The 57193-nt window shown below is 64.2% G+C and carries 53 protein-coding genes (2 of these 53 only partly in view); 25 read left to right on the top strand and 28 right to left on the bottom strand.

What is annotated here, in order from left to right:
• The 3 genes from V3314_RS18320 to V3314_RS18330 all read right to left on the bottom strand — a co-directional run.
• Positions 1–469 carry the 5' portion of an ABC transporter ATP-binding protein gene (locus tag V3314_RS18320; RefSeq protein WP_338459449.1) on the bottom strand. It extends 353 nt beyond the left edge of the window, so 469 of the gene's 822 nt are visible here — the first part of the coding sequence; it begins with the start codon at positions 467–469; the stop codon falls past the left edge of the window.
• Positions 466–1530 carry an acyl-CoA dehydrogenase family protein gene (locus V3314_RS18325; RefSeq protein ID WP_196183276.1) on the bottom strand — a complete coding sequence of 355 codons (1065 nt, stop codon included), beginning with the start codon at positions 1528–1530 and terminating at the stop codon, positions 466–468. Before V3314_RS18325 ends, V3314_RS18320 begins: the two co-directional genes overlap by 4 nt.
• A gap of 99 nt (positions 1531–1629) precedes the next feature.
• The gene (locus V3314_RS18330) at positions 1630–2190 is read right to left on the bottom strand and encodes a carboxymuconolactone decarboxylase family protein (RefSeq protein ID WP_085599111.1); all 561 of its coding nucleotides are present in this window, start codon (positions 2188–2190) and stop codon (positions 1630–1632) included.
• 103 nt (positions 2191–2293) lie between these two features.
• Between V3314_RS18330 and V3314_RS18335 the strand changes: the two genes are divergently transcribed.
• The gene (locus V3314_RS18335; protein WP_196183277.1) at positions 2294–3205 is read left to right on the top strand and encodes an AraC family transcriptional regulator; all 912 of its coding nucleotides are present in this window, start codon (positions 2294–2296) and stop codon (positions 3203–3205) included.
• A 118-nt stretch (positions 3206–3323) separates the two neighbouring features.
• Here the strand turns inward: V3314_RS18335 and V3314_RS18340 are convergent, their stop codons facing one another.
• Positions 3324–3863, bottom strand: coding sequence for an Rrf2 family transcriptional regulator (locus V3314_RS18340; RefSeq protein ID WP_003259245.1), 540 nt, complete (start codon positions 3861–3863; stop codon positions 3324–3326).
• Between the two features lie 258 nt (positions 3864–4121).
• On the opposite strand from V3314_RS18340, the gene V3314_RS18345 reads away from it, so the two are divergent.
• Positions 4122–5324, top strand: a complete 1203-nt coding sequence (locus tag V3314_RS18345) for an FAD-dependent oxidoreductase (protein WP_338459451.1) — start codon at positions 4122–4124, stop codon at positions 5322–5324.
• 153 nt (positions 5325–5477) lie between these two features.
• Here V3314_RS18345 and V3314_RS18350 read toward each other — a convergent pair whose 3' ends face one another.
• Positions 5478–6884: a cytosine permease gene (locus tag V3314_RS18350; RefSeq protein ID WP_046615472.1), complete on the bottom strand. Its 1407-nt coding sequence runs from the start codon at positions 6882–6884 to the stop codon at positions 5478–5480.
• A gap of 317 nt (positions 6885–7201) precedes the next feature.
• Between V3314_RS18350 and V3314_RS18355 the strand changes: the two genes are divergently transcribed.
• The 10 genes from V3314_RS18355 (at position 7202) to V3314_RS18400 (ending at position 16585) form a co-directional block, all read left to right on the top strand.
• On the top strand, positions 7202–7687 hold the full coding sequence (locus V3314_RS18355; RefSeq protein WP_003259250.1) for a flavin reductase family protein: 486 nt from the start codon (positions 7202–7204) through the stop codon (positions 7685–7687).
• Positions 7688–7762: 75 nt separating this feature from the next.
• Positions 7763–8803 (top strand): LLM class flavin-dependent oxidoreductase, encoded by a 1041-nt coding sequence (locus tag V3314_RS18360; RefSeq protein WP_046615473.1) that lies wholly within the window; start codon positions 7763–7765, stop codon positions 8801–8803.
• Positions 8804–9125: 322 nt separating this feature from the next.
• A complete protein-coding gene (locus V3314_RS18365) occupies positions 9126–9722 on the top strand; it encodes an amino acid synthesis family protein (protein ID WP_003258678.1) in 597 nt (198 codons plus the stop codon).
• Positions 9723–9790: 68 nt separating this feature from the next.
• Positions 9791–10624 carry an alpha/beta fold hydrolase gene (locus V3314_RS18370; protein WP_046617261.1) on the top strand — a complete coding sequence of 278 codons (834 nt, stop codon included), beginning with the start codon at positions 9791–9793 and terminating at the stop codon, positions 10622–10624.
• Positions 10621–12102, top strand: coding sequence for an aldehyde dehydrogenase (locus tag V3314_RS18375; protein WP_046617260.1), 1482 nt, complete (start codon positions 10621–10623; stop codon positions 12100–12102). Before V3314_RS18370 ends, V3314_RS18375 begins: the two co-directional genes overlap by 4 nt.
• Positions 12103–12115: 13 nt before the next feature.
• Positions 12116–12601, top strand: coding sequence for a flavin reductase family protein (locus V3314_RS18380; RefSeq protein WP_003258675.1), 486 nt, complete (start codon positions 12116–12118; stop codon positions 12599–12601).
• Positions 12602–12809: 208 nt separating this feature from the next.
• The gene (locus V3314_RS18385) at positions 12810–13199 is read left to right on the top strand and encodes a carboxymuconolactone decarboxylase family protein (protein WP_046617259.1); all 390 of its coding nucleotides are present in this window, start codon (positions 12810–12812) and stop codon (positions 13197–13199) included.
• 90 nt (positions 13200–13289) lie between these two features.
• Positions 13290–14036 carry a GntR family transcriptional regulator gene (locus tag V3314_RS18390; RefSeq protein WP_013973031.1) on the top strand — a complete coding sequence of 249 codons (747 nt, stop codon included), beginning with the start codon at positions 13290–13292 and terminating at the stop codon, positions 14034–14036.
• Between the two features lie 21 nt (positions 14037–14057).
• The gene (locus V3314_RS18395; RefSeq protein ID WP_024087306.1) at positions 14058–14621 is read left to right on the top strand and encodes an NUDIX hydrolase; all 564 of its coding nucleotides are present in this window, start codon (positions 14058–14060) and stop codon (positions 14619–14621) included.
• Between the two features lie 182 nt (positions 14622–14803).
• Positions 14804–16585 carry an ATP-binding protein gene (locus V3314_RS18400; protein ID WP_046615256.1) on the top strand — a complete coding sequence of 594 codons (1782 nt, stop codon included), beginning with the start codon at positions 14804–14806 and terminating at the stop codon, positions 16583–16585.
• Between the two features lie 80 nt (positions 16586–16665).
• Here V3314_RS18400 and V3314_RS18405 read toward each other — a convergent pair whose 3' ends face one another.
• Entirely contained in the window at positions 16666–17280 is a 615-nt protein-coding gene (locus V3314_RS18405; RefSeq protein ID WP_085599129.1) for a LysE family translocator, read from the bottom strand.
• A gap of 112 nt (positions 17281–17392) precedes the next feature.
• Here V3314_RS18405 and V3314_RS18410 point away from each other — a divergent pair, with 112 nt between their 5' ends.
• Both V3314_RS18410 and V3314_RS18415 read left to right on the top strand, forming a co-directional pair.
• A complete protein-coding gene (locus tag V3314_RS18410; protein ID WP_015270735.1) occupies positions 17393–17845 on the top strand; it encodes an Lrp/AsnC family transcriptional regulator in 453 nt (150 codons plus the stop codon).
• A 414-nt stretch (positions 17846–18259) separates the two neighbouring features.
• Entirely contained in the window at positions 18260–19672 is a 1413-nt protein-coding gene (locus V3314_RS18415) for a cytosine permease (protein ID WP_025338785.1), read from the top strand.
• A 126-nt stretch (positions 19673–19798) separates the two neighbouring features.
• Here the strand turns inward: V3314_RS18415 and V3314_RS18420 are convergent, their stop codons facing one another.
• From V3314_RS18420 to glnT, 5 genes are all read right to left on the bottom strand, one after another.
• Positions 19799–21103 carry an ammonium transporter gene (locus V3314_RS18420; RefSeq protein ID WP_338459453.1) on the bottom strand — a complete coding sequence of 435 codons (1305 nt, stop codon included), beginning with the start codon at positions 21101–21103 and terminating at the stop codon, positions 19799–19801.
• 166 nt (positions 21104–21269) lie between these two features.
• Entirely contained in the window at positions 21270–22595 is a 1326-nt protein-coding gene (locus tag V3314_RS18425) for an FMN-binding glutamate synthase family protein (protein ID WP_085599135.1), read from the bottom strand.
• 15 nt (positions 22596–22610) lie between these two features.
• Positions 22611–23285 (bottom strand): protein glxC, encoded by a 675-nt coding sequence (locus tag V3314_RS18430; RefSeq protein WP_025338783.1) that lies wholly within the window; start codon positions 23283–23285, stop codon positions 22611–22613.
• A gap of 27 nt (positions 23286–23312) precedes the next feature.
• Complete coding sequence (locus V3314_RS18435) at positions 23313–24218, bottom strand: glutamine amidotransferase family protein (RefSeq protein ID WP_085599139.1); 906 nt, start codon at positions 24216–24218, stop codon at positions 23313–23315.
• Between the two features lie 66 nt (positions 24219–24284).
• A complete protein-coding gene (gene glnT, locus V3314_RS18440; RefSeq protein ID WP_046615251.1) occupies positions 24285–25619 on the bottom strand; it encodes a type III glutamate--ammonia ligase in 1335 nt (444 codons plus the stop codon).
• 313 nt (positions 25620–25932) lie between these two features.
• Here glnT and V3314_RS18445 point away from each other — a divergent pair, with 313 nt between their 5' ends.
• Positions 25933–26526, top strand: a complete 594-nt coding sequence (locus V3314_RS18445; RefSeq protein ID WP_135002806.1) for a helix-turn-helix domain-containing protein — start codon at positions 25933–25935, stop codon at positions 26524–26526.
• Between the two features lie 65 nt (positions 26527–26591).
• On the opposite strand, the gene V3314_RS18450 is transcribed toward V3314_RS18445, so the two are convergent.
• Positions 26592–27296 (bottom strand): NUDIX domain-containing protein, encoded by a 705-nt coding sequence (locus V3314_RS18450; protein WP_046615249.1) that lies wholly within the window; start codon positions 27294–27296, stop codon positions 26592–26594.
• A 138-nt stretch (positions 27297–27434) separates the two neighbouring features.
• Between V3314_RS18450 and V3314_RS18455 the strand changes: the two genes are divergently transcribed.
• Together V3314_RS18455 and pncB are read left to right on the top strand one after the other, a co-directional pair.
• Positions 27435–28085 carry an isochorismatase family protein gene (locus tag V3314_RS18455; protein WP_046615248.1) on the top strand — a complete coding sequence of 217 codons (651 nt, stop codon included), beginning with the start codon at positions 27435–27437 and terminating at the stop codon, positions 28083–28085.
• A complete protein-coding gene (gene pncB, locus V3314_RS18460; protein WP_046615247.1) occupies positions 28082–29281 on the top strand; it encodes a nicotinate phosphoribosyltransferase in 1200 nt (399 codons plus the stop codon). Before V3314_RS18455 ends, pncB begins: the two co-directional genes overlap by 4 nt.
• A gap of 11 nt (positions 29282–29292) precedes the next feature.
• Here the strand turns inward: pncB and V3314_RS18465 are convergent, their stop codons facing one another.
• Positions 29293–30180, bottom strand: a complete 888-nt coding sequence (locus V3314_RS18465; RefSeq protein ID WP_046615246.1) for a LysR family transcriptional regulator — start codon at positions 30178–30180, stop codon at positions 29293–29295.
• Between the two features lie 111 nt (positions 30181–30291).
• Here V3314_RS18465 and V3314_RS18470 point away from each other — a divergent pair, with 111 nt between their 5' ends.
• Positions 30292–31353: a YeiH family protein gene (locus V3314_RS18470; RefSeq protein ID WP_046615245.1), complete on the top strand. Its 1062-nt coding sequence runs from the start codon at positions 30292–30294 to the stop codon at positions 31351–31353.
• A 209-nt stretch (positions 31354–31562) separates the two neighbouring features.
• The gene (ppnN, locus tag V3314_RS18475; RefSeq protein WP_046615244.1) at positions 31563–32936 is read left to right on the top strand and encodes a nucleotide 5'-monophosphate nucleosidase PpnN; all 1374 of its coding nucleotides are present in this window, start codon (positions 31563–31565) and stop codon (positions 32934–32936) included.
• 62 nt (positions 32937–32998) lie between these two features.
• On the opposite strand, the gene V3314_RS18480 is transcribed toward ppnN, so the two are convergent.
• Positions 32999–34141: a GGDEF domain-containing protein gene (locus tag V3314_RS18480; protein ID WP_046615243.1), complete on the bottom strand. Its 1143-nt coding sequence runs from the start codon at positions 34139–34141 to the stop codon at positions 32999–33001.
• Between the two features lie 306 nt (positions 34142–34447).
• Between V3314_RS18480 and V3314_RS18485 the strand changes: the two genes are divergently transcribed.
• Positions 34448–34795, top strand: a complete 348-nt coding sequence (locus V3314_RS18485) for a hypothetical protein (protein ID WP_046615242.1) — start codon at positions 34448–34450, stop codon at positions 34793–34795.
• A gap of 49 nt (positions 34796–34844) precedes the next feature.
• Here V3314_RS18485 and pssA read toward each other — a convergent pair whose 3' ends face one another.
• Positions 34845–36173, bottom strand: a complete 1329-nt coding sequence (pssA, locus tag V3314_RS18490; protein WP_080958472.1) for a CDP-diacylglycerol--serine O-phosphatidyltransferase — start codon at positions 36171–36173, stop codon at positions 34845–34847.
• A gap of 116 nt (positions 36174–36289) precedes the next feature.
• Positions 36290–38548 (bottom strand): catalase/peroxidase HPI, encoded by a 2259-nt coding sequence (katG, locus tag V3314_RS18495; RefSeq protein ID WP_338459454.1) that lies wholly within the window; start codon positions 38546–38548, stop codon positions 36290–36292.
• Positions 38549–38936: 388 nt separating this feature from the next.
• Here katG and V3314_RS18500 point away from each other — a divergent pair, with 388 nt between their 5' ends.
• Both V3314_RS18500 and V3314_RS18505 read left to right on the top strand, forming a co-directional pair.
• A complete protein-coding gene (locus V3314_RS18500) occupies positions 38937–39842 on the top strand; it encodes a LysR family transcriptional regulator (RefSeq protein ID WP_025338767.1) in 906 nt (301 codons plus the stop codon).
• A 99-nt stretch (positions 39843–39941) separates the two neighbouring features.
• Complete coding sequence (locus tag V3314_RS18505) at positions 39942–40538, top strand: hypothetical protein (RefSeq protein WP_046615239.1); 597 nt, start codon at positions 39942–39944, stop codon at positions 40536–40538.
• 187 nt (positions 40539–40725) lie between these two features.
• Here the strand turns inward: V3314_RS18505 and V3314_RS18510 are convergent, their stop codons facing one another.
• Positions 40726–41604 carry a DMT family transporter gene (locus V3314_RS18510; RefSeq protein WP_046615238.1) on the bottom strand — a complete coding sequence of 293 codons (879 nt, stop codon included), beginning with the start codon at positions 41602–41604 and terminating at the stop codon, positions 40726–40728.
• Between the two features lie 247 nt (positions 41605–41851).
• Between V3314_RS18510 and V3314_RS18515 the strand changes: the two genes are divergently transcribed.
• Positions 41852–42676, top strand: a complete 825-nt coding sequence (locus V3314_RS18515; protein ID WP_046615237.1) for an aldo/keto reductase — start codon at positions 41852–41854, stop codon at positions 42674–42676.
• Between the two features lie 134 nt (positions 42677–42810).
• Here V3314_RS18515 and V3314_RS18520 read toward each other — a convergent pair whose 3' ends face one another.
• The 5 genes from V3314_RS18520 to V3314_RS18540 all read right to left on the bottom strand — a co-directional run bounded on the left by V3314_RS18520 (position 42811) and on the right by V3314_RS18540 (position 48188).
• Entirely contained in the window at positions 42811–44907 is a 2097-nt protein-coding gene (locus tag V3314_RS18520) for an EAL domain-containing protein (RefSeq protein ID WP_338459457.1), read from the bottom strand.
• Positions 44908–45033: 126 nt separating this feature from the next.
• Entirely contained in the window at positions 45034–45528 is a 495-nt protein-coding gene (locus V3314_RS18525; RefSeq protein WP_046615235.1) for a GNAT family N-acetyltransferase, read from the bottom strand.
• A gap of 118 nt (positions 45529–45646) precedes the next feature.
• Positions 45647–46582 carry a catechol 1,2-dioxygenase gene (catA, locus tag V3314_RS18530; protein WP_046615234.1) on the bottom strand — a complete coding sequence of 312 codons (936 nt, stop codon included), beginning with the start codon at positions 46580–46582 and terminating at the stop codon, positions 45647–45649.
• 43 nt (positions 46583–46625) lie between these two features.
• The gene (gene catC / locus V3314_RS18535) at positions 46626–46916 is read right to left on the bottom strand and encodes a muconolactone Delta-isomerase (protein WP_013973066.1); all 291 of its coding nucleotides are present in this window, start codon (positions 46914–46916) and stop codon (positions 46626–46628) included.
• 150 nt (positions 46917–47066) lie between these two features.
• Complete coding sequence (locus V3314_RS18540) at positions 47067–48188, bottom strand: muconate cycloisomerase family protein (RefSeq protein ID WP_046615233.1); 1122 nt, start codon at positions 48186–48188, stop codon at positions 47067–47069.
• A 135-nt stretch (positions 48189–48323) separates the two neighbouring features.
• Between V3314_RS18540 and catR the strand changes: the two genes are divergently transcribed.
• Together catR and V3314_RS18550 are read left to right on the top strand one after the other, a co-directional pair.
• A complete protein-coding gene (gene catR / locus V3314_RS18545) occupies positions 48324–49196 on the top strand; it encodes an HTH-type transcriptional regulator CatR (protein ID WP_046615232.1) in 873 nt (290 codons plus the stop codon).
• A 42-nt stretch (positions 49197–49238) separates the two neighbouring features.
• Entirely contained in the window at positions 49239–50573 is a 1335-nt protein-coding gene (locus V3314_RS18550) for a D-serine ammonia-lyase (protein WP_046615231.1), read from the top strand.
• Between the two features lie 164 nt (positions 50574–50737).
• On the opposite strand, the gene V3314_RS18555 is transcribed toward V3314_RS18550, so the two are convergent.
• The 6 genes from V3314_RS18555 to V3314_RS18580 all read right to left on the bottom strand — a co-directional run.
• On the bottom strand, positions 50738–51571 hold the full coding sequence (locus tag V3314_RS18555; protein WP_230384923.1) for a helix-turn-helix transcriptional regulator: 834 nt from the start codon (positions 51569–51571) through the stop codon (positions 50738–50740).
• 53 nt (positions 51572–51624) lie between these two features.
• Positions 51625–53037 (bottom strand): aminotransferase, encoded by a 1413-nt coding sequence (locus tag V3314_RS18560; protein WP_046615229.1) that lies wholly within the window; start codon positions 53035–53037, stop codon positions 51625–51627.
• A 34-nt stretch (positions 53038–53071) separates the two neighbouring features.
• A complete protein-coding gene (locus tag V3314_RS18565; protein WP_338459461.1) occupies positions 53072–54175 on the bottom strand; it encodes a polyamine ABC transporter substrate-binding protein in 1104 nt (367 codons plus the stop codon).
• Between the two features lie 258 nt (positions 54176–54433).
• The gene (locus V3314_RS18570; RefSeq protein ID WP_046615262.1) at positions 54434–55135 is read right to left on the bottom strand and encodes an NAD(P)H-dependent oxidoreductase; all 702 of its coding nucleotides are present in this window, start codon (positions 55133–55135) and stop codon (positions 54434–54436) included.
• Between the two features lie 43 nt (positions 55136–55178).
• On the bottom strand, positions 55179–56594 hold the full coding sequence (locus V3314_RS18575) for an aldehyde dehydrogenase family protein (protein WP_338459462.1): 1416 nt from the start codon (positions 56592–56594) through the stop codon (positions 55179–55181).
• A protein-coding gene (locus V3314_RS18580; RefSeq protein ID WP_046615226.1) for a pyridoxal phosphate-dependent aminotransferase crosses the window boundary here: on the bottom strand, positions 56587–57193 show its 3' portion. Its footprint extends 584 nt past the window's final position; 607 of the gene's 1191 nt are visible here — the last part of the coding sequence; the start codon falls outside the window, past its right edge; its stop codon occupies positions 56587–56589. The genes V3314_RS18575 and V3314_RS18580 overlap by 8 nt, the downstream gene beginning before the upstream one ends.

Here is a 57193-nt window from a genome sequence, read left to right on the forward strand (position 1 = left end):
GACGAGCCAGGCAGCGGGCCAGCGCGGTGCGCTGGGCCATGCCGCCGGACAACTGCGCCGGGTACTGGCCGCGAGCATGGGCCAGGCCCACGGCGGCAATCGCATGGTCGATGCGTGCGCGCCGTTCGGCGGCGGCAACTTTTGGCTGACGGGCAAAGTCCAGGCCGAAGGCGACGTTCTTCTCCAGGCTCAACCAGGGCAACAGGCTCGGGTCCTGGAAGGCCACCGCCAGGCGTGGGTGCGGGCCTTGCAGCGGCTGGCCGTGCAGGGTCACGCTGCCACCGCGGGGCTGCTGCAGGCCGGCCAGTACCCGCAACAGGCTGGACTTGCCGACCCCGCTCGGGCCGAGGATGGTCACCACTTCGCCGGGGGCCAGCTGCAGGTCGAACTGCGCCAGCACCGCCTGCCAGCCCCCCTCGCGCGGGTAGCCCAGGCTGATGTCGCGGGCTTCGAGCAACACTTGGCTCATGCCGCGCCCGCCTGGCGTTGCAGTTCGGCGCGCAGTTGCACCAGGCTGGGCGTGACGATCGGCACGAAGGCCGACTCGCGCCAGCGGCGGGCAAAGCCTTCGCCATACTCGCTGAGGTAGGCCTTGCCACCACTGGCCTGCAACTCCAGTTGCACGGCGTCGGCCGCGCTTTCGGCCAGGGTGATGCGCAGCTTGAACAAGGCTGCTGGCTGCTGCTGGAAGCGCCCATCGAGCAGGCCCTGCTTGAGCTCGCTCACGGTATTTTCCAGGCGCTCGCCGAGCACCTGGCGTGCTTCGTCGAGGAACGAGGCACGGCCATGCAGGTGTGCCTGCACTTCCGCCAACGCCCGCCGCGCAAGGCCAATGGCCATGCCGCACTGCAGCGCCAGGAACGCCGGGCGTACCCGGGGCAGGAATTCGCGGGCATTTTCGTGCAGCAACCAGCCACGCTGCAATTGCACCTGGTGGAAGGCCAGTGCAGCGGTGTTGCTCGACTGCAGGCCCATCAGTTGCAGGTCGTCGGAACGCTCCAGGCCCTGTGCGTCGGACGGAATGGCCAGCACGAACGGTGCGCCACCGGCTTCGTCTTCGATAGCCGCAGCCACCACGAAGCCGCTTTTGCGCAGGTTGGTCACCCAGTGCAGGCGCCCTTCCAACTGCCAGCCATCGGCTTGCGGGCGCCCTCGAACCTGCAGCGCTTCGATGCCGGACAGGAACTTCATGGCATTGGACAGCCCGGTGGCACCAGCCAGTTCGCCAGTCAGCAGGCGCGGTAACAGCTGCTCGCGCAGGGGCTGGTTGGGGCTGTGCAACAGGTATTCGATGAAGGCGCGCTGACCCCAGCAGACGAACGCCGCTGCCAGCGAGCGGCTGGCGATTGCGGCGATGGCCTCGACCGCGTCGGTTACCTGCCCACCGGCGCCGCCCAAGGCCGGGTCGACACCGACACGCAGCAGTTGCGATTCGGCGATTTGCGCCAGCACCAGCTGCGGCTCGCACTGGCCCCGGTCAATGGCCTCGGCATTGGCATCCAGCCAGTGTCGAAATGCACAATCTTGCATGGTCTTGCTCCTTTGAAAACGCCGGGGCCGCTTGGCGGCCCATTCGCGGCACAAGGCCGCTCCTACAACGATCGCGCTACGACCGATATCGCACGCGGATCATGCAGAAGGTTGCCAGCGGTACTTGCCGAGCTCGTCATTGAGCGGCGTCTGGGCGAACACATTAGCAAAGTTGCACAGGGTTGCGAGGCTCACACCCAGAATCACCTCAAGGGCATTGCCCTCGCTGAAACCGGCTGCGCGGAAGGCCTGGTAAGTGGGTTCGCTGACATTGCCACGGGTGGCGATCACTTCGCGGGCGAACGCAGCCAGGGTTTCATAACGGGCATCGGGCAGCTCGCCACGGGCACGCAGGGCATCGACCACCTCCTGCGGCAGCTTGGCCTTGTTCAGGGCCACAGCCGTGTGGCCGGCCACGCAGAAGTCACAGCCATGCTGGGTGGCTGCAATCAACTGCACCACTTCACGCTCGGCCAGGCTCAGTTCGGATTTGCCGTTGAGTGCCGAAACGGTCACGTAGGTTTCCAGTGCCGCCGGGGCATTGGCCAGCACGCCCAGCAGGTTGGGGATGAAGCCGGAATTCTTCTGGGCGTTCTCGAGGAACGGACGAGCCGCTTCCGGGGCGCTCTGCAGCGTGTGTAAAGTAATGCGCGAGGACATGGAGTGGTCTCCTTTTGATGGGTGTCACTACAGTCTGTTGGTTATAAGAACTACCCTCCATATTCATCAGTCGCCTTTCCTTGCTCTTGAGTCTTTGCATTAGATGATTTCGTCCAGCCACCTTGTCGATTGGTTATTAGAGGGCCTGGAGCTCGATGCCAGCCTGTTCCATGTTGGCCGCTATTGCGGCGGCTGGCACGCCAGCACCGAAGGCATGGGCCGGGCCAGCTTCCACCTGGTGGTGCAAGGGCATTGCTGGCTGCACATCGATGGCCAGCCCGAGGCACTGCGCCTGGAGGCCGGCGATGCAGTGTTCCTGCTGCGCGATCTCGGCTATCGCCTGGCCAGCGACCAGGACCCGGCCAGTGCTTGCGCCCAGCCGCGCCAACACATGCAGGCCTTGGACGCCGAAGCGGTCGATGGCGTGGGGTTGGTATGTGGTTTCTTCCATTTCAGGCCGGGCTTGTCGGCGCTGATCGTCGAGGGCTTGGCTGACTGGATATTGCTGCGCGCCGATGAACCGGCCGGGCATGCGGCGCGGGCGTTGTTCGAGCTGATCCTGGAGGAATGCCGGCGCGCCGCCGGGCCGTCACAGACGCTGCTGGAGCGGCTGACGCACTTGTTGTTCCTGTATGTGCTGCGCCAGCAGGTGCATGCCGGGCAATCGCTGGGCGGGCTGGTCGCCCTCGCCCGGCAACCGGCGTTTGCCGGGTTGCTGGAGCAGTTGATCGAGCAACCAGGGCAAGCATGGACATTGGAAAGCATGGCCGCCTGCACCGGGTTGTCGCGGTCGGCATTTTTCAAGCGTTTCAATGAGCTGGCGGGGCAGTCGCCGGGGCAAGTACTGCTGGCGTTGCGCATGCGCCATGCCAGCCAGTTGCTGCGGGCGGGGCATACCGTGGAGCAGGTGGGGGCGCAGGCGGGGTATCAATCGGTGGCGGCGTTTACCCGGGCGTTTGCCAAGGCGATGGGGGTACAGCCGGGGGCGTATCGGCGAGAGCATGAGGGGCGTTAGCCTGGACTGGCCTCTTCGCGGGTAAACCCGCTCCCACAGGTACCCCACAAGTTTCAGAGATTGTGATGCCCCTGTGGGAGCGGGTTTACCCGCGAAGAGGCCGGTGCAGGCAACAGATTCAGACCTGACTGACTGGAATATCCCCTGCCCCTTTGCCCTCCCGCCGCTCACCCATCCAGGCATTGACCTTCTGCCCGAATTCGGCCGGCGCCTTGCGCCCGAACCGCCGCGCCAGGTCAAGAATGGTCTGCTGCGCCAAGGCCTCTTCCATGCGCTTCTGCGCACCCAGCATCACCGCGTGGATCGCGCAGGTGCCCTCGGTTGCCCAACCTGGGGGCGAACCCTCGAACAGGCTGCAACGCTCGCGAACTTCGCGGCAGTCGAAGATCTTCTTCGGCCCGTCGATGGCATTGACGATATCCAGCACGGTGATTTCATCCGACGGCCGCGCCAGCCTGAAGCCACCACGCACGCCTTCGGTGGCGGCCACCAGACCGGCACGGGCCAGCTTGGTGAATACCTTGGCCAGGTACTCCTGAGGTACACCCTGCAGCTCCGCCAGGTCGCGCACGCTGGACTCACGCGAGTCGCCCCGCTCGTCCACCAGGAACAGCAGGCAATGGATACCGTATTCGACGCCAGCACTGTAGAGCGACATATCTATCTCCGACCAATCTTGTCGCAAATGATACGCCTGTAGTACCTGCGCCGCAAAGCTCGCAGCTGCCGCCGGTCGGCCTGCTTTTTTCATTCGTCCCAGTAAATACGGCTATTTCGGCCAGGAAACGGTGGTGCGCAATGTCGCCTGCGTGCAAAAAAAACTTGCACGCAATAACTACGACAAATACAGTCGTAGTTATTCGAGTGGCACACAACTCGCCCTCGAAGCCCTCTTCGAACCTTGCGGAGCACCCTCATGAAATCGAACATCCTCATCATCGGTGCCGGCTTTGCCGGTGTATGGAGCGCCCTGAGCGCCGCGCGCCTGCTCGACCAGGCCCAACGTGCCGACATCAGCATCAGTGTCCTCGCTCCGCAGCCTGAACTGCGCATTCGCCCGCGCTTCTACGAGGCCGATGTGCACGGCATGAAGGCCCCGCTGGGCGAGCTGTTCGAAGCCGTGGGCATTTACTTCATCCCAGGCAACGCCGACAGCATCGATACCGAAGGGCGCAGCGTCAGCTACACCGACACCCAGGGGCACCAGCAACAGATCGCCTACGACCGTCTGATCCTTGCCGCGGGCAGCCAGGTCGCGCGACCGGCAGTGCCTGGCTTGTCCGAACATGCATTCGATGTCGACCAGATGGAATCGGCCATGCGCCTGGAACAGCACCTGGTCGGCCTGGCCGCCCTGCCCGCTTCGCCTGCACGCAATACTGTGGTGGTCTGCGGTGGTGGCTTCACAGGTATTGAAACCGCCACGGAAATGCCTGCCCGCCTGCGTGCCATCCTCGGCGCCAGTGCGGCGCTGCGGGTGGTGGTGGTCGACCGTGGTGCGCAAATTGGTGCGGCGCTGGGCGCGGGTATCACGCCGTCGATCATCGCCGCCTGCGAGCAGGCCGGGGTCGAGTGGAAGGCCGGGGCTTCGGTGGTGGCTGTCGATGCCGGTGGCGTTACCCTGGACAACGGCGACCATATCGCCAGCAACACCGTGATCTGGACTGTTGGCGTGAAGGCCAGCCCGCTGACTGCACAGGTTGCCGGCGAACGCGACAACTTCGGCCGTCTGAAAGTGGACAGTCACCTGAAGGTGCTGGGCCAGGAGCATGTGTACGCCACGGGTGACACCGCCTGGGCCGCGGTGGACGAGCTGGGCAACCACGCCCTGATGACCTGCCAGCACGCCATCCCCATGGGGCGCCACTCCGGCAACAACGCCGCAGCCGACCTGCTCGGCCTGCAGCCGGTGGTGTACCGCCAGCCCAAGTACGTCACCTGCCTGGACCTGGGCGAATGGGGCGCGACGTTCAGCGAGGGTTGGGAGCGCGAACTGAAGCTGCACGGCCAGGAAGGCAAGGACCTCAAACGCCAGATCAACTCGGTGTGGATCTACCCGCCGGCGGCTGACCGAGCCCTGGCACTGGCCGCTGCCGACCCACTGATCGCGATCGTCTGACCGCAGCAAGGCGTGAGCTGAAATAGCCGGGGCCGCGTTGCGGCCCATTCGCAGCACAAGGCTGCTCCTACAGGCAACGCGATTGCTTTGCAGGAGCAGCCTTGTGCTGCGAATGGGCTGCAACGCAGCCCCTTTTACAGCAACGCCAATCTATCAGTCACTGGCACTCACAACCCGCCCCGCCTTCCCGGCAGCCGTGCCCCGAGTCGCCAGGCAGTAGTACAGCGGCACCGTCACCAGCAAGCCGAACAGCCACGACAGGTCAGCCCCTTCGACGATATTGGAATACGGCCCCACATACAGCGACGTATTGGCAAACGGCAACTGCACCAGGATGCCGCAGGCATAGGCAATGATCGCGTGGTGGTTGAAGCGGCCATAGATGCCCCCGTCGGCGCTGAAGATCGAAGCGATGTCGTACTGGCCCTTCTTGATCAGGTAGAAGTCGATCAGGTTGATCGATGCCCACGGCACCAGCACCAGCAGCAGCGCCAGGATCAAGCCGATGAACTGGCCGATGAAGTCCGCCGAGGCATTCAGCGCGACCATGCCGCAGCCCACCAGAATCACCGTAGCCAGCACCACCCGTACCTTGATGCTCGGCGTCCAATCGGCGATGAAGGTCTGGATTGCAGTCACGATCGACAGCACGGCGCCATACAGGTTGAGGGCGTTGTGGCTGATGATGTTGAGCAGGAACAGCACCATCAGGATCGGGCCCAACCAGCCGGTGGCCTGCTTGACCGCGTCCATCGCATCGGTACCTTCCGGCACGCACAGCACTGCCACCGCACCAAAGCTGAAGCACAGGATGGTCCCCAGGGTAGCGCCGAAGTAGGTGGCCCAGAACGGCTTGGCAATGCCCACTTCGCGCGGCAGGTAGCGCGAGTAGTCGGAGGTGTACGGCGAGAAGCTTATCTGCCAGATGGTGCCCAGCGACACGGTGGCGATGAAGCCCGACAGGTTGAACGCGCCACGGCTGAAGAAGTCGGCCGGCAGTTCCTGGGCGAACATCATGATGAAGCCGGCCAGCAGCGCCGAACCCATCACCCAGGTACCGATACGGTTGAGGATGTGGATGAAACGATAGCCGATCACGCCAATGGCGGTGGCACTCAGCGCACCGATCACGATCGCACCCGGCATCGGCACGCTCGGGGTGATGCCGTGGATGGTCTTGCCCGCCAGGACGATGTTGGAAATGAAGAAACCGACATAGATCAGCGCGGTGAAGAACACGATCAGCAAGGCGCCGTAGCGGCCGAACTGGCCACGGCTCTGCACCATCTGTGGAATGCCCAGCTGCGGTCCCTGCGCAGAAGCAAGGGCAATGACCACGCCCCCTAAAAGATGGCCCAGCACGATGGCGACCAGCCCCCATAACAGGTTCAGGTGGAACACCTGGACCACCATGGCGCCGGTGACGATGGGCAGTGGCGCGATGTTGGTACTGAACCAGAGGGTGAACAGGTCGCGCGCCTTCCCGTGGCGCTCGGCAGGTGGAACGTAATCGACCGTGTGATTCTCGACAAACTGGTGTTGCGACGACGGTTGGGACATAGGATTCAGCTCGAAAGGTCGTTTTTATCTTTGTAAGGAAACCGCATCTAGGCGGCCTCTCAGCTGAAGACCATATTATGGTATTCCAAACTTTTGACAACACTGATCCGTAGGAAAAAACACCCACTGATCCGCTCGCACAACCTCTGCGGCAAACCGCCTTACCGCTCAAACCCACGGCATACAAGGGCTTGAGCCGTTCATCGCGCAATACCCTCGCTTGAAAATTCCGCTTGCAAAATAGGTATTACGGTATACCATCAGACACATCAACGATAAAAACCGCGGACCACCGCAGCCCTACAGAGGTACACCAGATGATCGACGCAACCGTCTACAAGCATGTCCTGGGCTCCTTCCCGTCCGGCGTTACCGTCATCACCACCCTGGACGACGATGGCTCGGTCGTCGGCCTGACCGCCAGCGCCTTCTCCTCCCTGTCGATGGACCCGCCGCTGGTGCTGTTCTGCCCCAACTACACCTCCGACTCCTACCCTGTGCTGATCAGGCAGAAGCGCTTTGCCATTCATCTGTTGTCCGGTGAACAGCAGGCAGAAGCCTATGCGTTCGCCAAGAAGGGCAAGGACAAGGCCAGTGGCATCGAGTGGTCCCTGAGCGAACTGGGCAACCCGATCCTGGCCGGTGCCACCGCGGTCATCGAATGCGAATTGTGGCGCGAATACGAAGGTGGCGACCACGCCATCATGGTCGGCAAGGTACACAACCTGATCGTCCCTGAAGAGGCGCCACGGCCGATGGTGTACTGCCGCGGCAAGATGGCCAGCCTGCCGGCCTTTGCCTGAAACCTGTACTGAATCGAGACCGCTGGTGCCAACCCTGCCAGGCGCCAGCCCCTTTCAAGCGTTGAGGAAAGCCCCATGAAATTTTCGTTGTTCGTGCACATGGAACGTTGGGATGAACAGGTCAGCCACCGCCAGCTGTTCGAAGACCTGACCGAACTGACCCTGATGGCCGAGAACGGCGGTTTCAGCACCGTGTGGATCGGCGAACACCACGCCATGGAGTACACCATTTCGCCAAGCCCGATGCCGTTGCTGGCGTACCTGGCTGCGCGCACCGACAAGATCCGCCTGGGCGCCGGCACCATCATCGCGCCGTTCTGGAACCCGATCCGCGTGGCGGGCGAATGCGCCCTGCTCGACGTGATCAGCAAGGGCCGCATGGAAGTGGGCCTGGCGCGTGGCGCCTACCAGTTCGAGTTCGACCGCATGGCAGGTGGCATGCCGGCTACCGACGGCGGCAAGGCACTGCGCGAAATGGTGCCGGTTGTGCGCAAGCTGTGGGAAGGCGACTACGCCCATGACGGCGAAGTGTACAAGTTCCCCACGTCCACCAGCGTACCGAAGCCGTTCAACGCCACCCCACCGATGTGGATCGCTGCCCGCGACCCGGACTCGCACAACTTCGCCGTGGCCAATGGCTGCAACGTCATGGTCACCCCGCTGATGAAGGGTGACGAGGAAGTGCTGGACCTGAAGAACAAATTCCAGGCCGCACTGGACAACAACCCTGGCGTGCCACGCCCGCAACTGATGGTGCTGCGCCACACCCACGTGCACAGCCCGGCCGAGCCGGAAGGCTGGAAAGTCGGCGCCCAGGCCATCTCGCGCTTCTACCGCACCTTCGATGCATGGTTCGGCAACAAGACCACCCCGGTCAACGGTTTCCTGGAGCCGAGCCCGGAGTCGAAGTTCGCCGAAGTGCCGGCGTTCGAGCTGGAGAACATCCGCAAGAACACCATGATCGGCACGCCAGAAGAGATCATCGCGCGTATCAAGTACTACCAGGAACTCGGCGTCGACGAGTTCAGCTTCTGGTGCGACAACAGCCTGCCCCACGCCGAGAAGAAGAAATCGCTGGAGCTGTTCATCAAGGAAGTGGTGCCGGCGTTCGCCTGAATTCCCATTGCCTGAAACATTGCGGGACGCGCCCGCTCCCGTGGGCCCCGTGGCCCGCGTGAGCGGGCTTTTTTTTGAAGCCTGCACCGGCCTCTTCGCGGGCTTGCCCGCTCCCACAGGGACAGCACAGGCCATGAATGCCGTGCGATCCCTGTGGGAGCGGGCAAGCCCGCGAAGAGGCCAGTACAGAAACCGCAGGAATCAAGGCATCAGGCCACCTTTCGTCCCCTCGCAAGAGAAATTTCCAGCCACCTCTTGCACAACAAATATTATGGTATACCATCAGACAACAAGAGCTGATAACCCTCACCAGGAGCCACCCATGAGTTTCGAAATCCGCAAGATCGTCACCTACTCCGAAGAGACCCGCATCGAAGGCGGCAAGGCCACCGACAAGCCGGTGACCATGGTCGGCCTGGCCGTCGTGATCAAGAACCCATGGGCTGGTCGCGGTTTTGTTGAGGATCTGAAGCCGGAAATCCGTGCCAACTGCTCGGACCTGGGTGCCCTGATGGTCGAGCGCCTGACGGCTGCCATCGGCGGCGCCGACAAGATCGAAGCCTACGGCAAGGCCGCAGTCGTCGGCGCCGACGGCGAAATCGAACACGCCTCGGCGGTGATCCACACCCTGCGCTTTGGCAACCACTACCGCGAAGCGGTACAGGCCAAGAGCTACCTGAGCTTCACCAACAAGCGCGGCGGCCCGGGCACCTCGATCCAGATCCCGATGATGCAGAAGGACGACGAAGGCCTGCGTTCGCACTACATCACCCTGGAAATGCAGATCGAAGATGCCCCGCGTGCCGATGAAATCGTCGTGGTCCTGGGCGCCTCCGACGGCGGCCGCCTGCACCCGCGCATCGGTAACCGCTATATCGACCTGGAAGAACTGGCCGCCGAAAAAGCCAACGCTCAATAACAACAACCAAGACGGGCCGGGGCGTGGCGTGCTTACCCGCCGCGCCCGACCTTCAAGGAGCGCCCTCCATGATTCAGCCTGTCGCTGAACGCACACCCGCCGGCACCAGCTACCTGTCCGTCGGCCAGGGTCAACCCGTGGTACTGATCCACGGCGTGGGCCTGAACAAGGAAATGTGGGGTGGTCAGATCGTGGGCCTGGCCAACGACTACCGCGTCATCACCTACGACATGCTCGGCCACGGCCAGAGCGCGCTGCCGGCCGCCGACATCGGCCTGGAAGGCTACGCCGACCAACTCGCCGAACTGCTCGACCACCTGCAGATTCAACAAGCCACCGTGATCGGCTTCTCCATGGGCGGCCTGGTCGCCCGGGCATTTGCCCTCAACTACCCGCAGCGCCTGGCTGCACTGGTCGTGCTCAACAGCGTGTTCAACCGCACCCCCGAGCAGAGTGCCGGCGTCATCGCCCGCGCCGCCCAGGCTGCACAGCTTGGCCCCGACGCCAACGTCGACGCCGCGCTCGACCGCTGGTTCAGCCGAGAATACAAGGCTGCCAACCCGGCGCAGGTCGCTGCCATTCGCCAGGTGCTGGCGAGCAACGACCCGCAGGGCTACCACACCACTTATTCGCTGTTCGCCACCCAGGACATGTACCGCGCCGCCGACCTGGCCAGTATCCAGGTGCCGACGCTGATCGCCACCGGCGAACTCGACTCGGGATCCACCCCGGCCATGACCCGCCAGCTCGCCGCCAGCATTCCTGGCGCGCATAGCGTGGTCCTCGCCGAGCAACGGCATATGATGCCGGTGGAAGCACCGCGTGAAGTCAACAAGATGCTGCTGGACTTCCTCGCGCAAGCCCGCACCCTCACCGAATCCGCCAAGGGGATTGTTGCATGACCCTCGTTCGTTTCCAGATGTGCATCGACGGCCAATGGCGCGATGCCCAGAGCGGCAAGACCTTCGACAGCCTCAACCCGGCCACCGCCCAGGCCTGGGCGCAACTGCCCGACGCCGACGAGGCCGATGTGGAGCTGGCCGTGCAGGCCGCCCAGCGTGCCTTCGACAGCAAGGAGTGGCGCAGCATCACCGCCACCGCGCGCGGCAAGCTGCTGCGTCGCCTGGGTGACCTGATTGCCGAAAACAAGGAACACCTGGCCCAACTGGAAAGCCGTGACAACGGCAAGCTGATCCGCGAAACCCGCGGCCAGGTCGGCTACCTGCCAGAGTTCTTCCACTACACCGCAGGCCTTGCCGACAAGCTTGAAGGCGGCACCCTGCCGCTGGACAAGCCCGACCTGTTCGCCTACACCGTGCACGAGCCGATCGGCGTGGTGGCCGGGATCATCCCGTGGAACAGCCCGCTGTACCTCACTGCGATCAAGCTGGCCCCGGCCCTGGCCGCCGGCAATACCATCGTGCTCAAGCCGTCCGAGCACGCCTCGGCGACCATCCTCGAGCTGGCCCGCCTGGTCCTCGAAGCCGGCTTCCCGCCAGGCGTGGTCAACGTGGTCACCGGCTACGGCCCCAGCACCGGCGCGGCGCTGACCCGCCACCCGCTGGTGCGCAAGATTGCCTTTACCGGCGGCGCCGCCACCGCCCGCCACGTGGTGCGCAGCAGCGCCGAGAACTTCGCCAAGCTGTCGCTGGAGCTGGGCGGCAAGTCGCCGAACATCATCTTCGCCGACGCCGACCTGGACAGCGCCATCAACGGCGCCGTGGCCGGCATTTATGCCGCCTCCGGGCAAAGCTGCGTGGCAGGCTCGCGCCTGCTGGTGCAGGACGAGATCTTCGACGAATTCGTCGAACGCCTGATCGCCCGCGCCAAGCGCATCCGCATCGGCAACCCGCAGGACGACGCCAGCGAAATGGGCCCCATGGCCACCGCGCAGCAGCTGGCCGTGGTCGAAGGCCTGGTTGCCGCTGCCAAGGCCGAAGGCGCCAAGCTGCACATGGGCGGCAAACGTGCCGAGGTCGAGGGTGACGGCTGGTTCTACGAGCCGACCCTGTTCGAGTGTGACAGCAACTCGATGACCATCATGCAGGAAGAGGTGTTCGGCCCGGTTGCTGCGGTAATCCGCTTCAAGACCGAGGAAGAGGCCCTGGCCATCGCCAACGACTCGCAGTTCGGCCTGGCCGCCGGCATCTGGACCCGCGACCTGGGCCGTGCCCACCGCCTGGCCCGCGACGTGCGTTCGGGGATCATCTGGGTCAACACCTACCGTGCCGTGTCGGCCATGGCGCCGATCGGCGGCTTCAAGAACAGCGGCTACGGCCGTGAGAGCGGCATCGATTCGGTGCTGGCCTATACCGAGCTGAAGACGGTGTGGATCAACCTGTCCACCGCGCCGATGCCCGACCCGTTTGTGATGCGCTAAGAGGTAGCACAAGATGATCGAACCAGGCATCTACAAAGACGTGATGGGCTCCTTCCCATCCGGCGTCACGGTGGTCACCACCCTCGACGCCGACGGCGGCATCGTCGGCATCACTGCCAGCGCGTTCAGCGCGCTGTCGATCGACCCGGCGCTGGTGCTGTTCTGCCCCAACTACGCCTCCGACACCTACCCCATCCTGCGTGACAGCAAGCAGTTCGCGATTCACCTGCTGTCTGCCGACCAGACCGCCGAGGCCTATGCCTTCGCCGGCAAGGGCAAGGACAAGGCCAAAGGCATCGACTGGCACCTGAGCGAGCTGGGCAACCCGCTGCTGGCCAAGGCCACGGCGATCATCGAGTGCGAACTGTGGCGCGAGTACGACGGCGGTGACCACGCGATCATCGTCGGCGCGGTGAAGAACCTGGTGCTGCCGGCCGAGCCGGTGACGCCAATGGTCTACCACAAGGGCAAGCTGGGCGCCCTGCCGCCCCTGGGCTGACCTTGAGATCGCCGGGGCTGCCGTGCAGCCCATCGCCGGCAAGCCAGCTCCCACAGGGATTCCACAGGCCTGTGGCCCTGCGCTGTATCTGTGGGAGCTGGCTTGCCGGCGATGGGCCGCACAGCGGCCCCTGTTTCACCCTTTTTTAGGGGCCGCGTTATCGTCTCACCCTCGGTTGCGTCCCCTGTTTTATTCCGGAGTACTGCACATGAGTAATGAAAAGTACGAAAAAGGCCTGCAGATCCGCACCCAAGTGCTGGGCGAGGACTACGTCAACCGCTCGATCCAGAACGCCGACGACTTCACCAGGCCATTGCAGGAGCTGGTCACCGAATACTGCTGGGGCCACGTCTGGGGCCGCGAAGGCTTGTCGCTCAAAGAGCGCAGCATGATAAACTTGGCCATGATTTCCGCGCTCAACCGGCCCCACGAGCTCAAGCTGCACATTCGCGGCGCCTTGCGTAATGGCCTGAGCCGTGAACAGATTCGCGAGATCCTGCTCCAGGTCGGCATTTATTGCGGCGTGCCCGCGGCGGTGGACAGTTTCCGCCTGGCCCGCGAAGCGTTCGCTGAAGCCGATGCGGAGTCAACCCGTTAACACCGGGCTGTTCGAACCCACGCAAGGAGCACCCAAGGTTCGTGGTGCTGTTGCGGTTGCGGCCGGGCAGCCTCTTTAAGAGCGCACTTGATGAAACGCCAGCCACTCGACGACAGCTTCAAGGTCAACCGCAACCCCGTTACCCTGCGCGAAATCGTGCTCGACAAGCTGCGCGCCGCGATCATGAACTTCCACCTGCTGCCAGGCGACCGCCTGGTCGAGCGCGACCTCTGCGACCGCCTCGGCGTCAGCCGCACCTCGGTGCGTGAAGCCCTGCGCCACCTGGAATCCGAAGGCCTGGTGGAATTCGCCGACGCCAAGGGCCCGCGCGTGGCCATCATCACCCTGGAAGACGCCCGCGACATCTACGAGCTGCGCTGCGTGCTCGAAGGCCTGATCGTGCAGCTGTTCACCCTCAACGCCAAGGCCAAGGACATCCGCGCCCTGGAACGGGCGCTGGAGGTCAACCGCGAAGCCCTCGAAGAAGGCGAACTGCAACAGGTGCTGGACTCGGTACAAGGTTTCTACGATGTGCTGCTGGAAGGCTCCGGCAACCAGGTGGCGGCCCAGCAGCTACGCCAGTTGCAGGCGCGCATCAGCTACCTGCGTGCCACCTCGGTGTCGCAGGAGAACCGCCGCGGCGCCAGCAACCGCGAAATGGAAAAGATCGTCGAGGCGATCAAGAGCGGCGACCCGCTGGTAGCCCATCAGGCCTCGGTCGACCACGTCCGCGCCGCCGCCAAGGTGGCCCTGGACTACCTGCGCCAGAAGCAGGATGACAACGTCAAGGTGCGCGAGATGGTCGAGCCCCTGGCCTTGAAGGACCCACGCATTTAAGCCACCCACAGGCCAGCGATCATGCCCAACGCCCCGCGCTACTGCCCGCACTGCACCACGGAACTGGCCCGGGGCGTTCCCACAGGCGACACCCACGAACGCCTGCACTGCACAGGCTGCGGCTACATCCACTACATCAACCCGAAGATCATCGCCGGCTGCATCATCGAGCGTGATGGCAAGTACCTGCTGTGCCAGCGCGCCATCCCCCCGCGCCCCGGCACCTGGACCTTGCCGGCCGGGTTCATGGAGGCCGGCGAAACCACCGAGCAGGCAGCCCTGCGCGAGGTCTGGGAAGAAAGCGGCGTACGCGCCGAGATCGTCTCGCCGTACTCGATCTTCAGCGTGCCGAAGATCAGCGAGGTCTACATCATCTTCCGCGCCATCGCCACCGAGGAAACCGGGCAGTACGGGACGGAAACGCTGGCGTACAGGTTTTTCGAGCCGGACGAGATCCCGTGGGACGAAATCTACTACCCGGCAATCCGGCAGATTCTCGAGCGTTATATCCTCGAGCGGCAGGCCGGGGTTTATGGCATCTACATGGGCAATGACGACACTGGCAAGGTGCACTTCATTCGCTAGCCTGGGCCGGCCCTATCGCCGGCAAGCCAGCTCCCACCTGGACCGCATCGACTTCAAGTCATGTGCAGTCCTGTGGGAGCTGGCTTGCCGGCGATAGGGCCGGTACAGCCACCAAAAATTCTCGCCAAACGTCTATTCTGGATGCACCCTTAAGGCCTTACGCAAAAGGACCAGCAGAGCACATGGCAAAATGGCTAGACGGCGGCGGGCTGATGGCCGAGCGCATCCGCAACCACGATTGGGCTGCCACCCCGCTGGGCCCGCTGGAGCATTGGCCCGACCCGCTGAAAACCAGCCTGACTCTGTGCCTGGCCTCACGCTTCCCGCAAGCCGTGCTCTGGGGCCCTGACCTGCTCACCCTGCACAACGACGCTTTCTCGCAGATCCTCGGGCAAAAGCCCTCAGCCCTGGGTATCCCCTTCCGCGCCGTGTGGCAGGAGGCCTGGGCCGAAATCGGCCACTTGGCCAACCGTGCTCTGGCTGGCGAGGCGGTGTACATAGAAGACTTCCCGCTCGTCATCGACCGCAACGGTGGCCCCGAAAAGGCCTATTTCACCTTCTGCTACAGCCCCATCCGCGACCACGACGGCAAGGTGCTGGGCATGCTGGATACCGTTACCGAAACCACCACCAGCGTGCTTGCCAACCAGCGCCTGAACTTTCTCGACAACCTGGGCCGCGCCGTGGCCGACTCTACCGACCCGGACCAGATCCTTGCCACTACCACGCGCATGCTGGTCGAGCACCTGCAACTGTCGAGTTGCGCCTATGCGGTGATGGAACCAGACGAAGACGGTTTCACCATCTGCGGTGACTCCGTGGCGCCCGGCTCGCCGCATCTGTTGGGCCGCTATCGGTTGCAGGATTTCGGCACGCTGGCGCTCGGACGCCTGCGCAGTGGCCTGCCGTTGGTCATCCAGGACAACCTGAGCGAGTTGCCCCCGCAGGAAGCTGCCACCTTCCAGGCCATCGGCATTACTGCGACCATTTGCATGCCCCTGATCAAAGGCGGCCGGCTGACTGCGCTGATGGCCATTCACGACAAGGCGCCACGGGAGTGGACCCACTACGAACAGGCGCTGATCAGCGAAGTCACAGAGCGCTCCTGGGCGCACATCCAGCGGGTACAGGCCCACGCCGAAGTCCGCGAAGCCATGGCGGCACTGGAGGCGCTGAATGCCACCCTCGAACAGCGCGTGGAAGAACGCACCAGCCAGCTGCTGCACACAGAAGCCGTGCTGCGCCAGGCCCAAAAGCTCGAAGCCATCGGCCAACTCACAGGCGGCGTGGCCCATGATTTCAACAACCTGCTGACCATCATTCGCTCGTCGCTGCATTTTCTGCAGCGCCCCAACCTCGACGCACAGCGCCGCGAGCGCTACCTCAAGACCATGTCCGACACCGTCGACCGCGGTACCAGGCTGACCGGCCAGTTGCTGGCCTTCGCCCGTCGCCAGGCCTTGAGCCCGCAAGTGTTCGAGGCCGGACCAAGGCTGGAGGCCATGGCCGACATGCTCGACACGGCCACTGGTGCGCGGATCCAGGTCGAGCTGGAGTTGCCGCAGGCACCTTGCCATATCCGCGCCGACCTCAACCAGCTGGAAACCGCAGTGATCAACCTGATGCTCAACGGCCGCGATGCCATGGCCGGCGAAGGCACCTTGCAGCTGCGCCTGCAGGCCGACCAGCGCCTGCCCGCCCTGCGCGGCCAGGCGCCACAGCCGGGCCCGTTCGCCGCGATCTCGGTGAGCGACAGCGGTGTCGGCATTGCCACCGAACTGCTGGAGCGCATCTTCGACCCGTTCTTCACCACCAAGGCGCCGGGCGAAGGCACCGGGCTCGGGCTGTCGCAGGTGTTCGGTTTTGCCAGGCAGTCCGGGGGCGATGTGCAGGTGAACAGCGTCCTGGGCCAGGGCACCACGTTTACCCTGTACCTGCCCCAGGAGCCACCGCCTGAGGCGTGACGGTCAACGGGTTCACTGCCAGGCCTGAGCCATGCGGGGTACTTGTGGGAGCTGGCTTGCCGGCGATGAGGCCAGTGAATTCAACCTATTTGACCGGCTATCAAACCCAGGGCCACCGTGATCATCGCCACCCCCGACACCCGGCCAACCAGCTTCGCCGCCCCCGGCCGGGTGCTCAGCACGGCTTTGGCGCCATAACCGACCAGCGAGTAGATCACCAGCGAGCTGCACAGGTGGACCAGGCCCAGCAGCAAGATCTGCAACGGCACCGGCCAGCTCGACTGCGGGTCTGTGAACTGCGGCAACAGGGCCAGGAACAGCAGGAACACTTTCGGGTTCAGGCCACTGACGCAAAACCCTTTCAACGCCCAGCGGGAACCCGACTCCCCCGCACCATCCTGCCCGGCCGCCGGCAATGCGGGGCTCAGCAGCAGGTTGCCACCCAGCCACAGCAGGTAGCTGCACCCCGCCAGCGTCAGCAAGGTGAGCGCCAGCGGGTGGCCGGCCAGCAGGCTACCGACCCCGGCCGCCACCACCAGGGTCGCGAGGAAATGCCCCGACAGCATTCCCGCCACCGCAGGCATCACCCAGCGCCCGCGCATGCCGGCCGAAATGGCGTAGGCCCAGTCCGCGCCCGGGGTAATCACGAACAGCATCGACACGGCCCAGAACGCCGTCAGAACACTGAGAGCCACTTGAATCTTCCTTTTTCCACTGCTTTGGGATGTCGAAAGATTACGGATTCCGCCGAGGGATTTTCTTTCGTATATTCCCCAACAGCCCTCAATTGCTGGAAGATTCTTCTTGATGGACAGGACTGATCGAAAAATTCTTGCCGAGCTGCAAAAGGACGGTCGGCTATCTGTGACCGAGTTGGCCGACCGTGTGGGGCTGAGCCTGTCGCCCTGCCATCGGCGCTTGAAGGCGCTGGAGGAATCCGGGGCGATTCTTGGCTATCACGCCCGCTTGGCGCCGAGCGCCCTGGGGCTGAACTTTGCCGCGCTGGTGTTCGTGACCTTGCGCGAAGTCACTCGTCAGCCGGTAGCGGACTTTGAAGCGGCGCTGGCCGAGATCCCGCAGATCGTCGAGGCGCAGCGGCTGTTTGGCGACCCGGATTACCTGCTGCATGTGGTGGCCAAGGATTTGCCGGCGTTCCAGAAACTGTATGACGAGCAGCTGACCAGCATTCCCAATGTGAAGCGCTTGAGTTCGACGCTGGTGATGAAAGAGGTGATTCAGGATCGGTTGTTGCCGATGTAGCGTTGTTGCCAGTGCCGGCCATTTCGCGGGTGAACCCGCTCCCACCTCGGCCGCATTGATTTCAAGTCATGCGCAGTACCTGTGGGAGCGGGTTCACCCGCGATAGGGCCGGCACTGGCAACCTTTTTATCTGCCCTGAAAACGTGCACGGCGCCCCACCAAAGCACACCACCTCTCGCCTCCACAAGGTCCGAACCCCGCTAGCCCAAGCCCTCCCGCTCCCTGGCACCCTCCTTGCTATCGTCCTCCGCTTGACCTTTTGTCAGCCTTAGGTTTTTTAAGGTTTATGGGCACATATTTACTAATTTCTCGTTATCCCCGCGCCCCGCATCATCGCTCCAACAAGAACGCGTCGCCCTTCGCCGGCACGCCCCCGGGCAGCTCCCGATGCCCTACCTTGCCTTGGAGTCAGTCATGACCAGTGCAGCCAATTCGGCACCCCTCATAGAAAAACACACGATCGGCTACGTGCCCCCGCAAGACCGCCATGGAAAGGTAAGGGATCTGTTCACACTGTGGTTCGGCGGCAACATCGCGCCGCTGCCCATCGTCACCGGTGCACTGGGTGTGCAACTGTTCCACCTGAACCTGGTGTGGGGCATCGTCGCCATCCTGGTCGGCCACCTGGTTGGTGGTGTACTGATGGCGCTGCACTCGGCCCAGGGCCCGCAGATGGGCATCCCGCAGATGATCCAGAGCCGCGCCCAGTTCGGCTCGCTCGGCGCGCTGCTGGTGGTGGTGATCGCCGGGGTCATGTACATCGGCTTCTTCGCCTCCAACATCGTCCTCGCCGGCAAGTCGCTGCACGGCGTGGTCGATGCCGTGCCGGTACCGGTGGGCATCGTCATCGGTGCACTGGGCTCGGGCATCATCGGCATCATCGGCTACCGCTTCATCCACGTGCTCAACCGCATCGGCACCTGGGTGCTGGGTATCGGCATCGTGGTCGGTTTCGGCTACATCTTCAGCCACGTGCAAAGCGACGACTTTCTCACCCGCGGCGGCTTCAACCTGGCCGGCTGGCTGGCCACCGTGTCGCTGGCGGCGCTGTGGCAGATCGCCTTTGCGCCCTACGTGTCGGACTACTCGCGCTACCTGCCGGCGGACGTGAAGGTCAGCTCGACGTTCTGGACTACCTACCTGGGCTCGGCCCTGGGTTCGAGCCTGTCGTTCATCTTCGGCGCCGTGGCGGTGCTGGCGATCCCGGCCGGCATGGACACCATGGACGCGGTCAAGCTGGCCACCGGCACCCTCGGCCCGATCATGCTGGTGCTGTTCCTGCTCAGCGTGATCAGCCACAACGCCCTCAACCTGTATGGCGCCGTGCTGTCGATCATCACCCTGGTGCAAACCTTCGCCCACCGCTGGATCCCCACCGCCAAGAGCCGCGCCGTGCTGTCGCTGGTAGTGCTGACGGCCTGCTGCGTGGTGGCGGTGTTCGCCTCGGCGGACTTCATCGGCCACTTCGTCGACATGGTGCTGGTGCTGCTGGTGGTGCTGGTGCCGTGGACAGCGATCAACCTGATCGACTTCTATGCCATCCACAAGGGTGACTACGATATCCAGTCGATCTTCCAGGTCGATGGCGGCATCTACGGGCGCTACAACCCGCAGGCGCTGATTGCCTATGCCGTGGGCATCGTGGTGCAGATCCCGTTCATGAACACGCCGCTGTATGTCGGGCCGATTTCCGAACATATCAACGGAGCGGACCTGTCGTGGCTGGTGGGGTTGGCCGTTACTTCGCCGCTGTACTGGTGGCTGGCCAGCCGTGACAGCGCCTACCGTCGCCGTCAGATGAGCGCCAAGGTGGCCATGGGGCATTGATTCAAACTGTACCGGCCTGTTCGCGGGTGAACCCGCTCCCACAGTGATATCGCACGTCTCAGGATCTGTGATTCCCCTGTGGGAGGGGGTTTACCCGCGAACAGGCCGGTACAGGCAACACATCAGTCAGAGGTTGTAGGCCCGCTCATTGTGCTCCGCAAGGTCCAGCCCCTGTTCTTCCTCTTCCCGGCTGGCCCGCAGCCCGATGGTCAGCTCGATCGCCCCCAGAATCGCCCAACTCACTACAAAGCAATACACGAAGGTGAACGCCACCCCCTTAAACTGCACCAATGCCTGCCCGACGGGTGACGCACCCTCCACATAACCGCCCAACGAAGGCGCGGCAAAGACCCCGGTAAGGATCGCGCCGACCATTCCGCCCACGCCATGCAGGCCGAACACATCCAGGCTGTCGTCGTAGCCCAGCGCCTGCTTCAACCGGGTCACGGCAAAGAAACAGATGGCCCCGGTCAACAGCCCGATCACCAGCGCGCCCAGCGGCCCGACAAATGCACAGGCCGGGGTAATCCCGACCAACCCTGCCAAAGCCCCTGAAGCTGCACCCAAGGCCGTCGGCCGACCATGCGCCACCTTCTCGGTCAGCAACCAGCCGACAATCCCCGCACAGGCCGCCACCATGGTCGCCAGCATCACCACCCCCGCCGCCTGGTTGGCCGCCAGCCCCGAGCCGACGTTGAAGCCGAACCAGCCCACCCACAGCAGCCCGGCGCCCACCAGGGTGAAACCGAGGTTGTGCGGCGGCATGGCCACCTGCGGGTAGCCCTTGCGCTTGCCCAGCATCAAGGCCGCAGCCAGCGCTGCCACACCGGAGTTGATATGCACGGCGGTACCACCGGCAAAGTCCAGCACGCCCCAGTCGACCAACAATGCCCCCGGCCCGCCCCAGACCATATGCGCGATCGGCGCATACACCAGCACGAACCAGGCGGCCATGAACAGCAATGAAGCACTGAACTTCATGCGCTCGGCAAAACCACCGGCAATCAGCGCCGGGGTGATGATGGCGAAGGTCAGCTGGAACACCGCGAACACGCCTTCGGGGATGCTACCGACCAGGCTGTCATGGCCGATGTCCAGCATCAGCGCCTTGTCCAGCCCGCCGATGAAACTGTTGACGGTCAACTGCCCCTCGACCATGCCGGTGGTGTCTACCACCAGGCTATAGCCGAACAGCACCCAGAGAATGCCGATCACCCCGGCAACGGCGAACAGCTGGGTGAACACCGAGAGGAAGTTCTTGGCCCGCACCATGCCACCGTAGAACAGTGCCAGGCCCGGGATGCACATCATCAGCACGAACATCGCAGCGCAGATCATCCAGGCGGTGTTGCCGGTGTCCAGGGTGGGATCGGCGGCGTGGGCCCGGGTGGTCAGGGCCAACAACATTACAGCGAGGGTGAGGTGCTTCATGGAGTCACTCCTGTGTGAATGGTGGGGGTGCCCTTGGGCTGCCTTGCAGCCCATCGCGACACAAGGCCGCTCCTGCAGGGGGCCGCGCAGGCACAGAGACGCGGTCCCCTGCAGGAGCGGCCTTGTGCCGCGAATGGGCCGCAAAGCGGCCCCAATTACCGATAACTCAGTACCGCGCCTGCCCCGGCACCCAGGCAGTCCCCGCCAAAGGCACTCGCGCCATCGCCGCAGCCTCCACGGTCAACGCCACCAGGTCCTCCGGGTCGAGGTTGTGCAAGTGCGACTTGCCACACGCCCGCGCCATGGTCTGCGCCTCCAGCACCAGCACCCGCAGGTAGTTGGCCAGACGGCGCCCGGCCTCCTCCGGGTTCAGGCGCCCGGCCAGTTCCGGGTCCTGGGTGGTAATGCCGGCCGGGTCGCGGCCATTTTGCCAGTCGTCATAGAAACCGGCCGCCGAGCCGATCTTCTTCAGTTCGGCATCCAGCCGCGGGTGGTTGTCACCCAGCGCGATCAACGCCGCAGTGCCAATGGCCACCGCATCAGCCCCGAGGGCCATGGCCTTGGCCACGTCGGCACCATTGCGAATACCACCGGAGACGATCAGCTGCACCTTGCGGTGCATGCCCATTTCCTGCAGCGCCTGCACTGCCTGTGGAATGGCCGGCAAGATGGGGATGCCAACGTGCTCGATGAACACTTCCTGAGTCGCGGCGGTACCGCCCTGCATGCCGTCGAGCACGATCACATCGGCACCGGCCTTCACCGCCAGCTTTACGTCGTAGTACGGGCGGCTGGCGCCGATCTTCACGTAGATGGGTTTTTCCCAGTCGGTGATCTCGCGGATCTCGGCAATCTTGATCGCCAGGTCATCCGGGCCGGTCCAGTCCGGGTGGCGGCAGGCGCTGCGTTGGTCGACGCCGATCGGCAAGGTGCGCATGCCGGCCACGCGCTCGGTCACCTTCATGCCCAGCAGCATGCCGCCACCGCCCGGCTTGGCACCCTGGCCGAGGACGATCTCGATGGCATCGGCCTTGCGCAGGTCATCGGGGTTCATGCCGTAGCGCGACGGCAGGTACTGGTACACCAGGTGTTGCGACTGGCCGCGCTCTTCCGGCGTCATGCCGCCGTCGCCCGTGGTGGTGCTGGTGCCGGCGATGGTCGCACCACGGCCAAGCGCCTCTTTGGCGTTGGCCGACAGCGCGCCGAAGCTCATGCCGGCGATGGTCACCGGTATCTTCAGGTGGATCGGCTTCTTGGCGAAGCGGGTGCCCAGCAACACATCGGTGCCGCACTTCTCGCGGTAGCCTTCCAGCGGGTAGCGCGACACGCTGGCACCGAGCAGCAGCAGGTCGTCGAAGTGCGGCACGCGGCGCTTGGTGCCACCACCGCGGATGTCGTAGATGCCGGTTTCGGCAGCACGCTGGATTTCCTGGATGGTCAGGCGATCGAAGGTGGCCGACTCACGCAGTACCGGGGGGAATTGCTCGCTCATGGGAATGCTCCTGAATCAGTACGCGCTGGCGTTGTCGACTTTGAAGTTGTACAGCTGGCGAGCCGAGCCGTAGCGTTTGAAATCGGCAGCCTTGTGGTCCAGGCCGGCCTTGTTCAGCAGTTCCTGCAGCTCTTGCAAGTGCTCGGCGCGCATCTCTTTCTCGATGCAGTCCGAGCCCAGCGACTGCACCGCACCTTTGACGTAGATGCGCACTTCGTACAGCGAATCGCCCAGCGCATCGCCGGCATCGCCACACACCACCAAACGCCCCGCCTGGCCCATGAAGCAGCTCATGTGGCCGATGCTGCCGCCGACGACGATATCCACGCCCTTCATGGAAATACCGCAACGCGCGCCGGCGTCGCCCTCGATCACCAGCAGCCCGCCGTGGGCGGTGGCGCCGGCGGCCTGGGAGGCGCTGCCCTTGACCCGCACCGAGCCGGACATCATGTTCTCGGCCACGCCGACACCGACGTTGCCATGCACGGTGACGCTGGCCTGCTGGTTCATGCCGGCGCAGTAGTAGCCGGCGTGGCCTTCGATATCCACGGCCACTGCGGCGTTGATGCCCACGGCCAGGTTGTGCTTGCCGTCGGGGTGGGTCACCCGCCATTCGTGGTCCTGCACCTCACCGTGCAAGGACTGGTTGAGGACTCGCACCGAGGTGCTGGAAAGGTCGATCGTCTTCATGTGGTTCTCCAGTGGTTCGGTGGCAGGTCAGGCGCCTTCGCGTTCCCAGACGTACAGGGTGGCCGGGGTCGGTTCCCAGACCTTGGCGTTCTCGATGCCCGGCAGGCTGGCCAACGCCTGGTACTCCGAGGCCATGGCCACGTAGTCATCGGTCTCGGCCAGCACGGCGGGCTTGCAGGCGATCGGGTCGCGGATCACGGCAAAGCCATTGCGGGTGCCGATGGCGAAGGTGAAGAAGCCATCGAGGTCCTCAAGGGCGCCATCCAGGGCCTGGGCCAGGCTGTCGCCCTGCTGCAGGCGCCAGGTCAGGTAGCCGGCGGCCACTTCGGTGTCGTTGTCGGTCTCGAAGCAGATGCCTTCGCGCTTGAGCTCCTGGCGCAGGCGGAAGTGGTTGGACAGCGAACCGTTGTGCACCAGGCACAGGTCGGCGCCGGTGGAGAACGGGTGGCTGCCCTCCATGGTCACGGCGCTTTCGGTGGCCATGCGGGTATGGCCGATGATGTGGCTGCCTTTCATTCCGGCCAGGCCGAAGCGGCTGGAGATTTCCGCCGGCAGGCCCATGCCCTTGAGGATCTCGATGCTCTGTCCGGCGCTCATGATGCGCACGTCAGGGGCCAGTTCGCTCAGGGCATGGCGGGCCGACGCCTCGCCGGTGTGCACCTTGAGCACGGCGGCGCTGGCGTTCTGGAACCAGTCCAGCGAGCAGCCCAGGCGCCCTTCCAGCTGGCCCATCAGGGCCGCCCAGGGGTAGTTGATGTCAGTGGCCTGCAGGGTGAGCTTGACCCAGCCATCGGCCACCTCGTCGCCGTAGATGGCAAAACCGGCGCTGTCCGGGCCACGGTCGGTCATGGCTTCGAGCATGGGTTCGAAGAGCTTGCCGAGCTGGGCTTCCAGCTCGGGCTTTTTCAGGTACAGACCTACGATTCCACACATGGTGATGCTCCTTACAAGGCAGTGGGCGACCGTTTTCGTGCTGGCCGCCCAAGGGATTGGGGGCGGTCAGAAGAACTCGGTGTAACGCTGGATTTCCCAGTCGGAGACATGGCGGCAGTACTCCACCCACTCCATGCGCTTGAGCTTGATGAACTCGTCGACGATCTCGCCGCCCAGCACTTCGCGGAACAGCGGATCGGCCTCCAGGGCGTCGGCGGCTTCCTTCAACGACTGCGGCAAGGTCTTGATACCGCGTGCGGCAATCTCTTCCAGGCTCAGGTTGTAGAGGTTCTCGTTGCACATCTCGCCCGGCTCCAGCTGACGGTCGATGCCATCGAGGCCGGCGGCGATGATCGCGGCGGTGACCAGGTACGGGTTGCAGCCAGCGTCCGGCAGGCGGAACTCCAGGCGGCCATAGGGGATACGCACCATCGCCGAGCGGTTGTTGGCGCCGTAGGCGACAAACGCCGGGGCCCAGGTGGCGCCGGATAGCGAGCGGCCGACCACCAGGCGCTTGTACGAGTTGACCGTGGGCGCAGCGAAGGCGCACAGCGCCGGGCCATGGGCCAGCAGGCCCGCGGCAAAGTGGTAGGCCAGCTTCGACAGGCCCATGCCGCTGCTGTCGGACGGGTCATGGAACAGGTTCTTGTTGGTGCTGCTGGCCAGCGACAGGTGGAAGTGCATGCCATTGCCGGCGCGCTTGGGGTCGGGCTTGGGCATGAACGAGCAGATCATCCCCAGGTCGTTGGCGATCTCGCCGGCGGCCATGCGGAAGAAGGTGAAGCGGTCGGCCGACTCCATGGCGTCGCTGTAGGTGTAGTTGATCTCGAACTGGCCGTTGGCGTCCTCGTGGTCGATCTGGTAGATGTCGAAGCCCACCGGCTGCAACGCCTCGGTCAGCCGCTCGAGGAACAGCCGCGAGCGCGACAGGCCTTTGTAGTCGTAGCAGGGCTTGTCGAGGTTGTCGGAAGCGTCCACCAGTTGCAGCTTGCCCTCCTCGTCGCGGCGGAACAGGCTGAACTCGGGCTCAAGGCCGGTGTTCAGGGTCCAGCCTTTGTCAGCCAGGCGCTGCACCTGCTGCTGCAACACGTAGCGGCTGTCGTAGGGCCAGGGTTGGCCGTTCACGTGGCCTACACACACCACCCGGCCGTACCCCGGCTGCCAGGGTACCGGGATCAAGGTCGAAAGGTCGCCGCGGGCCATGAAATCGGGGCCGTGCGGTTCCATGCCCATGCCGCAGATGGCGAACCCGGCAAAGCCGGCGCCCTCCTCGGCCACCATCTTCAGGCCCGAGACCGGCACCGATTTGGTCTTCGCCGAGCCATGGATATCGACGAACTGCGCCAGCACGTACTTGATGCCGTGCTGATCGAGGGTGCGCTGGGTTTCTGCTGGCAACATGGGTTGGACACTCCTGAGCAAGGGGCAATGATTCCGCAAGAGAAACTTACTTTCCTCACAGGAATGCAATGCGCTTGCCAACTTCATTCAGGTGCAACCTTGTGTTGCCTGTTCGGGCCTCTTCGCGGGCTTGTGGCAGCGGGTTTACCCGCGAAGAGGCCGGCACCGACAACCCAAAACCAAGCAGATTTCCACGCTCCGTTTATGGGAAACTTGTTTTCACCCGAGGAAAGATGCGTCCACCGCAGCTGCCATTTCGCACTTTCCTAGTGCGAAAACATTATTCTTGAACTGAAACCGTGCAGGACATTCGATGCCAACCGAAACCGAACCGCGCCTTCGTCTGGAGCAGTACCTGGGCATGCAGATCAAGCGCCAGCGCCAGGCCCAGTCCCTCAAGCTCGCCGACGTGGCGCGCATCGCCGGCATCAGCCAAGGCATGCTGAGCAAGATCGAGAACGCCCAGGTGTCCACCAGCCTCGACACCCTCAGCCGCCTGTGCGACGTGCTGGGCATGCCGATGGCCAAGCTGTTCAGCCAATATGACCAGCCCGACGGTAATGCCTTGTTGGTGAAAGCCGGTGAAGGGCTGGAGGTGGTGCGCCGCGGTACCGAGAAAGGCCACACCTACCATTTGCTCAACCACGCCAGGGGGCCGAAGAAGAACTTCGAGGCGTACATGGTGACCATGGATGACGCCAGCGAAGAGTTCCCGACCTTCGCCCACCCCGGCACCGAGTTCCTCCACCTGCTGGAGGGTGAACTGGTGTACCGCCACGGCAACCAGCTCTATCACATGCAGGCGGGCGACAGCCTGACTTTCGACGGCGAGACCCCGCACGGCCCCGAGAAGCTGGTGCAGGTACCCATCCGCCTGTTGTCGATCATGAACTACGGCGACGAGTGACGCGGTGCAGCAAGGCACCCGCGGATCAACAGGATGCCAACCGCTGCACGCACAGATACAGGCGACTAAGCGCCCTCAGGCAGCAGACTGCGATCAAACATGAACGCCCGCTCCCCCTGTGGTGTGTATCGATACAACTGCTGCGGCCTACCCAGCCTCGGCTGGTTCTTCTCACCGGTATCACTCACCCACCCCAGCTCGCGCAAGCGCTCCAGGCGTTTGCGCAGCGAGGTGTTGTTCACCGCCTGCCCCAGGCAAGCCTGCACTGCACCTAGCGCATCCAGCACAGTGAACTTCTCCGCCAGCAGGTACAGCGGCAGGCTGCTGTACACCGTCTTCGCCGCCAGCCGCTCACGGGCGCGCTCCACCAGCAGGTTATGATCAAAGGGCAACAGCACCTTGCGCGCCAATACGCTGTCCAAGTCGAAAAACGCCAGTTGCTCGCCTTCGACGACCTGCCTCGGATCAAGCAATGCCAGGTAATAGGTGCTGAGTGACCATCCACGCGGGTCGCGGAAAGCATTGCCCTCGGTGCCCACCTGTTCCATGTAGCACGGTACTACCTGGGTTTTCTCGCGCAGCGCGCGTTCGGCGGCAGCTTCCAGGCTGGTGTCGGGGGTGCGGCCATTGACGATCACCCCGGGCAGGGCCCACTGGCCGGCATGCGGTTCACGCTCACGACGGTGCAACAGCACCTGCAGATGCTGAGCTTCGGGGGCCATGCGCAGCGCCACGATATCGACGCTGGCCAGAACTTCTACTGCATTCACCGGGCGACTCCTTGTTCAAGCGCCCCATAATCCACCAGGGAATCTAAGTAAGGCAAGCAAAAAGCCTATTTCAAATGCCACTTGACACACTTAATACACCAGGTGAATTATATAGCCATTCCAGCGAGGAGAACCGCCATGAAGATCGCCAGTTTCGATGTCGACGCCCAGAACGGCTTCACCAGCAATGTGCCGCAAGAACTGCCCGTCCCCGAGGGTGACGAAATCGCGGCTGATCTGAATACCATGGCCTTGCGTGCCGACCTGCGCCTGGGCAGCAAGGACGCCCACCCGGCCAACGCCGCCTGGGTAGTCGCCGACCCCGCGCACATGCTGCAGCCCTTGCAACTGGCCAACGCTGACCTGACCTGGGTCAGCCACTGTGTCCCCGGCACGCCCGGCTTCGAGTTGCTGCCCGGCCTGCCTGCCCCCATCGACTACGACTATTTCGTGTGGAAAGGCGTCGAGCCCGACCTGCACCCCTACGGCGCCTGCTATCACGACCTGGCCGAGCGCCGCTCCACCGGGGTGATCGAGTACCTCAAGGTACAGCAGGTGGGCGCGGTGATCGTCGGTGGCCTGGCCCTGGACTATTGCGTCAGGACCACCGCTCGCCAATTGCGCCAGGCTGGCTTTCGGGTGCTGTTGTACCTGCCGGCCTGCCGCGCCCTCACCCAGGCGGGCGCCATCGAGGCATGTGGCGCCCTGGCTGCCGAGGGCGTGATCCTCTGCGGCGACGAAGCCGCGCTCGACCACCAGCTCTCTCTGATCAAGGAAGACCGCCCATGAGCGACAGCGTTTTCGGCCCACGCATCATCCAGAACCTGCTGGACACCGACTTCTACAAGATCACCATGATGCAGGCGGTGCTGCACAACTATCCCAACGCCGAGGTGGAATGGGAATTCCGCTGCCGTAACGGCGAGAACCTCGCACCTTACCTGGCGGAAATCCGCTACCAGGTCGAGCAACTGGCCGATGTCAGCGTCACGCATGACCAGCTCGCCTACCTGGAGAAGATCCCGTTCATCAAACCGGACTTCATCCGCTTTCTCAGCCTGTTCCGCTTCAACCTGCGCTATGTACAGGTAGGCCTGGATGATGCCGGCCAACTGGCGATTCGCGTGCGCGGGCCGTGGTTGCACGTGATTCTCTACGAGATCCCGCTACTGGCGATCATCAGCGAGGTACGCAACCGCTATCGGTATCGCGAGGTGGTGATCGAGCAAGTCCGCGAGCGCCTGTATCAGAACCTCGACTGGCTGAAGGCCGCAGCCAGCGCCGATGAACTGGCCGGTTTCCAACTGGCCGACTTCGGCACCCGGCGGCGCTTCTCCTACCGGGTGCAGGACGAGGTGGTGCACATTCTGAAGCGTGACTTCCCGGGCCGCTTTGTCGGCACCAGCAACGTGCACCTGGCCCGCGAATACCAGCTCAAGCCGATCGGCACCATGGCCCACGAGTGGTTCATGGCCCACCAGCAACTTGGCCCACGCCTGGTCGACAGCCAGGCTGCCGCGCTGGAATGCTGGGTGCGGGAATACCGGGGACTGCTGGGCATTGCCCTGACCGACTGCATCACCATGGACGCGTTCCTGGGCGACTTCGACCTGTACTTCGCCAAGCTGTTCGATGGCTTGCGGCACGATTCGGGCGACCCGCTGGCCTGGGCGGACAAGGCCATTGCCCACTATGAGCGGCTGGGGATCGACCCGAAGAGCAAGACCCTGATCTTTTCCGACGGGCTGGACCTTCCCAAGGCGCTGGGGTTGTACCGGGCGTTGCATGAGCGGATCAATGTGAGCTTTGGCATTGGTACCAGGCTGACCTGCGATATCCCGGGGGTGGAGCCAATGAACATCGTGATCAAGATGACCGCGTGCAATGGGGCCCCGGTGGCCAAGATTTCCGACAGCCCGGGCAAGACACAGTGCCGGGATGAGAACTTCGTGGCCTATCTGAAGCATGTCTTTCGGGTGGATTGAGGCCTGCACAGTCACCCCACCTCTTGCAGACCAACACACAACTCCAGAAACCGCGCCGCAGCCCGCGAGGGGGTGGCGGCATGCGGCACCAGAATGGAAAACCGCCGCACCAGCGCCTGCGGCACGACCTGCAACCGCTGCAACGCCCCATCCTCATGCCGGATCGACATCGCCGATACAAAACCGATCCCCATCCCGGCCCGCACCGCTTCCTTCACCCCTTCCACCCCGGCAATTTCCAGCGCCACGCGCATCGCCACGCCGCTGCGGGCAAATGCCCGCTCGACGATCTGCCGCACACCCGAGCCGCTCTCGCGCAACACCAACGGGTAGGCCCCCAGTGATTCCAGTGTCTGCCGGTCACTGCCAGCCAGCGGATGAGCACGCGGCACGATGGCCACGATCTCGTCTTCCCGCCACGCGGTCACCGCCGTGCCCAATGGCAGTTCCTGCCCAGGCGGCCCTTCGATCAGGGCGATATCGACGCTATCCAGCGCAGCGACGATTTCCGCCGTGTTGCCGTTGGAAGTACTCACCAGCACTTCCGGATAGCGGGCATGGAAATCGGCAATCAGGTAAGGCAGCAGGTAGCTTGCCGGCGTGGTACTGGCGCCGATGCGCAAGGTGCCGCGCTCCAGCCCGCGCATGGCCTCGCGCAATGCCTGGGCCTGACGGAAGGTTTCGCGCAAGCGCTCGGCATGTGCCAGCAATTGCTCGCCGGCTGCTGTCAGCCGCACACCACGGCCGGCGCGCTGATACAGAGGCTCGCCAAAGGCCTCCTGCAGCAACTTGAGCTGGCCAGACACCGCCGGCTGCGACAAGTGCAGGGCCTGGGCCGCATGGCTGATGTTGCCGTGCTCGGCGACGGTAGCAAACGTTATCAGTTGTTCTGGGGTCATGAATGAAAAATATCAGCTAAACGGATATTTGCCATCCTAAATTACGATTTTTTATAAGCTTATAACCAGACTAACGTAAGCCATGTCGAAACACTTTTCCGGAGGACTCACATGGCCACGGCTCCGTCCAACCCCGCCTTTGCTCCTACCCTCTCTACCCGAGGGCGGCTCAATGGCATCCTGTTCGTCGCGCTGTTCGCGCTTGCGGTCACCCAGTTGGCTGCCCTGCCCGCCATTGCCAACATGGGCATCAGCCCGCTGATCGTCGGTATCGTCGCCGGTGCGCTTTACGGCAATGCACTGCGTGACGGTGTACCGGCAAGCTGGGCGGCGGGTATCAACTTTTCGGCCCGCGGCCTGCTGCGCATTGCCGTGGCCTTCTTTGGCCTGCGGGTAAGCCTGCAGGAAATTGCCGAAGTCGGCTGGTCCGGGCTCATCGTGTCGTTGCTGGTGGTGTCCAGCACACTGCTGATCGGCCTGTGGTGCGGCATGAAGCTGTTCAAGCTGGACCGCGATACCGCCTTGCTGACCGCAGCCGGCAGCGCCATCTGCGGCGCCGCCGCGGTACTGGCCTTCGAGTCGGCCCTGCGCAGTGCACCGCATAAAAGTGCCATGGCGGTGGGTAGCGTGGTGCTGTTCGGCACCCTGTCGATGTTCCTCTACCCATTGGCGATCAATGCCAGCTGGCTGCACCTGGACACCATGGGCGCCGGGCTGTTCCTGGGAGGCACCATTCACGAAGTGGCCCAGGTGGTCGGTGCGGCCAGCAACGTCAGCCCCGAGGCCACGCATATCGCCACCATCGTCAAGATGACCCGGGTGATGTTGCTGGTACCGGTACTGCTGGTGGTGGGCCTTTGGATCAGCCGCGCGCGCCAGCCGGGCCAGGCACAGGGCAATGGGCGCATCGCCATGCCCTGGTTCGCCTTCGGCTTCCTCGCGCTGGTACTGGTGAACTCGCTGCAGGTGTTGCCGGGCAGCCTGACCCAGACGATCAACAGCCTGGATACCTTCGCCCTGACCATGGCCATGACCGCGCTGGGGATGGAGACGCGCCTCAGCCAGATTCGCCAGGCCGGGCCGCGGGCACTGGCCACCGGGGCGATTCTCAACCTTTGGCTGGTGTTTGGTGGCGTGGCCATTACCCTGGGTGTGCAGAAGCTGTTGGGATGACTTGAGACCGAGTCGCCTGCTTCGCGGGCTTGCCCGCTCCTACAGGTCCAGCGCAAGCCTGAAAGCGGCGCGGCCCCTGTGGGAGCGGGCAAGCCCGCGAAGAAGCCAGCCTGGTCTCAAGCTTTTTCCACTCCCCCCTCGTTGCCGTCCACATTTCTCGGTATGGTGTTGTCAAAGAAGGATGTTTTACCCGCACAGGAAAGACTTAGATGCCTCAACGCAATGTCATCAATGCATCCGTCAGCCCCAAAGGCAGCCTGGAGACGCTGTCACAACGTGAAGTGCAGCAACTGAGTGAAGTCGGTACCGGCAGCCTTTACACCCTTTTCCGCCAGTGCGCCCTGGCCATCCTCAACACCGGCGCCCATGTCGACAATGCCAAGACCATACTCGAGGCCTATCAGGATTTCGAGGTACGTATCCATCAACAGGACCGCGGCGTGCGCCTGGAGCTGCTGAATGCCCCGGCCGACGCCTTCGTCGATGGCGAAATGATCGCCAGCACCCGTGAAATGCTGTTCAGCGCACTGCGCGACATCGTCTACACCGAAAGCGAGCTGGCCAGCCAGCGCATCGACCTGGAAAGCTCCCAGGGCATCACCGACTATGTCTTCCACCTGCTGCGTAACGCCCGCACCCTGCGCCCGGGCGTGGAGCCGAAGATGGTGGTGTGCTGGGGTGGCCATTCGATCAGCAGCGAGGAATACCAGTACACCAAGAAGGTCGGCCACGAGCTGGGCCTGCGCAAGCTGGACGTGTGCACAGGCTGCGGCCCGGGTGTGATGAAGGGCCCTATGAAGGGCGCCACCATTGCCCACGCCAAGCAACGCATGCACGGCAGCCGCTACCTGGGCCTCACCGAGCCGGGCATCATCGCCGCCGAAGCGCCCAACCCGATCGTCAACGAACTGGTGATCCTGCCGGACATCGAGAAGCGTCTGGAAGCTTTCGTCCGGGTCGGCCACGGCATCATCATCTTCCCGGGCGGTGCCGGCACGGCCGAGGAGTTCCTCTACCTGCTGGGCATCCTCATGCATCCGGACAACCAGGACCTGCCTTTCCCGGTGGTACTCACCGGCCCGCGCAGCGCCGAGCCGTACCTGCAACAATTGCATGCCTTCGTGGGCGCCACCTTGGGTGAAGCGGCGCACCGCCTGTACGAGATCATCATCGATGACCCGGCTGAAGTTGCCCGGCACATGGTCGAAGGGCTCAAGGCGGTGAAGCAGTTCCGCCGCGAGCGCAACGATGCCTTCCACTTCAACTGGCTGCTGAAGATCGAGGAGAGCTTCCAGCGCCCGTTCGACCCGACCCACCAGGCCATGGCCGACCTCGACCTGCGCCGCGAGCTGCCGGCTCACGAACTGGCCGCCAACCTGCGCCGGGCGTTTTCCGGCATCGTTGCTGGCAACGTGAAAGACAAGGGCATCCGCCTGATCGAGGAACACGGGCCGTACCAGATCCGTGGCGACAGCGCCGTGCTGGACCCACTGGGCCGGCTGTTGCAGGCGTTCGTCGACCAGCATCGGATGAAGTTACCTGGCGGCGCGGCGTATGTACCGTGCTACCAGGTGGTGACCTGAGTCGCCATTCTTGCTGAGGCCCCACGGACGGGGCCTGCAGCTATTTGGCTTTTTGGATATGGCTAACTGAGATCGGCCATCGGTCGTTCGACGAAGCGGATGCTGTCGCGCCCACCGCGCTTGGACTGGTACAAGGCGACATCCCCCTGCTCGATCAAGGCTGCAAGGCTCGTCGGCGGTTGGTCGAACAGGTTGGCGCCGATGCTCAAGGTGACCGGCTGCGGCGTAGGTACCGTCTTGCTGGCATACTGCTGGAACTGCTCGCGCAGCAGTCCTCCCAGCTCCATGACCCGCTCGCTGCTCGCACCACACAGCAGAATGACGAACTCATCACCACCCAGCCGCGCCGCCAGCGAGCGCTCGGGCAGCACCGCACGAATCATCTCGCTCAGGGCAATCAGCAAGCGGTCCCCCGCAACATGCCCGTGCAGGTCGTTGACCAGTTTGAAATTGTCGATGTCGATCAATAGCAAGGCCCCGGGTTGCGCCGAGTCCACTGCCTTGAAGAAAGGCCCCGCCCGCACCTCCAGTGCACGTCGGTTGTACAGCGCTGTCAACGGGTCACGAGCTGCCAGGCGGGCAATCCGCTCCTCGCGCCGGTAGCGCACGGTGCCAGTCATCGACAAGGCAATCAGCATGATCGCCATCGCACCTTCGACCAACGAAACCTGAATGATCAGCCCGCCGAAGGTGGCCAGGTCAATCAACGTACCCGGTGTGATCGCAATGATCGCCTTGGCCACATAGAACAACCCATGAACCAGCAACACATAGCGCAACTGCACCGCGCCAACACTCAAAGACCTGCCATGCGGCCGCAACAGCCAGCTGGCCTTGAGCGTCAACAGCGCCACCAGCAACGAGTTGACCATCAGCATCACCTTCGACCACTGCGGCCCCACAGGCAACAGCAGCAAGGCGAACCACACCAGCACGACCGATAACCAGATACGCGACAGCCGCTCCTGGGTGAAACGCAACACACCCATCAGGAAGAACCAGTGCGCCACCACCAGCAGGCCGTTGGCGAACCAGATACCGATCAGCAACAAACCGATGCCGCGCAGCAAGGCCAGAGTGGAACCAATCGTGATGGTGGCAAAGCCTGCGCTCCAGAACAGCAGTGACGGCTCGCGGACGCTGCGCCACTCGATCGCCAGGTACAACGCAGCCGCTGCAGCCAGGGCGATCGAGATAGTCAGCATCGTGGGTGGATCAAGCGCCATGAACGGTTCGGCCTATCTGGTTGACGAGGAAAAGGCCCGATTGTATGCGCTCGTGATGACTTTTCAGAGGAGCCTTACACCACCAGCCTGCAAATGATAGCCCAGCCCTGGCCAATACCGTGCGGGCGAAATGTCATATTGACATCAGCCAGTCATTTGCACCACAAAAACTGCTGTCGTTATGACAACACACCAGCGTAACACCCCCATCTGCAAGGGCTGCCCAGCTGGCACGAAAGCTGAACCATTCTCTTCGCCACTACCTGCCTTGCGGAAATAACCATCATGAAAAATATCCTTCTCCCCCTGGCGATGTCCCTGTCCATCGCCCTGCCCGCCTGCGCCGACGAGGTGCTCTCGGAAAGCCCCGACAACACGGTGGGCCATGGCGTCGGGGGCGTCACCGGCCTGATGGTCGGTGCCGCGCTCGGCGGCCCGTTCGGCGCCATCGCCGGTGCAGCCCTGGGTGCATTTGGCGGAGCCGCCGTGCAACAAGGCAGTGGACACAGCGATGCAGCCTACGTGGTACGCCATGACGACGGCAGTACCCAGCGCTATCGCTCGCCCAATGCCCGCTTCAAGCCCGGTGATCAGGTGCAGGTGAGTGGTATTCGCCTGGCCCCGGCGCAGTAAGCCGTTGCCCGGACAAAAAGGCCGCTCCCACAAAAACGCTTGAATTCCCTCAGAGCACCCGTTTGATCAGCGGCTCCAGCCGGCTATAGCGCAGCCGCCGCAGGAACCTGCGCACTTCCTTGGGGTGCTCGGCCTTGACTCCCAATTCCTCTGCCGAGCCGATCTTCGGCGCATGCCGGCGCAACTCGGCCAACTCTGCCTCCCGTGGCCCCAGCCATTGCTCTTGCGGGTCATCGATCAGCAGGCCGTTCTCCAGGTCCAGGTTGAAGCCGCGCGGGTTCAGGTTGTTGCCGGTCAGCAGCGAATAGCGCTGGTCGACCCACACGCCCTTGGCATGGAAGGTATGCCCGGGGTCGTTCCAGATCCGCACCTGCAGCTGGCCGCTTGCAATCGCAGCGTGGCGACGTCGGGTGAAAGCGCGCAGGTTGTCTTCGTACAGGTAGGGCAACGCGCCGCTGGCGCTGAACGGCTCGCCAGGGGCGATATAGAAATCGTTGGCCGTGCGATCACCAACGATCAGCTCCACCCGCACGCCACGCGCCAGGGCATGGTCGAGCTCGCGCATCAGCACCCGGGGTGGGTTGAAGTACGGCGTGCTGATGATGACCTGTGTGCGCGCCGCCGCCAGCAAGGCGCACAGCGCCCGGTTCAGCGGGTTGCCACGGCCCACACCCAACAGCGGAATAACCCGCAGGCCCTGCCCTGCTGCGCTGGCCGGTGCCTCATAGGCCATGCGCCGCAGCCGCGCGCGCAAGCGCCGGATGTCACCGCGCAGGCTGCGGGTAGAGGGTGGCGCCGGCAGGTCGAGGCGCGGTGTGGCGGTGTGGTGCAGCAGGCGTCGCACCAGCCCGACCATCGCATCGGCCAGCTCTGGTGACTGGAACAGGTGGTAGCGGTCCAGGCGGTAACGGTCGAAACGGTGCAGGTACACGTTGTTGAGGCTGGCGCCGGTGTAGATCACGCAGTCGTCGATGATGCTGCCCTTCAGGTGCAACACGCCGAACAGCTCGCGGGTCTGGACCGGTACGCCATGGATGACGATGTCCAGCCCATGGTGCTGGCGCTGTGCCTGGTACCAGGCGGCGTTACCCGGCTGGCGGCCGGCGCCCAGCAGGCCACGGCGGGCACGGAACCAGTCGACCACGATGGTGATTTCCAGCCCTGGCCGCGCGGCCTTGGCCTGGTACAGGGCATCCAGCACTTCCTGGCCAGCCTCGTCTTCCTGCAGGTACAACGCAACGATGACGATACGCCGGGTTGCGGCGCGGATGCGCTCAAGCAGGCAGGCGCGGTAGGCCTTGGCATCGGGCAGCACCTGGATGGACTCTGCCGACATGGCGTAGCCTGGCAATGCCGCCAGCATGGTTTCGGGGTTCACGAACGATTACCTTCTGTGTGCAATCACTGTCGTGCACCAGCTTGCACAGGAAGATTGAAATGGTCCAGCCCCCGGAGAGCATGGGGGCTGGTTCGCAGCCCCCATTTCTGACGAAGCTATTTCAGGTCAAAGCGATCCAGCTCCATCACTTTCTCCCAGGCCGCCACAAAGTCCCGCACGAACTTGTCCTGGCCATCACTGCTGCCGTACACCTCGCTCAACGCCCGCAACTGGGCATGGGAACCGAACACCAGGTCAACCCGGCTACCTGTCCATTTAACCTGCCCGGTCTTGCGGTCCCGCCCTTCGAAGGCTTCGTTATCCACCGAGGTCGGCTTCCACTCAACGCCCATGTCCAGCAGGTTGCGGAAGAAGTCGTTGCTCAGGGTACCGACCTTGTCGGTGAACACGCCCTGCTGGCTGCCGCCATGGTTGGCACCGAGCACGCGCAGGCCGCCGATCAGCACGGTCATTTCCGGTGCGGTCAGGGTCAACAGCTGGGCCTTGTCCAGCAACAGCTTCTCGGCCTTGACGCTGTAGCGGGCCTTGGTGAAGTTGCGGAAGCCATCGGCCAGCGGTTCCAGCACGGCGAACGACTCGACGTCGGTCTGCGCCTGGAAGGCATCGGTACGCCCCGGGCGGAACGCCACGCTGACGTTGTGCCCGGCGTCCTTGGCAGCCTTTTCCACTGCGGCGGCGCCAGCCAGAACGATCAGGTCGGCCAGGGAGATTTTCTTGCCACCGGCATTGAACTCGGCCTGGATCTTCTCGAGCGCCGCCAGCACTTTGCCCGTGCCTTGGTTAGCCGGCCAGTCCTTCTGCGGCGCCAGGCGCAGGCGGCCACCATTGGCCCCGCCACGCTTGTCCGAACCGCGGAAGGTCGACGCCGCCGCCCAGGCTGTGGCCACCAGCTCGCCAACGCTCAGGCCCGTCGCCAGCACCTTGGCCTTGAGCTCGGTAACGTCCTGCTCGCCTACCAGCGGATGGTCGACTTTTGGCAGCGGGTCTTGCCACAGCAGCTCTTCGTTGGGCATTTCCGGGCCGAGGTAGCGCGCCAATGGGCCCATGTCGCGGTGGATCAGCTTGTACCAGGCGCGGGCGAAGGCGTCTGCCAGCTGGTCAGGGTTGTCCTTGAAGCGGCGGGCGATCGGCTCATAGATCGGGTCGAAGCGCAGTGCCAGGTCGGAGGTGAGCATGGAAGGCGCGTGGCGCTTGGCCGGGTCATGGGCATCCGGCACAGTGCCTGCCCCCTTGCCCTCCTTCGGCCGCCACTGGTGGGCACCGGCCGGGCTCTTGGTCAGTTCCCAGTCGAAGTTGAACAGGTTGTTGAGGTATTCGTTGCTCCATCGGGTGGGGGTCGAGGTCCAGGTCACTTCGAGGCCGCTGGTGATGGTGTCGCCACCTTTGCCGCTGCCGAACTTGTTGGCCCAGCCCAACCCTTGCAGCTCCAGGCCTGCTGCTTCCGGCTCGGGGCCGACGTTGTCGGCAGGGCCGGCACCGTGGGTCTTGCCGAAGGCGTGGCCCCCGGCGATCAGCGCCACGGTTTCTTCATCGTTCATGGCCATGCGGCCAAAGGTGTCACGGATGTCCCTGCCCGAGGCCACCGGGTCGGGGTTGCCGTCCGGGCCTTCCGGGTTCACGTAGATCAGGCCCATCTGCACGGCAGCCAGCGGGTTTTCCAGGTTGCGCTCGCCGGCCAGGTCCCGGCTTTGCTCCTCTGCGTGCTTGGCTGGCTCGGCTACCAGGTCACCCTGGCCTGGCGGCTGGGCCTTGACCTGCTCATTGCCATAACGAATGTCTCCGCCCAGCCAGACCTTTTCCGAGCCCCAGTACACGTCCTCGTCCGGCTCCCAGACATCGGCACGCCCGCCAGAGAAACCGAAGGTCTTGAAGCCCATGGATTCGAGGGCGACGTTGCCGGTGAGCACGATCAGGTCGGCCCAGGAAATCTTGTTGCCGTACTTCTGCTTGATCGGCCACAGCAGACGCCGGGCCTTGTCCAGGCTGACGTTGTCCGGCCAGCTGTTGAGCGGGGCGAAGCGCTGCTGGCCAGAGCCTGCACCACCCCGGCCATCGCCGATGCGGTAGGTGCCGGCGCTGTGCCAGGCCATGCGGATGAACAGCGGGCCGTAGTGGCCGAAGTCGGCGGGCCACCAGTCCTGGGAGTCGGTCATCAAGGCGGTCAGGTCTTGCTTCAGGGCCTGGAAGTCGAGGCTCTTGAACGCCTTGGCATAGTCGAAACCCGGGTCCATCGGGTCGGACTTGGAGGAATGTTGGTGAAGAATTCTCAGGTTGAGCTGGTCAGGCCACCAGTCACGGTTGGTGGTGCCACCACCTGCGGTTTGATGGAACGGGCATTTCGATTCGTTCGACATCTGCGGGTACCTTTGGGTCGGTTATCCAGATTTCCGGTCATTGCCAGGTGTTCTTTCAGCCGAGCGCGTGGGCTCGTGCTACCCCTCATCAGGTCTACACGGGGCTTGCGAAGCTGTCACGATGGGGTTGGTGCGGTCTTGCACGCAGGTGCTGACACGCCGCCCGCTCGCGGAACTCGCGGGGCCAGGGGAAAGACTAGCCGAGCTTGGACAGAGTTCTAATAGAGTGGCTATTGAGGGGTGATAGGTTGGCTCTGTCAGCTTTCCCATGATGATCCTGTAGGAGCGGGTTTACCCGCGAAGAGGCCGGCACATCCATACAAGGCAATCAGGCTGGCCACATGCTTCAATACACCGCCACCCCCTCTACTCCGGAACCCGCCCACTCATGAACCGCAACGACCTGCGCCGCGTCGACATGAACCTGCTGGTACTGTTCGAAGCCCTGATGATCGAACGCAACCTGACCCGGGTCGGCGAAAAGCTGTTCATCACCCAACCCACCGTCAGCGCCGCCCTCGCCCGCCTGCGCGAGCTGTTCGACGACCCGCTGCTGATCCGCAACGGCCGGGCCATGGAGCCCACCCCACGGGCCATGCAGATCTTCGCCGAGCTGGGGCCGGCCATGGACGTGATTTCCGCCGCCATCAGTCGCGCCCGCGAGTTCGACCCGGTCAACAGCTGCAACGTGTTCCGCCTCGGCCTGTCGGACGATGCCGAGTTCGGCCTGTTCCCGGCCCTGCTGCAGGCCCTGCGCGAAGAGGCCCCGAACATCAGCGTGGTGGTGCGCCGAGCCAACTTCCTGCTGATGCCAGGGCTGTTGGCCAGCGGCGAGATCTCGGTGGGCGTGAGCTACACCACTGACCTGCCGGCCACCGCCAAGCGCCGAAAGCTGCGCAACATCGGCGTGCGGGTGCTGCGCGCCGATGACCGCCCAGGCCCGCTGACCCTCGACGAATACTGCGCCCGCCCACATGTAATGGTGTCGTTCTCCGGCGACATGAGCGGCAATATCGACCTTGACCTGGCACGCATCGGCCGTTGCCGCAAGGTGGTGCTGGCGGTGCCGCAGTTCGGCAGCCTGCGCGCCCTGCTGCGCAACACCGAACTTATCGCCACGGTGCCGGACTACGCCGCCTGCGCCCTGGCCGACGACGGCAGCCTGCGCGCCGACCCGGCGCCGTTCGACATCACCGAGGCTGAACTGTCGATGGTCTGGAGCGGCGCCCAGGACAATGACCCCGCCGAGCGCTGGCTGCGCGAACGCATCCTGCAATTCATGGCCACGCAGTGATTCATCGACCTCATCGATAGCTACCATGAATGCCATCAAGTTCCGCTGCGAACAGCCCGGTTGGAAGATGGCGGCATTCACTGATTGATGAGGCCTCCCATGAAAACCGGCATGATCGCAGCCCTGCTCGCCTTGCTGGCCGCCCTTGGCGGTTGTGCCAGCCCGGCGGCTACCGACACGCAGCCCTACGGGCACTTCTATTCGGCCACGGCCATTTCCAGTGTCATCCTGGGCCCTGGCCAGCGGGTGGCCGTGCTGCTGGGACGTGATGCCGCAGCGACCCTCGAATACCTCGGCAGCCATCGCACCCAGGCCACCGCGCCGGCCCAGGGCCAGCGCGTCCCGGTGGCGACCCTGCGCAGCGAGAGCCAGGCGTATGACTGGCTGGCGCGGTCACTGGCGCAGCAGTTTGCCGAAGTGACGTTCTATGACGACCTGGACACGCTGCTGGGCGACCACCCGGATGTGATCGTGCTGCTGGACACCGAAAGCCGTTTGGCCAGCGCGGATATCGAAAGCCGGGTGGTAGCTCGCTTTTTCGATGACCAGTTGACCTATATCGGCCGCGCTGAAGGACGGGCCAGCAAGCGCCTGGGCGATGTGGCGCGGGTGGTCGAGGATGAGCGGGCGGTGCAGGCAGATGCGCTGCGGGACTTTGACGATTCGTTGCAGGCGTTGTTGAAGGGTCGAGTTTGAGGACCACGAAAACCTGGGCCCCTTGTAGGAGCGGCCTTGTGTCGCGAAAGGGCTGCGAAGCAGCCCCAGGGCTTCAGCGCAAATGCATATATTGCCGGGGCTGCTTCGCAGCCCTTTCGCGACACAAGGCCGCTCCTACAAGGGCCAGCGTTCATCGATCAGGTGGGCACAGGACCGGTACAGGCTGCTACTTACCCCGCTGCATCCACGCCGCCCCCAGCCCACTCAGGCAGATCACCGAGATGCCCACCAGGCTCAAGGTATCCGGCACCTGGCTATAGGCAACCAACCCAAGCAAACCGGCAAACACGATCTGGCAATAACTGAACGGCGCCAGCAACGCCGGTGCCGCATGGCGGAAGGCCTGGGTCAGCAACAGGTGCGCAGTCATGCCAAAGCCACCCAGCGCCAGCATCAGCAGCGCATGGTCCCAACGCGGCATCTCCCAGAAGAACGGCACCAGCGCACTCATCGCCAGGGTGTTGCACAACCCCGCATAGAAGTTGCTGGTGGTCGGGCTGTCGTGCGAAGCCAGGATACGCGTCAACAATTGGTAGAAGCAGAAGCCCAGCGCCGAACCGAACGGATACAGGATGGCCGGGGTGAACATCGCCCCGCCCGGGTGCACCACCACCAGCACGCCGATGAAGCCCATCACCACCGCCACCCATTGCCCCACCGTCACCCGCTCCTTCAGCAGTGGTGCCGACAGTGCGGTGACCAGCACCGGGGCGAGGAAGTTGACCGCCGTGGCTTCGGCCAACGGCAGGTACTGCAGGCCGGTGGTGAACAGCAGGCTGGTGCTCAGCAGGCTCAGGGCACGTAACGTCTGCAACAGCGGGCGGCGGGTACGCAGCACGTTGAGGCCGGCCTTTGGCAGAAAGATGCCGGCCATCAGCAGCGTATGCACCACATACCGCGCCCACACCACCATGATGATCGGGTACAGGCCGCCGAGGAACTTGGACAGGGCATCGTGGCTGGCGAACAGGAATGTCGCCACCACCACCAGGGCGATGCCGCGCAGGGGTTGGTTGACTCCGGACAGCGGTGTGCTGGAACTCATGGCACTCTCGATGACGGCGCGGCTGGATGCGGCGCCCAGTGAAGGCCGCGCAGGCATAGCCTGGCGGATGCAACAGCTCGGATTCTAGAAGAGATGCCGAAGAATAAGGAAGTTCAATTGCCGCCAGCCAAGGCCGACTGCAGTTTCTGTTCGCTGATCGACCACTTTCCGCCCCGCGCGCATGGCCCGTGCCGTGCTGATCGCCGACCATCCAATGCGAACCCTGCACCCCCTACAAGGAATTTACATGCAAAGGCTCACCACCCGAAACGGCCTGGACCTGCCCGCGATCGGTCTGGGCACCTGGCCAATGACAGGCAGCGAGTGCACCCAGGCCGTGCGCCAGGCGCTTGAAGTGGGTTACCGGCATATCGATACCGCCACTGCCTATGAAAACGAGGCCGCCGTCGGCCAGGCCCTGCGCGACAGCGATGTACCGCGCGAGCATATTCACCTGACCACCAAGGTATGGTGGGATCGCCTGGCGCCCAAGGCCATGCGCCAGTCGCTGGAGGACAGCCTGCGCGCGCTGGGTACCGAGCAGGTCGACCTGTTCCACATCCACTGGCCCGCCCAGGACTGGGACCTGGCCCGCAGCATCGAAACCCTGGTGGCCCTGCGTGACGAGGGCAAGGCGCGCAGCATCGGCGTGGCCAACTTCCCGCTGGGGCTGCTGCGCCAGGTGGTGGAAACGCTGGGCGCACCATTGTCGGCGATCCAGGTGGAATACCACGTGCTGCTCGGCCAGCAACCGCTGCTGGACTATGCCCGCCGCCACGACCTGCTGCTCACCGCCTACACCCCGCTGGCCCGTGGGCAGGCGGCGGCGCAGCCGGTGATCCAGGCGATCGCCCGCAAGCATGGCGTGCTGCCCAGCCAGGTGGCGCTGAAGTGGTTGCTGGACCAGGACGGCGTGGCGGTGATCCCCAAGGCCGGCAGCCGCGAGAACCAGCTGGCCAACCTGGCGGCCTCGACCGTGCAACTGGATGACGAGGACCGCGCGGCGATTGCCGGGTTGCCGAAAAACCAGCGGGTGGTGAGCCCGGCGTTTGCGCCGGACTGGAACCTGTAGGAGCGGCCTTGTGTCGCGAAGGGGCGCGCAGCGGCCCCACATTTTCAGCTGTGCCGCTGATATCGCCGGGGCCGCTTTGCGGCCCTTTCGCGACACAAGGCCGCTCCTACATGGGCGAGGCAGGCCAACGGGTACTACGCCGGCGTCATGACCTGCTTCAAGCGCTCGTTCGCCGGTGCAGGTCGCCCGTACAGGTAGCCCTGGAAGTGCGAGCAACCCTCCGCCGCCAACCGGCGCATCTGCTCCTCCGACTCCACCCCCTCGGCCGTCGTCTTGATCATCAGGCTGTTGGACAGGTCGGTAATGGCGCGGATGATCGACATCGCCTCGCGGCTGTCGCACATGTCATGCACGAACGACTTGTCGATCTTGATCCGGTCGAACGGGAACGAACGCAGGTAGCCCAGCGAGGAATACCCGGTGCCGAAATCGTCCAGCGAAATGGCCACCCCCAGGTCCTTCAGTGCACGCAGGGTACGCACGTTTTCCTCGCTGTTGCCCAGCAGCACCGACTCGGTGACCTCCAGCTCCAGCCGCTGTGGCGGCAGGCCTGAGTCGGCCAGCGCCAAGGCTACGGTGTGCACCAGGTTGGCATTCTTGAACTGCACCGCCGACAGGTTGACCGAGACCGTCTGCTCGCTGTCCCAGCTGGCCGCCTCCTGGCAGGCCAGGTTCAGCGCCCGGGCGCCCAGTTCATGGATCAGCCCGGTTTCCTCGGCGATGGGGATGAAGTCCATGGGCATGACCATGCCGCGGGTCGGGTGCTCCCAGCGCAGCAGCGCCTCATAGCCGGTAACGCTGCTGGTCTGCTGATCGACCACCGGCTGGTAATGCAACTGCAACTGGCCCAGGTGCAACGCGGTGCGCAGGTCGGTTTCCACCAGGCGGCGCTGGCGGGCGGCGACGTCCAGTTCGACGTTGAAACACTCGTAGCGGTTGCGGCCATTGCGCTTGGCCTCGTACAGCGCCATGTCGGCGTAGCCCAGCAGTTGCTCGGCCTGGTGGCTGTCGTCAGGCGCAATGGCAATACCGATGCTCACCCCCACCGTGAACTGGTGCCCCTCGATCTGGAACGGTGGGCAGACCGCGTTGATCAGGCGCTGCGCAGTGTTGCATGCGGCCTCCCGGCCTTCCAGGCCGGTCAGCACCACGGCAAACTCGTCGCCGCCCAGGCGGGCCAGGGTGTCGTGTTCGCGCAGCTCGCGGCGCAGGCGCTTGCCCAGCGCGCGCAGCAGCTTGTCGCCAAAGGCGTGGCCCAGCGAATCGTTGATGTTCTTGAAGTTGTCCAGGTCCAGGCACAGGGCGGCGGTCAGCTTGGCGTGCTCGCTGTCACGCACCAGCGCCTGGCGCAGGCGTTCGTTGAACAGGGTGCGGTTGGGCAGCCCGGTCAGCGCATCGTGGTGCGCCATATGGTGGATCTGCGCGTGGGCAGCCAGCTCTTCGGTGGCGTCTTCGGCAACGAACAGCACGTAGTCGGCCTGGCCTTCACGGTTCTGGCTGAGCAAGGTGCGGCTGCGCAGGGTGCGTGGGCCGCAGGCTGTGTCGACCCGGGTTTCGGCGGCATGGCCCTTGGTGCTGCGGGCGCCACGGGCCAGTTGCTGTTCCAGGTAGCCGGCAGCACCCGGTGCCAGGCATTCGCCGGGCAGCTGCCCGATCATGCTGCGCTGCGGCCCGCCGAACAGGCGTTCGGCCTGCTGGTTGGCCAGCAGGATGCGCTGGCTTTCCAGGTCCTGGACAATGACGCTGGCAGGGATGTTGGCAATCACCGAATCAAGAAACTGCGACAGCTTGGCCATTTCCTGGCTGTACTGCTCGGCCAGTTCCTTGGCCTGCAGCAGTTCCAGCTCTTGCCGGTGGCGCTCGGAAATGTCGCGGGTGACCTTGGCGAAGCCCACCAGTTGCCCGGCATCATCGTAAACCGCGTCGATCACCACATGGGCATGGAAGGTCGTGCCGTCCTTGCGCAGGCGCGAACCGACCTCTTCGAAGCGCCCGGTGCTGCGCGCCTGCTCAAGATTGAGCGCGGGCAGCCCGGCGGCGCGCTCGGCATCGGTGTAGAACAACGAGTAGTGCTGGCCGACGATTTCCTCGGCCAGGTAGCCCTTGGCGCGCTGGGCGCCGGGGTTCCAGTTGGCGACGATCCCTTCGGGGGTGAGCAGGTAGAAGGCATAGTCCACCACACTCTGGATCAACAGCCGGTACATGATGTCGGGGCTTGCGACTAGCGACATGAACTTTACCTGGGCCTTCGAAAGGCGTGAAAAGGATTGGTGGCATTATGCCTCCGATGACGATTTTGTGAAGTAGCTCACAAAAAGCCACGATCCCTTCAATTTGCGAACGAAGGCTGGCCACCCTCAATGACGTGCGCCCGTGACCAGGAAATTGAGCAAGCCTGGTTCGTCATCCAGGGCTATGGGCTGCGCCGGGCGCGACAGCTCGGCCAGCACGGCATTGCAGAAGGCCACGGCAGGCGCGTCCTTTGCGTAACAGCGCATCAGCCAATCACCATCGCCGCCCAGCAGCTGCAACGCCACCGCCCGGCCGATGCCCTGTCGGCGGTACTTTTTCAGGATGAACAGGTCGGCCAGTTCGAACGCATCGATGCCCGGCAGTTCGCTGCGCTCGACCAGCACGAAACCGGCGATGAAACCATCTGCCAGCACCAGATACGCGCCCCAGCCATCGGCCTGCCAATATCGTTGCAGGTGCTCGTCATGGATATAGAAGCGGCCGTCCACTTCGACGTCTTCCTGCTCCCAGTCCGAGGACTCGTAGGCGTAGAACTGGTAGAGGTTGCGAATCAGCGGGGCCTGGTCGGCAGTGGTCGCCAGCAGTTCGATGGGCAGCATGATGCGAAGGGCTCGGGTAAAAAGGCGGATTCTAGATCAACAGCTCCTGGCAGCAAAAAGCCCAGGCCCTCCCCGCACGGAAAGGCCCAGGCCAAAACCAGTCATCGATTGATAGGGCTCAACTGTTTTGCAACGCACGCGGGCGATGGCTGCGTGCCTCGGCGTCTGGCGCCTTGGCCGCCTGCAGATGGAAGTCGAACGTCAGCTCGGCAAAACGCTCACCTTCTACGCCGCGATCACGCGCCGCCGCAGCATCCTCGACGAAGCACAGCTCGCCGACCAGCCCGTCACGGGTGGCATAGGCGAAGTCATCCCACAGGTACTTGTCACCAGCCAGGTTTATCTGCGTGGTCAGATGGCGGTGCCCCGGCGCCGAGATGAAGAAGTGCACGTGCGCCGGGCGCTGGCCGTGACGGCCGAGCAGGTTCAAGCATTCCTGGGTCGGCCCCTGCGGGTCGCAGCCGTAACCCGACGGCACGATGGAGCGCGCGCGGTAGCGCCCTTCGGCATCGGTGATGATGCGCCGGCGCAGGTTGTACTCGGTCTGGGTCGAGTCGAAGTACGAATAGGTGCCTTGGGTGTTGGCGTGCCACAGGTCGACGGTGGCGCCGGCCAACGGCTTGCCTTCGGCATCGAACACCTGGCCCTGGAGGAACATCACCACACCCGGGTCGCTACCGTCATCCATTCGCGCTTCGCCCTGCGCCAGCGGCGCCCCTGCCACATACAGCGGGCCTTCGATGGTGCGCGGGGTGCCGCCAGTCAGGCCGGCCTCGGCGTCCTTGGCATCCTGCAGCAGGTCGAGGAAGTGCTCGATGCCCAGGCCCGCCGCCAGCAGGCCGGCTTCGTTACGGCCACCCAGGCGATTGAGGTAGTCGACGGCATGCCAGAACTCGTCTTCGGTGATTTCCAGGTCTTCGACCAGGCGTGCAGTGTCTTGCAGCACACGCAGGATGATCTGCTTGAAGCGTGGGTTGCCTTCGGCATGGCCCAGGCCGGCCACTTCCTTGAAGAACGCCTGAACATCGGCAGTATGGGAAATTTTCACGGTCATCGTGCTTGCCTCATCTTGTTCTTGTCAGGTTGACAGGTGCGTCTCAGCGGTCGTCGCTGTGAATCGACGAGGGGTGCCGGCACAGGCCGTCGACCTCGATGTCCATGTAAGGGAACAGCGGCAGCTGCATCAGGGTGTCGTGCAGCGCCTCGACACTGGGCACGTCGAACACGCTGTAGTTGGCGTAGTGCCCGGCAATGCGCCACAGGTGGCGCCAAGTGCCTTCGCGCTGCAGGCGCTGGGCCAGTTCCTTTTCGTCGGCCTTGAGCCGGGCAGCCTTGGCCGGGTCCATGTCGACCGGCAGTTTCACGGTCATCTTCACGTGGAACAGCATGCTGGTATCTCCTTTCTCTGATTTGGCGCGAACACTGTGGGAGCAGGTTTACCCGCGAACACGGGCGAAGCCCGTGCCATCCACCGCGTCGCCTGCTTCGCGACCAAAGCCGCTCCCACAGGGGTTGTGTGTTCTTTCAGCCAGCGTGACTCAGCGGCGGGCGAAGCGCGCAAGGCGCTGTTCGTCCAGGGTCAGGCCCAGGCCCGGTGTGTGTGGCACGTGCAGCTGGAAGTCGCGGTACAGCGGCGGCTCATTGACGATTTCTTCGGTCAGCAGCAGCGGCCCGAACAGCTCGGTGCCCCAGGTGAGCTGGCGCAGGGTCAGAAAGGCGTGAGCCGAAGCCAGGGTGCCGATCGAGCCTTCGAGCATGGTCCCGCCATACAGGGCGATGCCGGCAGCCTCGGCGATTTGCGCGCTGCGCAGCACAGCGCGAGGGCCGCCGTTCTTGGCTATTTTCAGGGCGAAGATGCTGGCCGCGCCGTCGGCTGCCAGGCTGAAGGCGTCCTCGACGCTTTCGATCGACTCGTCGGCCATGATTGGCGCCGGGCTGCGCTGGTTGAGGCGCACCTGGCCGCTGCGATTGATGCGCGAAATCGGTTGCTCGACAAGGTCGATGCCGTTGTCGCCAAGCACCTGGCAGGCACGGATGGCCTGGGATTCGTCCCAATACTGATTGACGTCGACCCGCACGCTGGCGCTGTCGCCCAGTTCGCGCTTGATCGCCACCACGTGTTTGAGATCCTGGGCCAACGGGTTGGCGCCGATCTTCAGCTTGAACACCCGATGCCGACGAATCTCCAGCATGTGCAAGGCTTCGGCAATGTCGCGGGCGGTGTCGCCGCTGGCCAGGGTCCAGGCCACTTCCAGGCTGTCGCGCACGCGGCCACCCAGAAGTTCGCTGACCGGCAGGCCCAGGCGCTTGCCCTGGGCATCGAGCAAGGCACTCTCGATACCCGACTTGGCAAAGGTGTTGCCCTTGGCCAGCTTGTCCAGCTTGAGCATGGCGGCGTTGATGTTGTCTGCCGGCAGGCCGATCAGCGCAGGCGCCAGGTGCGCATCGATGTTGGCCTTGATGCCCTCGGGGCTTTCGTAGCCATAGGCCAGGCCGCCAATGGTGGTGGCCTCGCCGATGCCTTCCACACCATCACTGCAGCGAACACGCAATACCACCAGGGTCTGCTGCTGCATGGTGTGCATCGCCAGCTTGTGCGGGCGAATGGTCGGCAGGTCGACGATAATTGCCTCTATACGTTCAATCAGCGCGCTTGTCATTGTTGCCAGGTCCCGTAGTTTCGGGCTGCCAGCCGCAGGCCCGAGTGGTGCATTTACTTGCTTGTTCAAGGATTGCGCGAGACCCTGATAGCCGTCCAATATCGAATGAATCTCCCACCATACCCTGGAGGTCTGATGGAGCTGCGCCACCTGCGTTACTTCAAGGTCCTGGCCGAAACCCTGAACTTCACTCGCGCCGCCGAGCTGCTGCACATTGCCCAGCCACCGCTGAGCCGGCAGATCAGCCAGCTCGAGGACCAGCTCGGTACTTTGCTGGTGGTGCGCGAGCGCCCGCTGCGGCTGACCGAGGCGGGTCGCTTCTTCTACGAGCAGAGCTGCACCGTGCTGCAGCAGCTGGAGAACATCAGCGACAACACCCGTCGCATCGGCCAGGGCCAGCGTCAGTGGTTGGGGATCGGATTTGCCCCCTCGACCCTGTACAAGGTGCTGCCGGAGCTGATCCGCGAACTGCGTCAGGACAACGAGCTGGAGCTGGGCCTGAACGAGATGACCACGCTGCAGCAGGTGGAGGCGTTGAAAAGCGGGCGCATCGACATCGCCTTCGGGCGCATTCGCATCGATGACCCGGCCATTCACCAGCAAGTGCTGTGCGAAGACCCACTGGTGGCCGTACTGCCCAAGGGCCACCCGCTGGGGAGCAGCCCGCTCACACTCGCCCAGCTGGCTGGCGAGGCGTTCATCCTCTACCCGGCCAACCCGCGGCCCAGCTATGCAGACCATGTGCTGGCGCTGTTCGCGCACCACGGCATGAGCATCCGCGTCAGCCAGTGGGCCAACGAACTGCAGACTGCCATCGGCCTGGTGGCCGTCGGCGTAGGCGTCACGCTGGTGCCGGCGTCGGTGCAGCAGCAGCACCGCACCGATATCGAATATGTAAGCCTGCTCGACAGCGGCGCCGTCAGCCCGATCATCCTCAGCCGGCGCAAGGGCGATGTGAGCCCGATCGTACAGCGCTGCCTGGCATTGATTGCGCAGCAGGCCGAATGAGCGTGCGCTCCCCGGTCATCATCAACCAACAGGAAACCCAGCATGATTCACGGCAAGACACTGCAAGCATGGTGCAGCTCCCATCCTCTGATCGAAGACCTGCTGGCCCTGCGCGAAACCCGTTGGTTCAACCCGCACATCGCCCCTGCCGCCCAGGCCCTGGCCGATGTCGGCCTTGGCGTCGCCGATGTCAGTGCCGCCAGTGCCCGGCTGGCACGCTTTGCCCCGTACCTGGCCAAGGTGTTCCCGGACACCGCCACCAGCGGCGGCATCATCGAGTCGCCGCTGCGCCCGCTGCCCACCCTGCACGCCACCTTGCTGCAGGCAGCGGGCCTGCCCGCCAGCGGTTCACTCTGGCTCAAGGCCGACAGCGAGCTGCCGATCTCCGGTTCGATCAAGGCCCGGGGCGGTATTCATGAAGTACTCAAGCATGCCGAGGACCTGGCGCTGGAGGCCGGCCTGATCCACCTCGACAGCGATTACCGGGTACTGGCCAGCGACCAGGCCCGGCAATTCTTCAGCCAGTACAAGGTTGCGGTCGGCTCGACCGGCAACCTCGGCCTGTCGATCGGCATCATGAGTGCCAGGCTGGGCTTTCAGGCCACCGTGCACATGTCGGCCGATGCCCGCCAATGGAAGAAGGACAAGCTGCGCGCCCACGGCGTGTGCGTGGTCGAGTACGAAAGCGACTACAGCGTGGCAGTGGAGCAAGGGCGCCAGCAGGCGGCGGCGGACCCGAGCTGCTACTTCGTCGACGACGAGAATTCACCACACCTGTTCCTTGGCTATGCAGTGGCGGCCGAGCGGCTGGCCGCCCAGTTCGAGGCTGCGGGCATCAAGGTAGACGCCGAGCACCCATTGTTCGTCTACCTGCCCTGCGGGGTCGGCGGCGGCCCAGGTGGCGTGGCGTTCGGCCTAAAGCTGATCTGGGGCGACCATGTGCACTGCATCTTCGCCGAGCCCACCCACTCGCCGTGCATGTTCCTGGGGGTGTATAGCGGTTTGCATGATGCCACCAGCGTGCAGGATTTCGGCATCGACAACCTGACCGCCGCCGATGGCCTGGCGGTGGGCCGCCCTTCCGGCTTTGTCGGCAAGGCGATGCAGCGTTTGCTCGATGGTTATTACACGGTCAGCGACGAGGCGCTGTACCGGCTGTTGGTACTGGCCCATGACCATGAGAACACGCGGCTGGAGCCTTCGGCGCTGGCGGGGATGCCGGGCATGGTCAAGGTGCTTGAATCACCTGAGTACCTGGCGCGCATTGGCCTGTCGGCCGGGCGCATGGAGCGGGCCACGCATCTGGTGTGGGGGACCGGTGGCAGCATGGTGCCGGAGGCAGAGTTTGCGGCCTATCTGGCCAAAGGCAGGGGCTGAGAATTATAGGGAGGGGCAGCGCTGTACCTGTGGGAGCGGGTTCACTCGCGAACACGGGCGAAGCCCGTGCCATATACCGCGGTGCCTGCTTCGCGGGTGAACCCGGCTCCCACAGGGGACCGCGCCAGCTTTCAGATTTGAGCAAGGCAGTTGCTCCTTTGCTGCTAGGCCGGCAGATGATCGCCGCGCAGCCAGTCGATAAACCGCGCAAACAACTCCGACTGCGAGTTGATCTGCAGCTTCAGGTACAGGTTCTTGCGGTGCATGCGCACGGTTTCCGGCGAGATGCCCAGCTCCAGCGCGGTGGACTTCACCGAATGCCCGCGCAGGATCATGTGCGCCACCTCCCGCTCACGGTCGGTCAGCACCTGGCAGCCGAAACTGTCGAACGCCGCCTGCAGGCCGCCACGCTCCGCCGGCGCGGGGCCGGGCTCCAGATGGTGCCGGGCATAGCGCCCCAGCAGTTCGCGCACCATCGGCTCCAGCGCACGCAGCAGGTCGATCTGCCCCGCGCTCAGGCGCGTGCCGCTGCAGCCTTGGAACAGGCTCAGCGACAACTTGCGGCCAGCGCTCAGGTCGACGATGTAGTAGCTGTCTTCACTGCAACCAGTGCCCAGGTAATAAGCCTTGTAGTAATCGCTGTCGAAGAAGTTGTCCGGGGCGATTTCCTGCAGGTGGTAGAAGCCCTCGGCCAGGCCGCTCTGCACGGCCAGGCAGAACGGGTCGAGCAGGTAGCCGGCAGTGAAATAGCGCTCCAGCACGGCGGCGCGGTGCAGGTCGGGGATGCCTTGCTGGTACAGCAGTTGCGGTGCCCGCCCCTGGCACTCGAGGCTGATCATCATCGATTCCACCTGCACCAGCTGGCCGATGGCTGCCGCCACATGGGCCAGCGCCTCGGGCGTTTCGCTGTGGGCCAATGCGCGTTGCAGCGCCGCATGCCATTGCTGCAGCGCGCCCAGTGAAAGGGTAAGCGGGGTGTCGGGAGAGGCCTGGGTCATGCCCGGCAGTCTAGCCTGCCAGGCACGCCCGCGCACAGGCCTTTGCGCCAGGTTCATCGGCCCTGGTACAGGCCAAGCGCCGTGAGTTCGCGCGCGGTTTCGATGATGCACTGGCGCAGGGTTTCGACGATCTCGTCCACCTGCGCATGGGTGACGATCAACGGCGGCGACATCACGTTCAGGTGCATGATCGGCCGCACCAGCAGCCCCTTGGCCTGGGCCTTGCTGTGGATGCGTTCGCCAATGTTCACCTCGTCGGCAAACAGCGCCTTGCTGGCCTTGTCGGCAACGAACTCGACACAGGCCATCAGCTTCATGCAGCGCACATCCCCCACCAGCGGCAGCTCGCGCAGGCTTTGCAGGCGCTGTTCCAGGTAAGCGCCAACGTCCTTGACATGCTCCAGCAAATGCTCGCGCTCGATGATCTCGATGTTCTTCAGCGCCGCGGTGCAGCACACCGGGTGGCCACTGTAGGTGAAGCCGTGGGTGAAACAGCGGCCCTTGCCCGGCTCGGCGATCACCTGCCAGATGCGCTCGGAGAAGATGCATGCCCCCAGCGGCAGGTAGGCCGAGGTCAGGCCCTTGGCGGTAGTGATGATATCGGGAGTTACGCCGAACAGTTCCTCGCTGGCGAAAAAGGTGCCCAGGCGCCCGAACGAGGTCACCACTTCGTCGGCGACGAACAGGATGTCGTAGGTCTGGCACAGCTGCCACATGCGCTGGAAGTAGCCCTTGGGCGGAATGATCACCCCACCCGAGCCCATGATCGGCTCGGCGAAGAACGCCGCCACGTTGTCGGCCCCCAGCGAGAGGATCTTGTCCTCGAACTCGGCCACCAGGAAGTCGAGGAACTCGGCCTCGTCCATGTCGTGCGGGGCACGGTACGGGTTGGGGTTGGACACGTGGTGGATCAGGTCGTGGTGATAATCGAACTCCGGCACCCGGTCAGCGGCCTTGTTGCCAATCGACATGGTCAGCGTGGTGGAGCCGTGGTAGGCGTTGTAGCGGGCGATGATGTGCTTCTTGTGCGGCTTGCCACGGCAGTTCTGGTAGTACTGGATCAGCCGGTAGGCAGTGTCGACCGCGGTCGAGCCGCCGGTGGTGAGGAACACATGGTTCAGGTCACCCGGCGCCAGCTGCGCGAGCTTCTGGCACAGCTCGATGGCCACATCGTTGGCCATGTCGGAGAACGGGTTGGAATAGGCCAGCTGGCGTACCTGGTCGGCGATGGCCAGGGCCATCTCCTCACGGCCCAGGCCAATGTTGGTGCACCACATGCCGCCGACTGCATCGAGGAAGCGGTTGCCGTGGGTATCGCGGATGTAGGCGCCCTCGCCGGCAACGATGTTCAGCGCGCCTTGCTCGCGGTGCTCGTCGAACACATGGTAGCCGTGCATGTAGTGGGCCTTGTCGGCTTCCACCAGCGGGTCGTTGGCAGTGGCGAATGCTTTGCTTGGGGTAGCCATGGGCAGCTCCTTGGCAGTGATCGTTGGGCGGTGTTCAGAAACCGGTCTTGACCGTGCTCCAGACCCGGGTGATGGCGCGCATGTCCTTCGGGCTCTGGGTTTTCTGCGCGAACAGGCGCTCGCGGGTTTGCGCGTCGGGGTAGATGGCCGGGTCCTGGCGGATCTCCTCGCGCACCAACGCCGTGGCGGCAGCGTTGCTGTTGGCGTAGTGGATGTAGTCGGTGACCTTGGCCATGGTCTGCGGCTGCAGCAGGAACTCGATGAAGCGGTGGGCGTTGGCCACGTGCGGTGCATCCTTGGGGATGTACAAGTTGTCGAACCAGATCAGCGAGCCTTCCTGGGGGATGAAGAACGACAGCTTGATGTTCTTCTTCGCTTCCACCGCACGAGCCTGGGCGGTGGCGTAGTCGCCGGACCAGGTCAGGGCCAGGCAGACATCGCCGTTGGGCAGGCTGGTGAGGTAGTTGACCGAGTCGAACCTGCGAATGTACGGGCGAATGCCCAGCAGCAGTTGTTCGGCCGCCTTGAGGTCGGCAGGCGATGCGCTGCGTGGGTCCTTGCCCAGGTACTGCAGGGCCAGCGGGATGACTTCGGTCGGCGCGTCCATCAGGGTGACGCCACAGTCGGCAAAGCGCGAGACGATCCTGGGGTCGAACAGCATGGCCAGCGAGCCGATGGGGGCATCGGGCATGCGCGCGGTGATCTTGTCGACGTTGTAGGTTACCCCCGAGCTGCCCCAGGTGTAGGGCGCCGAGTATTTCAGGCCGGGGTCGTAGCCTTGCAGGTTGTTCACCACCTGCTGGTCGAGGTTGTGCCAGCTGGGCAGTTGCTGCTTGTCCAGTGCCTGGAACACTCCGGCACTGATCAGCGGGGGTACCAGGGAAGCATTCAGCATGACCAGGTCGTAGCCGGAGCGGCCGGTGAGCAGTTTGGTCTGTACCGTTTCGTAGCCGTCGAAGGTGTCGTAGATGACCTTGATGCCGGTGGCCTTCTCGAAGTCGGCCAGGGTGGTTTCGCCGATGTAGTCGGTCCAGTTGTACAACCGCAACGTGTTACCGCTGTCCACCTCTGCCGCCTGGGCCAGGCTGGCGCCAGACGCCAGCAGCAGACCGCCAATCACCTTCAGTACCTTGCGCATGGCAACTCCATCGTGTGAATGCTCGGGATCGAGCCGATGCAGGCACTATCGAGGGATTTGCCGAAGGGGAACATACCCCGAATGTGTGGGTGGTCGTTTTTTGGCAGGTGGCAGAATGTCGTATGCCGACAGAATTCTGGGGCTGCTTTGCAGCCCTTTCGCGACACAAGGCCGCTCCTACAGGGTGCGCGGATCCTGTAGGAGCGGCCTTGTGTCGCGAAAGGGCCGCAACGCGGCCCCAGTGGTTCGAGCAAAAGCTCACGCCAACGGATACAACGCCTCATCAAACTGCTCAAGGCGCGGGAACACCAAAGGCTGGTCGTCCGAGAGCTGCTCCAGGCGCTGCCGGTACTGCTGCAAAAACGCCTGCCGCGCCTCGTCACTGATGTACGGCACATGCCAGGCCACGAACGGCGGCAGCACCTCGAAGCCGACGTAGGCCAGCGTACCGCGCAAGATCGGCCGCAGCATGTCCTCCAGCGGCCCGTGAATCGCCCCGTCGCCAAACATGTGCTCGCGCCCGCCCAGGGTCACGGTCACCAGCGCTTTCTTGCCTGCCAACCCGCCCTGGTCGTAGAAGCGCTTGCCGCCATAGCACACCCCCGACACCAGCACCCGGTCGATCCAGCCCTTGAGCATGGCCGGCGCCGAGAACCAGAAGATCGGGAAGTTCAGCACCAGCAAGTCGGCCCACAGCAGCTTGTCCAGCTCCTGCTGGATATCCGCGGCAATGGCGCCACGCTTGACCCCCTGGCGCTGCTCCAGGGCATACACCAGGTACTCGGGGTTCTCGCGCTGGGTGAAATCATCGGCACTGGCCACTGGGTTCCAGCCCATGGCGTACAGGTCGCTGACCTGCACCTGGTGGCCCTGGGCGCGGAAGGTTTCCACGGCCTGGTCACGAAGGGCGGCAGTGAACGATTGCGGCTCGGGGTGAGCGTGGACGATCAGTACATTCACAAACATTCTCCTCACACAAAACAGGTTGTCTTCCAGCTGTGGCTCAGCACTGCACCGCTTTCACCTCGACGAACTCCGCCAGGCCCTCCTCGCCCCACTCGCGCCCATTGCCAGACTGCTTGTAACCACCGAACGGTGCCTGGTAGTTGAACCCGCCACCGTTGATGAAGCACTGCCCGGCGCGTATCTGTCGCGCCAGGGCCAGGCCGTGTTCGCGGCTACCTGCCCACACCGCGCTGGACAGGCCGAACGGCGAATCGTTGGCCAAGGCCAGCGCCTGGGCCTCGTCGGCATAGGGGATCAGGCACAGCACCGGGCCGAAGATTTCCTCCTGGGCGATACGCATGCAGTTGTCGACATCGGCGAACAACGTCGGCGCCACGTAGAAGCCACGCTCGAAGCCGGCTGGCGTATCACCGCCGCACAGCAGGCGCGCGCCCTCCTCCTGCCCCAGGCGAATGTAGTCGAGCACGGTGCGCCGCTGGCCTGCCGAACACATCGGGCCTAGGAAGCTGGCCGGGTCACGCGGGTCGCCCATGACCAGCGCACGGGTCTCGGCCTCGGCAATCTCCAGCGCCTCGGCGTAGCGGCTGGCCGGCAGCAGCATGCGGGTCAGGGCCGTGCAGGTCTGCCCCGAGTTGATCATCACGTCCTGCACGCCATGGCGCACCGCCGCGTGCAGGTCGGCGTCGGCGGTGATCAGCAGCGGCGATTTGCCGCCCAGCTCCAGGCACACCCGCTTCACCGTCGGCGCGGCCGCCTGGGCCACGCGCACCCCGGCACCGGTGGAACCGGTGAACGACACCATGTCCACCTGCGTGTGCCGGGCAAGGGCCTCGCCAACCTTGGCGCCCGGCCCGCTGACCAAGTTGAACACCCCGGCCGGCAGGCCGATGGCCTCGATCATCTCGGCCAGCAGGAACGCGTGCAGCGGTGTTTCCTGGCTGGGCTTGACCACCACCGTGCAGCCGGCGGCCAGGGCCGGCGCCAGCTTGCCGATCATCTGGTGCAGCGGATAGTTCCACGGGTTGATGAACGCGCAAACGCCAACGGCCTCGCGGTACACCAGCGAGTTGCCGACTTCGCGCACCTCATCCATCAGCCCGGCCAGTTCGGCATACTGCTCCAGCCCGGCAATCGGGCCCTCGACCTGTACCGCCTGGCACCACTGCACCGGCATGCCCAGTTCATCGGTGATGACCGAGGCCATTTCCGCCGCGCGGCTTTTCAGCTGTGCGGCCAGCGCCGTTATGTACCCGGCACGTACGCCGGACGGTGTACGCGACCAGCCATCGAAGGCCCGCCGCGCGGCCGTCACCGCCCGCTCGACATCGGCCTCCGCGCCCAGCGGCACCCGGCCGATGACCTGTTCGGTGGCCGGGTCGATCACCTCGGCCATGCCCTGCCCGCTCGGTACCTGCCAGGCGCCGTCGATGTACAGCCGCGCATACTCACGCATGGGCCTGCCCCTGCATCGATGCCGCGGCGCAGCGGGCAATGCGCTGGCAAGCGTCGGCCAAGGCCTCGTTGCCCAACACCAGGCCCAGGCGGATATGCCCGGCAGCGCTGGGGCCGAAGGCTTCGCCGGCGAGCACCGATACGCCCTGGCTGTCGAGCAGGCGATCGGCGAAGGCCTGGGCGCTGAGGCCGGTCTCGCGGATGTCGACCATCACGAACATGCCGCCATCGGGCTTGAGCACCTTGATGCCCGGGCAGCCGGCCAACTGCTCGCACACCAGGTCGCGGCGCTGGCGATAGGCCTCGCGCATGCTGTCGAGCTCGGGCAGTTGCTGCTCCAGTGCCACCACGGCGGCGTCCTGGATGAAGTCCGGCGAGCCATACAGCATGCACAGCGCCAGGTTCTCCAGGTGGGCGGCCAGTTCGCTCGAACCAACCACCCAACCCACCCGCCAACCGGTCATGGCATGCGACTTCGACAGGCTGTTGAGGGTGGCGGTGCGCTCGGCCATGCCCGGCAGGCTGCCGGGGCTGACATGCTCGCCGTCGTACAGCAGCTCGCTGTACACCTCGTCGGAGATCAGCCACAGATCGTGGGCG

This window comes from Pseudomonas sp. TE3-3-F2023 (assembly GCF_036784815.1).
In the GTDB taxonomy this organism is placed as follows: Bacteria; Pseudomonadota; Gammaproteobacteria; order Pseudomonadales; family Pseudomonadaceae; genus Aquipseudomonas; species Aquipseudomonas pudica.

Coding starts and splice junctions, on each gene's coding strand:
- V3314_RS18325 (WP_196183276.1), bottom strand. CDS start 1,530: ATGCAAGATTGTGCATTTCGACACTGGCTGGATGCCAATGCCGAGGCC.
- V3314_RS18330 (WP_085599111.1), bottom strand. CDS start 2,190: ATGTCCTCGCGCATTACTTTACACACGCTGCAGAGCGCCCCGGAAGCG.
- V3314_RS18335 (WP_196183277.1), top strand. CDS start 2,294: ATGATTTCGTCCAGCCACCTTGTCGATTGGTTATTAGAGGGCCTGGAG.
- V3314_RS18340 (WP_003259245.1), bottom strand. CDS start 3,863: ATGTCGCTCTACAGTGCTGGCGTCGAATACGGTATCCATTGCCTGCTG.
- V3314_RS18345 (WP_338459451.1), top strand. CDS start 4,122: ATGAAATCGAACATCCTCATCATCGGTGCCGGCTTTGCCGGTGTATGG.
- V3314_RS18350 (WP_046615472.1), bottom strand. CDS start 6,884: ATGTCCCAACCGTCGTCGCAACACCAGTTTGTCGAGAATCACACGGTC.
- V3314_RS18355 (WP_003259250.1), top strand. CDS start 7,202: ATGATCGACGCAACCGTCTACAAGCATGTCCTGGGCTCCTTCCCGTCC.
- V3314_RS18360 (WP_046615473.1), top strand. CDS start 7,763: ATGAAATTTTCGTTGTTCGTGCACATGGAACGTTGGGATGAACAGGTC.
- V3314_RS18365 (WP_003258678.1), top strand. CDS start 9,126: ATGAGTTTCGAAATCCGCAAGATCGTCACCTACTCCGAAGAGACCCGC.
- V3314_RS18370 (WP_046617261.1), top strand. CDS start 9,791: ATGATTCAGCCTGTCGCTGAACGCACACCCGCCGGCACCAGCTACCTG.
- V3314_RS18375 (WP_046617260.1), top strand. CDS start 10,621: ATGACCCTCGTTCGTTTCCAGATGTGCATCGACGGCCAATGGCGCGAT.
- V3314_RS18380 (WP_003258675.1), top strand. CDS start 12,116: ATGATCGAACCAGGCATCTACAAAGACGTGATGGGCTCCTTCCCATCC.
- V3314_RS18385 (WP_046617259.1), top strand. CDS start 12,810: ATGAGTAATGAAAAGTACGAAAAAGGCCTGCAGATCCGCACCCAAGTG.
- V3314_RS18390 (WP_013973031.1), top strand. CDS start 13,290: ATGAAACGCCAGCCACTCGACGACAGCTTCAAGGTCAACCGCAACCCC.
- V3314_RS18395 (WP_024087306.1), top strand. CDS start 14,058: ATGCCCAACGCCCCGCGCTACTGCCCGCACTGCACCACGGAACTGGCC.
- V3314_RS18400 (WP_046615256.1), top strand. CDS start 14,804: ATGGCAAAATGGCTAGACGGCGGCGGGCTGATGGCCGAGCGCATCCGC.
- V3314_RS18410 (WP_015270735.1), top strand. CDS start 17,393: ATGGACAGGACTGATCGAAAAATTCTTGCCGAGCTGCAAAAGGACGGT.
- V3314_RS18415 (WP_025338785.1), top strand. CDS start 18,260: ATGACCAGTGCAGCCAATTCGGCACCCCTCATAGAAAAACACACGATC.
- V3314_RS18420 (WP_338459453.1), bottom strand. CDS start 21,103: ATGAAGCACCTCACCCTCGCTGTAATGTTGTTGGCCCTGACCACCCGG.
- V3314_RS18425 (WP_085599135.1), bottom strand. CDS start 22,595: ATGAGCGAGCAATTCCCCCCGGTACTGCGTGAGTCGGCCACCTTCGAT.
- V3314_RS18430 (WP_025338783.1), bottom strand. CDS start 23,285: ATGAAGACGATCGACCTTTCCAGCACCTCGGTGCGAGTCCTCAACCAG.
- V3314_RS18435 (WP_085599139.1), bottom strand. CDS start 24,218: ATGTGTGGAATCGTAGGTCTGTACCTGAAAAAGCCCGAGCTGGAAGCC.
- glnT (WP_046615251.1), bottom strand. CDS start 25,619: ATGTTGCCAGCAGAAACCCAGCGCACCCTCGATCAGCACGGCATCAAG.
- V3314_RS18445 (WP_135002806.1), top strand. CDS start 25,933: ATGCCAACCGAAACCGAACCGCGCCTTCGTCTGGAGCAGTACCTGGGC.
- V3314_RS18455 (WP_046615248.1), top strand. CDS start 27,435: ATGAAGATCGCCAGTTTCGATGTCGACGCCCAGAACGGCTTCACCAGC.
- pncB (WP_046615247.1), top strand. CDS start 28,082: ATGAGCGACAGCGTTTTCGGCCCACGCATCATCCAGAACCTGCTGGAC.
- V3314_RS18465 (WP_046615246.1), bottom strand. CDS start 30,180: ATGACCCCAGAACAACTGATAACGTTTGCTACCGTCGCCGAGCACGGC.
- V3314_RS18470 (WP_046615245.1), top strand. CDS start 30,292: ATGGCCACGGCTCCGTCCAACCCCGCCTTTGCTCCTACCCTCTCTACC.
- ppnN (WP_046615244.1), top strand. CDS start 31,563: ATGCCTCAACGCAATGTCATCAATGCATCCGTCAGCCCCAAAGGCAGC.
- V3314_RS18480 (WP_046615243.1), bottom strand. CDS start 34,141: ATGCTGACTATCTCGATCGCCCTGGCTGCAGCGGCTGCGTTGTACCTG.
- V3314_RS18485 (WP_046615242.1), top strand. CDS start 34,448: ATGAAAAATATCCTTCTCCCCCTGGCGATGTCCCTGTCCATCGCCCTG.
- katG (WP_338459454.1), bottom strand. CDS start 38,548: ATGTCGAACGAATCGAAATGCCCGTTCCATCAAACCGCAGGTGGTGGC.
- V3314_RS18500 (WP_025338767.1), top strand. CDS start 38,937: ATGAACCGCAACGACCTGCGCCGCGTCGACATGAACCTGCTGGTACTG.
- V3314_RS18505 (WP_046615239.1), top strand. CDS start 39,942: ATGAAAACCGGCATGATCGCAGCCCTGCTCGCCTTGCTGGCCGCCCTT.
- V3314_RS18510 (WP_046615238.1), bottom strand. CDS start 41,604: ATGAGTTCCAGCACACCGCTGTCCGGAGTCAACCAACCCCTGCGCGGC.
- V3314_RS18515 (WP_046615237.1), top strand. CDS start 41,852: ATGCAAAGGCTCACCACCCGAAACGGCCTGGACCTGCCCGCGATCGGT.
- V3314_RS18520 (WP_338459457.1), bottom strand. CDS start 44,907: ATGTCGCTAGTCGCAAGCCCCGACATCATGTACCGGCTGTTGATCCAG.
- V3314_RS18525 (WP_046615235.1), bottom strand. CDS start 45,528: ATGCTGCCCATCGAACTGCTGGCGACCACTGCCGACCAGGCCCCGCTG.
- catA (WP_046615234.1), bottom strand. CDS start 46,582: ATGACCGTGAAAATTTCCCATACTGCCGATGTTCAGGCGTTCTTCAAG.
- catC (WP_013973066.1), bottom strand. CDS start 46,916: ATGCTGTTCCACGTGAAGATGACCGTGAAACTGCCGGTCGACATGGAC.
- V3314_RS18540 (WP_046615233.1), bottom strand. CDS start 48,188: ATGACAAGCGCGCTGATTGAACGTATAGAGGCAATTATCGTCGACCTG.
- catR (WP_046615232.1), top strand. CDS start 48,324: ATGGAGCTGCGCCACCTGCGTTACTTCAAGGTCCTGGCCGAAACCCTG.
- V3314_RS18550 (WP_046615231.1), top strand. CDS start 49,239: ATGATTCACGGCAAGACACTGCAAGCATGGTGCAGCTCCCATCCTCTG.
- V3314_RS18555 (WP_230384923.1), bottom strand. CDS start 51,571: ATGACCCAGGCCTCTCCCGACACCCCGCTTACCCTTTCACTGGGCGCG.
- V3314_RS18560 (WP_046615229.1), bottom strand. CDS start 53,037: ATGGCTACCCCAAGCAAAGCATTCGCCACTGCCAACGACCCGCTGGTG.
- V3314_RS18565 (WP_338459461.1), bottom strand. CDS start 54,175: ATGCGCAAGGTACTGAAGGTGATTGGCGGTCTGCTGCTGGCGTCTGGC.
- V3314_RS18575 (WP_338459462.1), bottom strand. CDS start 56,594: ATGCGTGAGTATGCGCGGCTGTACATCGACGGCGCCTGGCAGGTACCG.